54 protein-coding genes and 1 riboswitch (1 of these 55 cut by a window edge) are annotated in these 55,411 nt (G+C 59.6%); of the genes, 27 read left to right on the top strand and 27 right to left on the bottom strand.

What is annotated here, in order from left to right:
• The 3 genes from mgtA to DW171_RS04145 all read left to right on the top strand — a co-directional run.
• Positions 1-707: the end of a magnesium-translocating P-type ATPase gene (gene mgtA / locus DW171_RS04150; RefSeq protein WP_118270539.1), read on the top strand. It extends 2,056 nt beyond the left edge of the window; only the last 707 of its 2,763 coding nucleotides appear in the window; the start codon falls outside the window, past its left edge; it ends in the stop codon at positions 705-707.
• A gap of 30 nt (positions 708-737) precedes the next feature.
• Positions 738-893: a hypothetical protein gene (locus DW171_RS10225; protein WP_199586829.1), complete on the top strand. Its 156-nt coding sequence runs from the start codon at positions 738-740 to the stop codon at positions 891-893.
• A 112-nt stretch (positions 894-1,005) separates the two neighbouring features.
• Positions 1,006-1,959, top strand: a complete 954-nt coding sequence (locus tag DW171_RS04145) for a tRNA-dihydrouridine synthase (RefSeq protein ID WP_118270538.1) — start codon at positions 1,006-1,008, stop codon at positions 1,957-1,959.
• Positions 1,960-2,037: 78 nt separating this feature from the next.
• Here the strand turns inward: DW171_RS04145 and DW171_RS04140 are convergent, their stop codons facing one another.
• From DW171_RS04140 to DW171_RS04130, 3 genes are all read right to left on the bottom strand, one after another.
• Entirely contained in the window at positions 2,038-2,922 is an 885-nt protein-coding gene (locus DW171_RS04140) for a Sir2 silent information regulator family NAD-dependent deacetylase (protein ID WP_118270503.1), read from the bottom strand.
• Complete coding sequence (locus DW171_RS04135; RefSeq protein ID WP_118270502.1) at positions 2,864-3,649, bottom strand: protein-ADP-ribose hydrolase; 786 nt, start codon at positions 3,647-3,649, stop codon at positions 2,864-2,866. Before DW171_RS04135 ends, DW171_RS04140 begins: the two co-directional genes overlap by 59 nt.
• 141 nt (positions 3,650-3,790) lie before the next feature.
• Positions 3,791-4,123 carry a helix-turn-helix domain-containing protein gene (locus DW171_RS04130; protein WP_117862845.1) on the bottom strand — a complete coding sequence of 111 codons (333 nt, stop codon included), beginning with the start codon at positions 4,121-4,123 and terminating at the stop codon, positions 3,791-3,793.
• Between the two features lie 198 nt (positions 4,124-4,321).
• Between DW171_RS04130 and DW171_RS04125 the strand changes: the two genes are divergently transcribed.
• Genes DW171_RS04125 through acgM form a run of 3 tightly spaced genes read left to right on the top strand, consistent with a single transcriptional unit; the run spans position 4,322 to position 6,304 of the window.
• Positions 4,322-4,567, top strand: a complete 246-nt coding sequence (locus tag DW171_RS04125; protein ID WP_118270501.1) for a hypothetical protein — start codon at positions 4,322-4,324, stop codon at positions 4,565-4,567.
• Between the two features lie 24 nt (positions 4,568-4,591).
• Positions 4,592-5,212, top strand: a complete 621-nt coding sequence (locus DW171_RS04120; protein ID WP_118270500.1) for a 4Fe-4S binding protein — start codon at positions 4,592-4,594, stop codon at positions 5,210-5,212.
• 45 nt (positions 5,213-5,257) lie between these two features.
• The gene (gene acgM / locus DW171_RS04115) at positions 5,258-6,304 is read left to right on the top strand and encodes a radical SAM/SPASM domain protein, ACGX system (protein ID WP_118270499.1); all 1,047 of its coding nucleotides are present in this window, start codon (positions 5,258-5,260) and stop codon (positions 6,302-6,304) included.
• Between the two features lie 107 nt (positions 6,305-6,411).
• Here the strand turns inward: acgM and DW171_RS04110 are convergent, their stop codons facing one another.
• Positions 6,412-6,657, bottom strand: coding sequence for a glutaredoxin (locus DW171_RS04110; protein ID WP_118270498.1), 246 nt, complete (start codon positions 6,655-6,657; stop codon positions 6,412-6,414).
• Positions 6,658-6,708: 51 nt separating this feature from the next.
• Positions 6,709-7,536: a TipAS antibiotic-recognition domain-containing protein gene (locus DW171_RS10145; protein WP_158571011.1), complete on the bottom strand. Its 828-nt coding sequence runs from the start codon at positions 7,534-7,536 to the stop codon at positions 6,709-6,711.
• Positions 7,537-7,676: 140 nt separating this feature from the next.
• Between DW171_RS10145 and tsaA the strand changes: the two genes are divergently transcribed.
• Together tsaA and DW171_RS04095 are read left to right on the top strand one after the other, a co-directional pair.
• Complete coding sequence (gene tsaA / locus DW171_RS04100; RefSeq protein WP_233539097.1) at positions 7,677-8,414, top strand: tRNA (N6-threonylcarbamoyladenosine(37)-N6)-methyltransferase TrmO; 738 nt, start codon at positions 7,677-7,679, stop codon at positions 8,412-8,414.
• A gap of 112 nt (positions 8,415-8,526) precedes the next feature.
• Positions 8,527-9,738 carry a MalY/PatB family protein gene (locus DW171_RS04095; protein WP_118270496.1) on the top strand — a complete coding sequence of 404 codons (1,212 nt, stop codon included), beginning with the start codon at positions 8,527-8,529 and terminating at the stop codon, positions 9,736-9,738.
• Positions 9,739-9,835: 97 nt separating this feature from the next.
• Here the strand turns inward: DW171_RS04095 and DW171_RS04090 are convergent, their stop codons facing one another.
• Positions 9,836-10,315: a pyridoxamine 5'-phosphate oxidase family protein gene (locus DW171_RS04090; protein WP_117630053.1), complete on the bottom strand. Its 480-nt coding sequence runs from the start codon at positions 10,313-10,315 to the stop codon at positions 9,836-9,838.
• A 42-nt stretch (positions 10,316-10,357) separates the two neighbouring features.
• Positions 10,358-13,162, bottom strand: a complete 2,805-nt coding sequence (locus tag DW171_RS04085) for a transporter substrate-binding domain-containing protein (RefSeq protein ID WP_158571010.1) — start codon at positions 13,160-13,162, stop codon at positions 10,358-10,360.
• A 197-nt stretch (positions 13,163-13,359) separates the two neighbouring features.
• On the opposite strand from DW171_RS04085, the gene DW171_RS04080 reads away from it, so the two are divergent.
• The 3 genes from DW171_RS04080 to DW171_RS04070 all read left to right on the top strand — a co-directional run bounded on the left by DW171_RS04080 (position 13,360) and on the right by DW171_RS04070 (position 15,778).
• Positions 13,360-13,785: a potassium channel family protein gene (locus DW171_RS04080; protein ID WP_117862347.1), complete on the top strand. Its 426-nt coding sequence runs from the start codon at positions 13,360-13,362 to the stop codon at positions 13,783-13,785.
• Positions 13,786-13,820: 35 nt separating this feature from the next.
• The gene (locus DW171_RS04075) at positions 13,821-14,354 is read left to right on the top strand and encodes a TIGR00730 family Rossman fold protein (protein WP_118270494.1); all 534 of its coding nucleotides are present in this window, start codon (positions 13,821-13,823) and stop codon (positions 14,352-14,354) included.
• Positions 14,355-14,479: 125 nt separating this feature from the next.
• Positions 14,480-15,778, top strand: a complete 1,299-nt coding sequence (locus DW171_RS04070) for a chloride channel protein (RefSeq protein WP_118270493.1) — start codon at positions 14,480-14,482, stop codon at positions 15,776-15,778.
• 82 nt (positions 15,779-15,860) lie between these two features.
• Here DW171_RS04070 and DW171_RS04065 read toward each other — a convergent pair whose 3' ends face one another.
• The 4 genes from DW171_RS04065 to DW171_RS04050 form a co-directional block, all read right to left on the bottom strand.
• On the bottom strand, positions 15,861-16,598 hold the full coding sequence (locus DW171_RS04065; RefSeq protein WP_118270492.1) for a cyclopropane-fatty-acyl-phospholipid synthase family protein: 738 nt from the start codon (positions 16,596-16,598) through the stop codon (positions 15,861-15,863).
• A gap of 295 nt (positions 16,599-16,893) precedes the next feature.
• Entirely contained in the window at positions 16,894-17,592 is a 699-nt protein-coding gene (locus DW171_RS04060) for an ABC-2 transporter permease (RefSeq protein ID WP_118270491.1), read from the bottom strand.
• A complete protein-coding gene (locus tag DW171_RS04055; RefSeq protein WP_118270490.1) occupies positions 17,589-18,470 on the bottom strand; it encodes an ABC transporter ATP-binding protein in 882 nt (293 codons plus the stop codon). Before DW171_RS04055 ends, DW171_RS04060 begins: the two co-directional genes overlap by 4 nt.
• 23 nt (positions 18,471-18,493) lie before the next feature.
• Positions 18,494-18,874: a GntR family transcriptional regulator gene (locus DW171_RS04050; protein WP_117743314.1), complete on the bottom strand. Its 381-nt coding sequence runs from the start codon at positions 18,872-18,874 to the stop codon at positions 18,494-18,496.
• Positions 18,875-19,089: 215 nt separating this feature from the next.
• Between DW171_RS04050 and DW171_RS04045 the strand changes: the two genes are divergently transcribed.
• The 3 genes from DW171_RS04045 to DW171_RS04035 all read left to right on the top strand — a co-directional run bounded on the left by DW171_RS04045 (position 19,090) and on the right by DW171_RS04035 (position 22,272).
• Positions 19,090-20,703 (top strand): peptide chain release factor 3, encoded by a 1,614-nt coding sequence (locus DW171_RS04045; protein ID WP_055286676.1) that lies wholly within the window; start codon positions 19,090-19,092, stop codon positions 20,701-20,703.
• Positions 20,704-20,859: 156 nt separating this feature from the next.
• Positions 20,860-21,582: a VUT family protein gene (locus DW171_RS04040; protein ID WP_233524951.1), complete on the top strand. Its 723-nt coding sequence runs from the start codon at positions 20,860-20,862 to the stop codon at positions 21,580-21,582.
• 9 nt (positions 21,583-21,591) lie between these two features.
• Positions 21,592-22,272 carry an SDR family NAD(P)-dependent oxidoreductase gene (locus DW171_RS04035; RefSeq protein ID WP_118270489.1) on the top strand — a complete coding sequence of 227 codons (681 nt, stop codon included), beginning with the start codon at positions 21,592-21,594 and terminating at the stop codon, positions 22,270-22,272.
• A 50-nt stretch (positions 22,273-22,322) separates the two neighbouring features.
• On the opposite strand, the gene DW171_RS04030 is transcribed toward DW171_RS04035, so the two are convergent.
• Positions 22,323-23,048: a uracil-DNA glycosylase gene (locus DW171_RS04030; RefSeq protein WP_118270488.1), complete on the bottom strand. Its 726-nt coding sequence runs from the start codon at positions 23,046-23,048 to the stop codon at positions 22,323-22,325.
• Positions 23,049-23,136: 88 nt separating this feature from the next.
• Positions 23,137-24,039, bottom strand: coding sequence for a DMT family transporter (locus DW171_RS04025; protein WP_118270487.1), 903 nt, complete (start codon positions 24,037-24,039; stop codon positions 23,137-23,139).
• Positions 24,040-24,197: 158 nt separating this feature from the next.
• Here DW171_RS04025 and DW171_RS04020 point away from each other — a divergent pair, with 158 nt between their 5' ends.
• Positions 24,198-25,064 (top strand): LysR family transcriptional regulator, encoded by an 867-nt coding sequence (locus DW171_RS04020; protein ID WP_117766861.1) that lies wholly within the window; start codon positions 24,198-24,200, stop codon positions 25,062-25,064.
• Between the two features lie 27 nt (positions 25,065-25,091).
• Here DW171_RS04020 and DW171_RS04015 read toward each other — a convergent pair whose 3' ends face one another.
• Positions 25,092-26,474: an MATE family efflux transporter gene (locus tag DW171_RS04015; RefSeq protein WP_118270486.1), complete on the bottom strand. Its 1,383-nt coding sequence runs from the start codon at positions 26,472-26,474 to the stop codon at positions 25,092-25,094.
• Between the two features lie 191 nt (positions 26,475-26,665).
• Between DW171_RS04015 and DW171_RS04010 the strand changes: the two genes are divergently transcribed.
• Complete coding sequence (locus tag DW171_RS04010) at positions 26,666-27,481, top strand: putative RNA methyltransferase (RefSeq protein ID WP_118270485.1); 816 nt, start codon at positions 26,666-26,668, stop codon at positions 27,479-27,481.
• A 126-nt stretch (positions 27,482-27,607) separates the two neighbouring features.
• Here DW171_RS04010 and DW171_RS04005 read toward each other — a convergent pair whose 3' ends face one another.
• Positions 27,608-28,009, bottom strand: a complete 402-nt coding sequence (locus DW171_RS04005) for a hypothetical protein (protein ID WP_118270484.1) — start codon at positions 28,007-28,009, stop codon at positions 27,608-27,610.
• A 434-nt stretch (positions 28,010-28,443) separates the two neighbouring features.
• On the opposite strand from DW171_RS04005, the gene DW171_RS04000 reads away from it, so the two are divergent.
• A complete protein-coding gene (locus DW171_RS04000) occupies positions 28,444-29,148 on the top strand; it encodes a class I SAM-dependent methyltransferase (protein ID WP_118270483.1) in 705 nt (234 codons plus the stop codon).
• Between the two features lie 48 nt (positions 29,149-29,196).
• Here DW171_RS04000 and DW171_RS03995 read toward each other — a convergent pair whose 3' ends face one another.
• Entirely contained in the window at positions 29,197-29,493 is a 297-nt protein-coding gene (locus tag DW171_RS03995) for a hypothetical protein (protein ID WP_118270482.1), read from the bottom strand.
• A gap of 77 nt (positions 29,494-29,570) precedes the next feature.
• Between DW171_RS03995 and DW171_RS03990 the strand changes: the two genes are divergently transcribed.
• The 4 genes from DW171_RS03990 to DW171_RS03975 all read left to right on the top strand — a co-directional run bounded on the left by DW171_RS03990 (position 29,571) and on the right by DW171_RS03975 (position 36,086).
• Complete coding sequence (locus DW171_RS03990; RefSeq protein WP_118270481.1) at positions 29,571-30,059, top strand: N-acetyltransferase; 489 nt, start codon at positions 29,571-29,573, stop codon at positions 30,057-30,059.
• 305 nt (positions 30,060-30,364) lie between these two features.
• A complete protein-coding gene (locus DW171_RS03985; protein WP_117786862.1) occupies positions 30,365-32,368 on the top strand; it encodes a translation factor GTPase family protein in 2,004 nt (667 codons plus the stop codon).
• Positions 32,369-32,461: 93 nt separating this feature from the next.
• On the top strand, positions 32,462-33,580 hold the full coding sequence (locus tag DW171_RS03980) for an AAA family ATPase (protein ID WP_089572898.1): 1,119 nt from the start codon (positions 32,462-32,464) through the stop codon (positions 33,578-33,580).
• A 10-nt stretch (positions 33,581-33,590) separates the two neighbouring features.
• Positions 33,591-36,086, top strand: a complete 2,496-nt coding sequence (locus DW171_RS03975; protein ID WP_233539096.1) for an excinuclease ABC subunit UvrA — start codon at positions 33,591-33,593, stop codon at positions 36,084-36,086.
• Positions 36,087-36,115: 29 nt separating this feature from the next.
• On the opposite strand, the gene DW171_RS03970 is transcribed toward DW171_RS03975, so the two are convergent.
• The 4 genes from DW171_RS03970 to DW171_RS03955 form a co-directional block, all read right to left on the bottom strand.
• On the bottom strand, positions 36,116-36,715 hold the full coding sequence (locus DW171_RS03970; RefSeq protein ID WP_117636890.1) for a tRNA (cytidine(34)-2'-O)-methyltransferase: 600 nt from the start codon (positions 36,713-36,715) through the stop codon (positions 36,116-36,118).
• A gap of 95 nt (positions 36,716-36,810) precedes the next feature.
• Positions 36,811-37,941: a GTP-binding protein gene (locus DW171_RS03965; protein ID WP_055286648.1), complete on the bottom strand. Its 1,131-nt coding sequence runs from the start codon at positions 37,939-37,941 to the stop codon at positions 36,811-36,813.
• A gap of 86 nt (positions 37,942-38,027) precedes the next feature.
• Positions 38,028-38,369, bottom strand: a complete 342-nt coding sequence (locus tag DW171_RS03960) for an arsenate reductase family protein (RefSeq protein ID WP_055252194.1) — start codon at positions 38,367-38,369, stop codon at positions 38,028-38,030.
• Positions 38,370-38,386: 17 nt separating this feature from the next.
• Positions 38,387-39,010 (bottom strand): flavodoxin family protein, encoded by a 624-nt coding sequence (locus DW171_RS03955; protein WP_117786860.1) that lies wholly within the window; start codon positions 39,008-39,010, stop codon positions 38,387-38,389.
• A 334-nt stretch (positions 39,011-39,344) separates the two neighbouring features.
• Here DW171_RS03955 and DW171_RS03950 point away from each other — a divergent pair, with 334 nt between their 5' ends.
• Positions 39,345-39,665: a DUF3784 domain-containing protein gene (locus DW171_RS03950; RefSeq protein ID WP_117635527.1), complete on the top strand. Its 321-nt coding sequence runs from the start codon at positions 39,345-39,347 to the stop codon at positions 39,663-39,665.
• Between the two features lie 284 nt (positions 39,666-39,949).
• On the opposite strand, the gene DW171_RS03945 is transcribed toward DW171_RS03950, so the two are convergent.
• Both DW171_RS03945 and DW171_RS03940 read right to left on the bottom strand, forming a co-directional pair.
• Positions 39,950-41,479 (bottom strand): diguanylate cyclase domain-containing protein, encoded by a 1,530-nt coding sequence (locus DW171_RS03945; RefSeq protein ID WP_117786859.1) that lies wholly within the window; start codon positions 41,477-41,479, stop codon positions 39,950-39,952.
• A 125-nt stretch (positions 41,480-41,604) separates the two neighbouring features.
• The gene (locus tag DW171_RS03940) at positions 41,605-44,322 is read right to left on the bottom strand and encodes an EAL domain-containing protein (RefSeq protein ID WP_117786858.1); all 2,718 of its coding nucleotides are present in this window, start codon (positions 44,320-44,322) and stop codon (positions 41,605-41,607) included.
• Between the two features lie 319 nt (positions 44,323-44,641).
• On the opposite strand from DW171_RS03940, the gene DW171_RS03935 reads away from it, so the two are divergent.
• Positions 44,642-45,511, top strand: coding sequence for a patatin family protein (locus DW171_RS03935; protein ID WP_199575668.1), 870 nt, complete (start codon positions 44,642-44,644; stop codon positions 45,509-45,511).
• A gap of 236 nt (positions 45,512-45,747) precedes the next feature.
• Here DW171_RS03935 and DW171_RS03930 read toward each other — a convergent pair whose 3' ends face one another.
• From DW171_RS03930 to thiM, 3 genes are read right to left on the bottom strand one after another with little or no spacing between them, the layout of a single operon-like run.
• The gene (locus tag DW171_RS03930; RefSeq protein WP_117786856.1) at positions 45,748-46,443 is read right to left on the bottom strand and encodes a thiamine phosphate synthase; all 696 of its coding nucleotides are present in this window, start codon (positions 46,441-46,443) and stop codon (positions 45,748-45,750) included.
• A complete protein-coding gene (locus DW171_RS03925; protein ID WP_233539095.1) occupies positions 46,440-46,781 on the bottom strand; it encodes a thiamine-binding protein in 342 nt (113 codons plus the stop codon). Before DW171_RS03925 ends, DW171_RS03930 begins: the two co-directional genes overlap by 4 nt.
• 3 nt (positions 46,782-46,784) lie before the next feature.
• Positions 46,785-47,624: a hydroxyethylthiazole kinase gene (thiM, locus tag DW171_RS03920; protein WP_233539094.1), complete on the bottom strand. Its 840-nt coding sequence runs from the start codon at positions 47,622-47,624 to the stop codon at positions 46,785-46,787.
• A gap of 51 nt (positions 47,625-47,675) precedes the next feature.
• Positions 47,676-47,786: riboswitch (TPP riboswitch) on the bottom strand.
• A gap of 163 nt (positions 47,787-47,949) precedes the next feature.
• Here thiM and DW171_RS03915 point away from each other — a divergent pair.
• From DW171_RS03915 to DW171_RS03900, 4 genes are all read left to right on the top strand, one after another.
• The gene (locus tag DW171_RS03915) at positions 47,950-48,858 is read left to right on the top strand and encodes an HAD-IIB family hydrolase (protein ID WP_158549063.1); all 909 of its coding nucleotides are present in this window, start codon (positions 47,950-47,952) and stop codon (positions 48,856-48,858) included.
• 10 nt (positions 48,859-48,868) lie between these two features.
• Positions 48,869-49,765 (top strand): LysR family transcriptional regulator, encoded by an 897-nt coding sequence (locus DW171_RS03910; RefSeq protein WP_117786855.1) that lies wholly within the window; start codon positions 48,869-48,871, stop codon positions 49,763-49,765.
• Between the two features lie 155 nt (positions 49,766-49,920).
• Positions 49,921-51,054 carry a 5-methyltetrahydropteroyltriglutamate--homocysteine S-methyltransferase gene (locus tag DW171_RS03905; RefSeq protein WP_233539093.1) on the top strand — a complete coding sequence of 378 codons (1,134 nt, stop codon included), beginning with the start codon at positions 49,921-49,923 and terminating at the stop codon, positions 51,052-51,054.
• A gap of 122 nt (positions 51,055-51,176) precedes the next feature.
• Complete coding sequence (locus DW171_RS03900; RefSeq protein ID WP_089572925.1) at positions 51,177-52,511, top strand: uracil-xanthine permease family protein; 1,335 nt, start codon at positions 51,177-51,179, stop codon at positions 52,509-52,511.
• 57 nt (positions 52,512-52,568) lie between these two features.
• Here the strand turns inward: DW171_RS03900 and DW171_RS03895 are convergent, their stop codons facing one another.
• Entirely contained in the window at positions 52,569-53,234 is a 666-nt protein-coding gene (locus DW171_RS03895; RefSeq protein WP_117786853.1) for an alpha/beta hydrolase, read from the bottom strand.
• Positions 53,235-53,441: 207 nt separating this feature from the next.
• Positions 53,442-55,202 (bottom strand): carbohydrate-binding domain-containing protein, encoded by a 1,761-nt coding sequence (locus tag DW171_RS03890; protein WP_158571009.1) that lies wholly within the window; start codon positions 55,200-55,202, stop codon positions 53,442-53,444.
• Between the last annotated feature and the right edge of the window lie 209 nt (positions 55,203-55,411).

Genomic DNA, 55,411 nt, shown 5'->3' with positions numbered 1-55,411 from the left:
GGCGTAAGACCTACGCTAACATGATCAAGTACATCAAGATGACCGCGAGCTCTAACTTCGGCAACATGTTTAGCGTGCTTGCCGCGTCTGCCCTGCTGCCGTTTTTGCCCATGATGAGCATCCAGCTGATTTTGCTCAACTTGATTTATGACTGCAGCTGCCTGGCGATTCCCTGGGATAACGTGGACGAGGAGTTCCTGCGCGTGCCGCGTACCTGGGATGCGTCGAGTGTCGGCAGGTTCATGATCTGGATCGGTCCCACCAGCTCCATCTTCGACTTTATGACCTACATCTTTATGTACTTTGTTTTCTGCCCGCTGTTTGTGAGCCACGGCGTGCTGTTTAACGATCTGGCGCATGTTTACTCGGGCGCTGCGCTGGGGCAGATGCAGCTGGCATATATCGCGCTGTTCCAGGCCGGTTGGTTTGTCGAGTCCATGTGGAGCCAGACGCTGGTTATTCATATGATCCGCACGCCCAAGCTGCCGTTTATCCAGAGCCGCGCCTCGGCGCCGGTGATGCTGCTCACGATGACGGGCATCGCGCTGCTCACGGCGATTCCATTTAGCCCGCTTGGACCCACGTTGGGTCTGGGTGCCTTGCCCATTGAGTACTTCCTGTTCCTGATTCCGTGCGTCTTGCTGTACATGGCGCTGGCGACAAGCCTTAAGAAGGCATATGTCAAGCGCTATGGCGAGTTGCTGTAACAGGGGATTTGACATGAGAGGAGCGTTCGCATGAACTGGACGCAGATTTGGATTGACCTGTTTGGTACCTCGGAGTGGCTCGGCCTCGATATGGGCTTTTGGGTGGCCAACGGCGTCGTGCTCGTCATTGTCGTCATTATGAACGTCGTCTTTTGGAGCATGAAGCCACTGCCGAAGGACAAATAACATGCATGGGGTCATTTGCTCTGCTGTGCCAAAATAATCACTCGAATGATGATTTGCGAATGTGACAAAGGGACTGTCCCTTTGTCACATTGTGAGTTGAGAGTGGATGTCGATGTATTTATCGCTGGCCCCTATGGAGGGGATTACCGGGCATGTGTTCCGTCGCGTGCATGCGGAGTGCTTCGGTGCGCTCAATTGTTATTACACGCCGTTTTTGCCGCCGCCGCGGGTGGGTAACCGCTTTGGCGGCAAGGCGTTTAAAGAGGTGAACCCTGCCAATAACCAGGGGCTTAACGTGGTGCCTCAGCTGATGTCCAAGAACGCAGACGAGTTTGTGTGGGCGGCGCAGATGCTCGCCGATATGGGTTACCGCGAGGTCAATCTCAACCTTGGCTGCCCCTCGGGTACGGTTGTCGCTAAAGGCAAGGGTTCGGGCTTTTTGCGCAACCTGGATGAGCTCGAGGTGTTCTTGAGCGACGTGTGTGAACGCTCGCCGTTGCCGGTGTCGGTCAAGACCAGGCTGGGATTGGAGAACGACGACGAATACGAGCGCGTGCTCGACCTCTATTGCCGCATGCCGTTGGCAGAGCTGATCGTGCATCCGCGCGTGCAAAAGGACCGCTATACGGGTTCGCCGCGCAAAGAGTTTTACGGCGAGACGCTGGAGCGGGCGCCGTTTCCCGTGGCCTATAACGGCGACATCTTTGATCTTGAGGACATGGATGCGCTGGTGGAGGCCTATCCCGGAACGCGTCACGTAATGTTGGGGCGCGGCTTGCTTGCGAACCCCGCACTGGCTCGCATGGTTAAGGGCGGTCCTGCTGCCACGGCAGCTGAGCTGCAGCGCTTCCACGACACGCTGTTCGCAGCCTATGCGGATGAGATTGGCGGCAATGCAGTCTTTCGCATGAAGGAGTGGTGGTTCTACGCCAAGTGCGCCTTCGCCGATCCCGCTACCGTTCACAAGATCGTGCGCAAGACCAAAAAGGTCGACGAATACCGCGCCGCCGTCGAGCGCGTCTTTCGCGAGCAGCCTCTGGCGCCCATAGCCCGCTTTCACGGCTAGTTAGTCATTGGGGACGTTCTTTAACGACTAGTCATTCAAGAACGTCCCCAACGACTATGTGAGACAGCATCGCCTTTGCTATCTGACGGCTTGGACGGCAAGTGCGTCCAGCACACGCCCTGCGTCGGCGTTGATTAGAATGCTGCGATCGGCGATTTCTGCCGGAGCGACTGCCTCGCCAAAATTGACGCATGTGTACGTTGCGCGCTCGTTTTTGGCAGTCATCTGCCAAAACGGGTACTTGATGATGACGGGCGTGTTGCCGCCCACACCAAGCTCCAAGAACAGGATGCGCATATTGCTGTGGCGGCGCAGGAAATCTTGGTAACGGTCGGCCGCGGCATACCAGCCCTTATCCTGCACAAACGTATCGTCGGCGCGCAGGTTCATCGTGAGCGGGGAGCCGCAATGGGGGCAACGGGGCACTAGCGCAGAAGGAATGCGCAGGTCTTCTTGGGCGGCGACCATGTAATGTACGAGCTCTTCGTTGTCCCAAGTTTCCTGACAGCAGGGCTTGCTGCACTGGAATAGACCATAGTCGCCCTGCGTGTAAAAGAGTCGCTGTTTATCGAAACCGGCGCGTTGGAAGCAATGGTCTACGTTTGTGGTCAGCACAAAGTAATCTCGGTCGCGCAGCAGGCCCAAAAGCTGTTCGTAGATGGGCTTGGGTATGGGGTCATATCGGTTGCACATGATATAGCGGCTCCAAAATGCCCAGTATTCCTCGAGGGAGTCATAGGGGTAGAAACCGCCGGAGTACATGTCGGTAAAGCCGTAGCGTGCGGCGAAGTCGCCAAAGAGTTTCTCGAAGCGCTCTCCCGCGTAGGCGTAGCCAGCCGCGGTGGAAAGACCCGCGCCGGCGCCGATTATCACGGCGTCGGATGCATCGAGTGCGGCTCGGAGCTTAGCGATCTGCTTGGAGAAGGTCGCGGTAGATTGACTCGTCAGACGCGAGAAAAACATTGAAGATCACCTTAAGGTTGGGGTCGTTATGGTCTAGATGATGACGAACGGCATCGATGGCAACGCGCGCGGCGGCTTGTTGGGGATAGCCAAAGACGCCCGTCGAAATGCAGCAGAAGGCAAGCGTGTCGAGCTTTCGGCTCGTCGCTTCTTCCAGGCAGCTGGTGTAGCAACGGCGCAGTAGCAGTTCCTCGCGCGGGCCAGGCTTATGGTTGGGCACGATGGGACCGACGGTGTGGAAGATATGACTGCTGGGCAGGTTAAAGGCTGGCGTGACCTTGACGCATGCGGTCGGTTCCTCATGCCCCTGTTTACACATGAGGCTGGCGCACGTCAGGCGCAGCTGCGTGCCGGCGTATGTGTGGATGGCATTGTCGATGCAGTGGTGTCCCGGCACAAAACAGCCGAGCATTTGGCTGTTGGCGGCGTTGACGATGGCGTCGGCCTTAAGCAGCGTGATGTCGCCACGCCAGACGGCAATGCGATTGCAGTAGGGAAGCGTGCCGGCATCGGTTGCGCCGCCGCGCTCAACAAGCCGCTGCTGCAAGTAGGCATCCTGGATATCGAGCACCTCTGTCGCGAGCGCTTCGGGCGACCGCACGTTCATAAGGGCCCTGAGCAAATCACACTGCTCACCGGCTCCGGCGGGAACGGCAATGCCGCGTCCGTCCGCTCGCTCGTTGAGCAATGCATTGATAAGCCAAATACGACGCTCGGCTTGATTCATGGCTGACCTCCTGTCCAATTGAGTTGGGCGTGTTTGACAGCAGTGTGCAACCCGGACCGCTTCTTCAAAAGAGGGCACAAAAAGGTAAGCGCCGTGGAGCGGTATGCCCCACGGCGCTCAATTTGCAAAAGCCCGTAGCTGCTAGGAGCTTCGCACAAGCTGCTGGTAGTCGGTGCCCCATTCCACAAGAGAATCGATGATGGGCATAAGGCTTTGACCCAGCTCGCTCAGCGCGTATTCGGTACGGATGGGCGTTTCGGGAATGACGGTGCGCGTGATAAGTCCCGCGGCATCCATTTCCTTTAGGTTTGACGAGAGCACCTTTTGACTGATGCCGGGAATAGAGCGATGTAGCGCGTTGAAGCCCAGGGGCTGCTCAATGAGCTGCTGGATGATATAGATTTTCCACTTGTTGCCAAAGAGCTGAAAACACGTAGCGACGGGGCAGGGAGGCAGTTCTTCTTTGGTGAGCATGGTAACCTCGCAATCGGGTAGGTTGCTTGCATTATCGCAGCTGCTGGCGCCCGCGGCTACAACTTACTTTTTGGTAACTGGCTAATAGATTAGTGCCTTCTTTTGGGTGGGGTGCATTCCTCGCATGATGTGCTTAGGCGCAAAAGCGTCTACGTCCGGGCGGCTTCGCCCAGCCGCCCCCAATCGAAAGGAATTGCCATGTCCGAGAATCTCGAGAACGTTGCCGCTTTCGCTTCTTGCGGTACCGCCGATCCCGCGCCCGCCTGCGGCTCCGCCGATCCCAAGGCCGCGCCGGCCTGTGGCACCGCTTGCGGCTCCGTCGATCCCGCGGCTGCTCCTGCTTGCGGCTCCGTCGATCCTGCTGCCGCCCCTGCTTGCGGCTCCGCCGATCCCAAGGCCGCGCCGGCCTGTGGCACCGCTTGCGGCGCTGCGGACGCTCAGTAAGCAATCGCTAGGAGGGGACTCGTAATGGATGCTCAGACTTGTCTCAAGAAGATGCAGCTTGCCGGGACGCTCTCGCTGGCAACTGTGGACGAAAATGGCGCGCCGCAAATTCGCTGCGTGAGCGCTGTACATTACGAGTCCCGCGCCATCTACTTCCTCACGGCGCGCGGCAAGGAGATGGCCCGCCAGCTTATGGCCGATGGGCGCGTCCAAACGCTCGTCCACACGCGGTTTAACGAAATGATTCGCATGTCCGGCGTTGCCACTCCCGCCTTGGATTCCGAGCAAGTTTACTGGCGTGACGTTATTTATGCCGAGCAGCCGTATCTTGCCAACGTTTATCCCGGTGATACGCGTGATATCAACACTATCTTTAAGGTCGAAAACATCGTGCTCGACTACTTTAACCTTGGGGTTCGTCCTATTGAGCGCGCTGTCTTTACCCTAGACGAGGACATGGCGTCCGCGCCCGTTAAGGGTTTTCGTATTGATTCCGATGCGTGTATCGGTTGCGGTACCTGTCTTGAGCACTGTCCGCAGAAGTGCATCGAGCCGGGTGACTCGTATCGCATAGAGCCTGAGCACTGCTTGCACTGTGGCGCCTGTGAAGAGAATTGCCCCGTCGGCGCCGTTGAGCGCCTGTAGCCCAATACCGTCATCAATTTGAACATCGACCAAGGGAGTCCCACGATGCAAAAGCCCGCGTTTGCCTTCCAGTGGCATATTACGGATGAATGCGATCAGCGTTGCAAACATTGCTATATCTTCGCCAACGGTGCCTGCGCTGGTTTTAAGCGCATGCCGTGGGAGCAGATGGTCGAGGTCGTCGATCAGGCCCAGGCCCTCTGCGAACGCATCGGTCGTCAGCCGTACTTTTACGTTACGGGCGGTGACCCCATACTCCATCCCGATTTTTGGCGCCTTGCCGAGCTTTTGCACGAGCGGGGTTTTATGTGGTGCGTGATGGGCAATCCGTTCCATCTGACCGACGAGGTCTGCGCCCGCATGAAAGAGTTGGGATGCCGCAAATACCAGCTCTCGCTCGATGGACTCGAGAAAACGCACGATTACTTCCGTAAGCCCGGCTCGTTTGTCGAGACCTTGCGTGCGATTGGGTGCCTTAAGCGCGCGGGTATCTGGGTTGCCGTTATGAACACGGTTTCGAGTATGAATGCCGCCGAGCTGCCGCAGCTCATTGACCTTGTGGCAAGCCTCGAAGTCGACGTGTTCGCTTTTGGACGATACTGCCCCACCTCGGGCCAAAAGCGTGATGAGTTCCATCTGGAGCCGCTGGAATATCGCGACGTGCTGCTGGCCGCGCAAGAGCGTATGGAGTTTCACCAGGCTGCGGGCCGCAAAACGTTCTTCCAGCTCAAAGATCACCTGTGGACGCTTCTTTTGTGGGAGCAGGGCAAATTCACCATCCCCAAGAGTGCCAAGCCCGGCATGATCTACGACGGCTGCCATTGCGGTACGGGCCATATGACGGTGCTGCCTACGGGCGACGTCTATGCGTGCCGTCGCATGGAGAGCAAGGTGGGCAACGTTGCCGAGAACTCGCTCGAGGAGCTGTTCTTTTCGCCGCAGATGGAAGCAAAGCGCGACTTTAAAGAGTTCAAGAAGTGCTCCAAATGCGAACTTTTTGGCTGGTGCCGCGGCTGCCCCGCTGTGACGTATGGTTACACAGGCGATATGTACGAAGCCGATCCTCAGTGCTGGAAAGAGATCGAGGAATAGGATCGCCGTGTCATCGGGTAGTCGTTGGGGACGTTCTTTAACGACTACTCATTTAAGTGCGTCCCCAATGAGTGGAACTACTCATTTAAGTGCGTCCCCAATGAGTACTAGATCAGGTTCTCCTGTACCCAGGCGATGATGTCGCTCGATTCGTAGAGTGGCTTGCCGTCGATGAACAGGCAGGGAACCTGGCGTTTTCCGCCGACGGCGATGAGCGTCTGCTCGGCATCGGGGTCGGTCGAGATATTGCGCTCGGGAATGGTCACGCCGTTATCGGCCAAAAAGTGCTTGACCCTTATGCAATACGGGCAGCCGGTCATAACGTACAGTGCGAGCTCGTGATCAGTAGCCATGGGTCTCCAATCGGTTGAGGTTTCGATTGAAATACCCAAAGCCGCTGCGGTCTATGCGTGAGCCGACGACGACTCGATTGCCTGGACCAGAAAAGCCGTGGCTCCGGTGCCGCAGGGCTTGTCATAGTAGTCGATAAAGCGCTGATCGGCAAGATAGCCGTGGGCGAGGCCTAGGTATGCTTCGTCTTGAGGTTCGTGCCCCCAGTTAAGGCCAATCCATCGACGGTGCATTGCGACAAGCTTGCGGGCTTCGTTGCTCTTTGGGTCGCCGTCGCCCATGGCAATCGAGAGTTGACCCAGAATAGCGCGTTCAAGTTCCTTCATGTCGTTCCATGTCTGAGGATCCATGTCCAGTAACGTTTCGTTTGCTGCATCGATAGCCTCATCGCCATAGCGCGCCCGCGCCTCGGCACCGTAGCGCTCCTCGTTTTCCTGCACGGTACGCCAGCGCTCCAGTTGTGGCAGGACAGCGCCCATAAGCGAGACGGCTTCGTCGAGCGACATGCCGGTGTTTTGTGCCAGGCGCGGGGCACAATCCTCAATCATGGCCTCCATCGTGGTCTCGTAGGTGTACTTGCCGTGGTCGTAGCACCACTTGCAGTAATGGTCGGTCGTGGCGCCGTGGGCATCGGTACCGCAATCGTCGGGCGTGAGTATCATGCCGCAGCTCTGGCAATAGTGCTCGGGCATTTCGAGCAGATGAGACAGTGGCTCGCCGGTCACGGCGGCAATGAGCTTCATCATGTCGATGCCCGGGGTGACCTCGCCGCGCTCCCAACGGCTGACGGCTTGGCGTGTGACGAAGAGCTTGGCGGCGAGCTGCTCTTGGGTGAGATTGTTGTCGCGGCGGATGGCGATGAGCTTTTCTGCAAAGGCCATGACGGCTCCTTTCTGCTGTTTGTTGCTTTAAGCATACGCGGCGGCCGGCACCCTTCCAAGCAACCGTTGGTTGCACGACGGGGACCGCGGCGAAGAATTGCGCGCAACACCCCACGCCTCCATGCCGTACAATGACCGGCATGGAACCTATTGCACACATACATACCGACCTGCCGCAGAAGTTCGGCATCCCACGCAACAGCTTTTTGGCGCCCCATCTGCAGGGTCGCATCGTCTTTGAGCCGGAATTTGCCTCCAACGCTGCAGTTGAGGGTCTGGACTCCTTCTCTCACCTATGGCTGCTGCGGTGCTTCGAAAACGGAACGCCCGGCGGCACGGCTAAGGACATAGCCGCCGATGCCAAAACGCAGGACAGGTCCGGCATCAACGCAAAATGGTCGAAAACCGTGCGCCCGCCGCGTCTGGGTGGAGCCGAGCGTGTGGGCGTGTTTGCCACACGCAGTCCGTTTCGCCCTAATCCCATCGGGCTCACCTGCGTCAAGCTCAGCCGTGTTGAGCTCACCGATGATGGCCCGATCATCCATATACTGGGGGCCGACCTGCGCGACGGCACGCCCATCTACGACATCAAGCCCTACATTCCATTTGCCGACTGTCACCCGGATGCGACGGGCGGCTGGATTGAGGACGCGCCGTGGCAAGAGCTCGATGTTGAGTTCCCACAAGCGCTGAAAGATACGGTCCCGCCTGCAAAGCTCCCCGGCTTGGTCGAGGTCCTTCGCCAAGATCCGCGCCGTGCGGGTAGCAAGCACGAGCCCAACCGCGTTTACCACTTGGCCTACGCCGGGCTCGACATATCGTTTACGGTCGACGGAACCAGGTTGACGATAACCGCTATCAACGACGCGCAAGACTAACCAGCCATTCGTCCGCACCCGTCAAATTAAGCGCCAAACCCCATGTCAAAACCGCCCACGCTGGTGGACAATAACGCCTACCGAAACAATCCGCTTTGCACGGGAGCTCAGCATGAAATACGACTTTACCTCGCTTATCGACCGCCACGGTATGGACGCCATCGCCGTTGACTCCTGGGGAGAAATTCCCGACATGGCTCCGAACGCACCCGACGAGGGCTTCGACCGCATCCCCATGTGGGTAGCGGACATGAATTTTGCCACGGTGCCCACGGTCCAGGAGTACATCATTCAGCGCGCCCAGCACCCCATGTTTGGCTATTTCGATCCGCGCCCCGAGTACTTCGACCGCATCATCGAATGGCAGAGTCGCCGTAATGGCGTCGAGGGCCTGGCACCTGAGCACATCGGCTACGAAAACGGTGTGCTGGGCGGTGTCGTGTCGACGCTGCGCGCATATGTCCAGCCGGGCGATGCGGCGCTGGTCCACAGTCCCACCTACATCGGCTTTACCAAGTCCATCGAGGCCGCGGGCTATCGCATTGTCCACAGCCCGCTTAAACTCGACGACCAGGGCGTGTGGCGCATGGACTTTGAGGACATGGAGCGCAAGCTCGCCCAAAACCATATCCATGCCGCGGTGTTCTGCTCGCCGCACAATCCCTGCGGCCGCGTATGGGAGCGCGACGAGATCGAGCGCGCCATGGACATCTATCGCCAGCATGATTGCGTGGTGGTCTCGGACGAGATTTGGTCCGATATCATCCTGCCGGGTCACAAGCATATCCCGACGCAGTCGGTGAGCGAGGATGCCCGCATGCGCACGGTTGCCCTCTACGCGCCCAGCAAGACGTTCAACCTGGCGGGCCTGGTCGGCAGCTACCACATCATCTATAACGAGACGCTGCGCGACCGCGTGTGCGCCGTGTCCAACAAGACTCACTACAACGAGATGAACGTCCTTTCGATGCACGCGCTTATCGGCGCCTACCAGCCGCAGGGCTACGAGTGGGTCGATGAGCTCAATCAGGTCATCCAGGGCAACATTGACTACTTCTGCGATTACGTTGACGAGCATTTTGAGGGCGTGTCCTATTCACGTCCGCAGGGCACCTACATGGTGTTTCTGGACTGTACCAAGTGGTGCCGCGAGCATGGCCGCGATATTCAGTGGCTGCTCGACGAGGGCGCTCGTGTGGGCGTGGGGTATCAGGACGGCCGCCCGTTCCACGGGCCCTGCCACATTCGCGTGAATCTGGCACTGCCCCTTTCGCGGGTAAAGGAGGCGTGTGAGCGCCTGGACCGCTACGTTTTTGGGGTATAGGGGGGCGCTCGATTCGAGTGCTGCCCCATGCGCCCACGCCGTCAAAATGCGTGGGCGCATGGGGCGCAGAGGGTAGCGAGCGCGTTTTTCGCATTCGCTACTTTTCCTGAATCTGCTTGCCGCAAAGATGCTCAATTGAAATCTCGTAGAGTTGGACGCCCTTGATGTCTTTGGCGATTTCTTCCTCGACTTCTTCGGCAGAAGGGTAGTACTTAAGCGCGAGCTGGCGGACTTTGTCCTCGATAAACGCAGGCGCTTCATCTACCAGGCGGCAACGGCCAAAGACCACAGTGCTCATGACGTAAGGAGCCCAGTCGCCGTCCTTGTACCACTCGTTGCCGTAAACGGTAAAGCAGACTTTATCGTCACGCCTGAGCGAATCGACCTTGTGGCCGGCCTTGGCGCCATGGAAATAAATCTTGTCGTGCTCGGCGTCAAAGAAGTAGTTGACGGGAATGGCATAGGGGTAGCCATCATCGCCGTTGACGGCAAAGACGCCGCGCTTACAGGTGGCGAGCAACTCGCGCGCTTCCTCGTCAGTGATGGCGCGTTTCTTTCGACGTAAGGGCCTAAACATCGTTGGCTTCCTTTCTGGCTGTGCATGGTGGTTAAACGCAAACTATAGCGAAACAGTTCCGTTTTTCTTGATGCGGGCGAGTATGTTTTTGAGCTTGTTAAAGTCGAGCGGTTTGGGCAGATGGGCGTTCATACCGGCATCGTGTGCCGCCTTGGCGTCCTCGTTGAAGGCGTTGGCAGTGAGCGCGATGATGGGGATGTCGGCTGCATCGGCCTTTTCGCTCAGACGAATCGCGCGGGTTGCCTCGTAGCCATCCATGCCCGGCATCATGATGTCCATCAGGATCGCATCGAAGCTGCCGGCGGGACGACTAACGTATAGGTCGACTGCTTTGTTGCCGTCGGCGGCGCGCGTTACGACGATGCCTTCGCTTTCGAGTAGAGCCTGGGCAATTTCGGCATTGAGCTCGTTGTCTTCTGCCAAAAGGACGTTCATGCCGGCAAGCGAGCAACTGTATGTCTGCTTGGACGCACGTTCTTTTGCCTGAGGGTTCTTGTCGATATCGAGCGGTATCTGGACGTTGAACGTGCTTCCCGCGCCAACCTCACTCGAAATCTCAATCGTGCCGCCCATCATATCGATGAGCGATTTGACGATAGACATGCCAATGCCGGTTCCTTGGAACTTGCTACGCGCATCGTCGCCTTCCTGGGCAAACGGCTCGTAAATGTGCGTCAAAAACTCGGGCGTCATACCAATGCCGGTATCCGAGACGCTAAAGCAAAACACGGCGTGCTCGTCGTCGACCGGTTTGATGGTCGATGAGAACGTGACGGTGCCTCCGTGCTTGTTGTACCTGATGCTGTTGTCGAGCAGGTTGACAAGGATCTGCCGAATATGGGTGGGGCTGCCGATCATATATTGGTCGACAGCGTAGGGCTCGCTGGTGTCGAGCATGGTTATGCCGCGGTCCGATGCGCGGAGCTTGCACAGTACGAGCGCATTGTCGCACAGCTCTTTAAGGTTGAATGATTCGTGCTCGAGCGTCACTTTGCACTCCTCGATCCTGCCCATCTCGAGGATGTCGTTAATCAGTGACAGCAGGTGATTGGCGGCAACGCGCGCCTTGGCGCGGCTTTCGCGGGCGACCTGCATGTCGCCTTCTCTCAATTCCTCAATTTCGATAAGGCCTAGGATGCCGTTGAACGGCGTGCGGATGTCGTGGCTCATGCGCGTGAGGAAAGCGGTTTTGGCGGCGTTGGCGGCATCAGCTTTCTGCCGTTCCTCCTGTGCGCGGTAAAGCGACCAGACAAGGATGGCGATGCTGGTGAGCAAGATGCAGATGATAACAGTCGCAATGGCGGTGCGGTTACGATAGAAAAACTGGAACGTGTCCGATTCTTGCGCCGAGTACGATGTGGGGAAATAGCTGTTTGCAGAGAGCGATTCACCTGCATTGACGATGCCCTTATTGATGATTCCCAGCAGCTCGGGCTTGCCGCGCGAAATTAAACACGATAGCTGCGCCGTGTTGGTGAGTTCCTGTGTTTCGAAATCCTCGATGTCGTAGATGTCGCGGAGAGTTTCCAGGCGCGTGCTGGGGACAATGATGCAACGTGCCTTCCCCTCATCGAGGGCTTTGAGCACCTCGCCGTCATTCGAATACTCGGTTACCGTTGCGTTCGGAAAGAGACTTTCGAGCTCAAAACGGTTAACGATTGTGCTCTTTGTACAAGCGATGTTCTTAAGGTCGCTGTTCAGGTTTTTGCCACTGTGAATGGCGGTCAGCGAAACCGTTCCCATCGAGTTTGACTGGATGACCCCTGTCTGCTCGGCGAGCCAGTAGTCGCGAAACAACGGCAGGGCGACATCGATGGTCCCGTTGGAAAGGGCTTTGATCATTTGTTTGTTGCTCGAGAGTGTGATTGTTTTGACCGTAATGCCAAACTTGTCGTGCAACGTCGTTGCAAGCGAGGCGAGCGACCCTTCCATCTCGCCGTCGTCATTTTGCGTACAGTAGGGAAGTTGGTTTTTAAGATAGCCGATCGTGATGGTATTGCCGTTTTCTTTGAGCCAGGTGGTCTCGGGGCCGGTGAGCGATGACGAGCCACTGTTTTGGGTCGAGTAACTCGATTTGACTTCCTCGTTATAGCGCGGGTTATCGCGGGCGATGGTCGTCATGGCGGCGTTGATGTCGTTCATCAGATCAGGGCGGCTTTTGGGAACGGCAAAATGGTAGTCGCTCGAGCCTACGTAGAACATGGGTGACGCATCGGGCGACGAAATGGTGTCGTTCATGATGACGGCGTCGACCTCGCCGTCTGCAAGCGCCTCAAAGAGGGCACTGCCGGTGTCGATTTCTTTATAGGTGCAGGTAACGCCTTCGTCGGCGAGCCACTGCTGGCCGACGATAGTTTGCATAACGCCAGAGTTGCAGCCGATGGTGAGGCCTTGGAGCGCCTGGGGGTCACCCTTGGCCAGGTCGTCGCGGTCGGGCCTGGCGTAGATGTAGTAGCGCTCGGTGCCCTCGGGGTTCGAGGAAAAGAGCAGCTTCTGCTCGCGTTCTGCCGAATACGAGATGTTGGGCATGAGGTCGATTTCGCCTGCCTCGAGCATGTCCATAAGCTCGGAGAAGGTGCCGCTAACGTATTCGTATTGCCAGCCCTTTGTGTAATACGAGAGGGTCTGGAGGTACTCGTAGCCCCATCCCGAGAGGCGCTCGCCCGGCGTGCCTTCCTGGAAGCCTTTGTTGTTGACGAGCCAGCCAACGCGGACCGTCTTGACCTGCTGGTCGGAGTCGGCGGCAAAGGCTGGGGTGGGCATGACGGCGCTCAGTAGTGTGAGCGCAGCAAGCGCGACGGCTAGGGTGCGATATAGAGCTAAGCGAAGGACGGCGGAAGGTTTCACAGGCAATCCTATCGAGTTGAGACAGTTTCGCATAAGGATACCAGCTCAGCCTGCCCATTCAGCCGCCGCACCGCTAAACGGTCACTCCCGGCAGTTGGGGACAGTCCCTTTCTGCCGGCAGAAAGGGAACGTCCCCAACTGCCGGGTGTGGGACAATAACGAGCGAATGTGATTGGGCGTCTGGAAAAGGGGTCGCGATGAACAAGTTGAGGACGCTTGCCGACGTGTTGCGCCAGGCTGGCTTTGCGCGCATCACCGGCCTGTTCCTTATCTTCTACCTGCTGTGCTCGACGGCCGTCTGGCTGTCCGACCCTGCGACCCTTACGTTTGGCGATGGCCTCTGGTTTAGCTTTGAGACCGTATCGACGATCGGCTTTGGCGATATCCCGGCCGAAACGCCGGTTGCCCGCGCTATCACCGTCGTTTTGAGCGTCATCAGCATCTTCTACATCGCCATGCTCACGGGCGTGGCGGTGAACTACTGCAATACGCTCATCAAGATGCGCCAAAAGGACACCATGGCGCGCTTTATGGACGATCTTGAGCATCTGGAAGAGCTCGATCGCGATGAGCTCGCCGACCTGTCGCGCCGCGTGCGCGAATATCGCCGACGCCAACGCTAGGGCGGGCGCCGCGCGTCACAACAAGGGGGCTGAATATGAATATCACGGTATACCTGGGCGCCAGCGTCGGTAACGACCCGGCGTTTCTGCCTGCGGTGCAGCAGCTCGGCACATGGATTGGCTCCAACGGCCACGCGCTGGTATACGGCGGGTCCAAGTCGGGGCTGATGGGCGCGCTCGCCGATAGCGTGCTCGATGCCGGCGGACACGTGACCGGTGTGGAGCCGAGCTTTTTTATCGAGGCCGAGTTTCAACATGACGGTATCGACGACCTTATCGTGACGAGTGACATGGCCGAACGCAAGGCCAAGATGATTGAGCTCGGTGACGCGTTCATCGCCTTTCCCGGTGGGACGGGTACGCTCGAGGAGATTGCCGAGGTCATGTCCGCCGTGTCGTTGGGGCATCTCGATGCGCCGTGCATTCTGTACAACCTTGGGGGCTACTACAACGATCTTAAGGCGTTGCTCGAGCACATGATTGATAAAGGGCTTTCGAGCCCGAGGCGCCAGCACGGCATCTACTTTGCCGACGATTTGCGCGAGATTGCCTCGATTATCAACGGATAAGTCTTGAGCCTGCCCCACTATGACTCCCAATGGTGCCGTTTGCGGCGCAGACGGTTGGCTCGTTCGGGCAACGCTCGCTCTACAATAAAACGTATCTTTGCCGAATTTGACCACGGGAGGTCCCGATGGATAGTCTTGCAAAACCCAAAAACCGTGCGCTGTTTTTAGTGAGCGTGACCGTGACCGGTGCGTTTGCGGGCGCCGCGGTCTGGCTGTTTTTCTTTGCGATGGAGCACGGTATCGACTATCTATGGACCGAGATCCCTCATATGCTGGGCGTCGCTTCGCCCGAGCTCGCGAGCGGTCCGTTCGGTTTTTTGCCGTACCCGTTTTTCGTCTGCCTGCTGGGCGGCCTGCTGATCGGTCTGTACGAAAAGATGACGGGCACCAAGACCGATGACCTCAACCAGGTGATGGCCAAGGTTAAGCAAGACGGTCGCTACCCGTACGACAACCTCGGCAAGCTTTCGCTTGCGGCATTGCTGCCGCTGCTGTTTGGCGGAAGCATTGGACCGGAGGCCGGCCTGACCGGCGTTATCGCGGGTCTGTGCAGCTGGGTCGGCGACCGCATGCGTCGCTTTGGCGCCGAGTTTAGGGAGCTTACGCTGCTGGGTACCCAGGCTGCCCTGACGGCGCTCTTTACCGCGCCCATCTTTGGCTTTGTGGCGCCGCTCGCCGGTAGCGCCGATGGTCGGGGCGCTGGCGAGGACTCCGCGTCCGACGAGATCACCATCAAGCTGCCCAAGGCGCAAAAGACCGTGGTCTACGGCATCGCGATTGCCGGCGGCCTGGGCACCTATCTGCTGCTCGGCCAGCTTATGGGTGGCGGCATGGGCATGCCGAGGTTCGAGGCTGCCGAGGTGGGCAACCTGGAACTTGTCTGGCTCATTCCGCTGGCGTTGGTCGGCACCGTATGCGGTTGGCTGTACTTTGTCTCCGAGCATGCAAGTGAGGCGCTGTCCCATGCAATAGGGGAGCGCCCCGTCGTCAAGGCCATGCTGGCTGGTCTGGCGCTCGCCATCTGCGGCACAGTTCTGCCTTATACCATGTTTGCCGGTGAGACCCAGGCCGACGTACTTATGGAGACCTACCTCACCATCCCCGCCGGTGTGCTCATCGCGACCGGTCTTCTCAAGGCCATGCTGACGCCCGCCCTCATCAACATGGGCTGGCGCGGCGGCCACTTCTTCCCGGTTATCTTCTCGGGCGTAAGCCTGGGCTACGGCCTTGCCATCCTCACCGGCGCAGATCCGGTCTTTTGCGTCGCCGTCTGCACGGCATCGACGATGGGCGCCGTTATGCGCCAGCCTGTTATGGTTGTGGGCCTGCTGCTCATGTGCTTCCCACTCAAGGGTATCGTTTGCATGATCATCGCGGCCGTCATCGCCGCCGGCATTCCGCTGCCCAAGCCGCTGCGCAAGTAGCGTATTGCGCTTTACGGTTGTTCAGAACTTGTTTTAAAGAAGCCGCGCGAGGCCGTTTGTTTACGGCTCGCGCGGCTATTGTTTAGAACTTTCTCAGCACGATGGCGATGGTGTTGAGGTATTCGAGCGCGCCGGCTTCAACGGCAGCGCGGTCGCCTGCTGCGTACTCGTTGTCGCAGGCGAACCAGTCTTCCCACGCTTCGTCCGTGCAGAGCATAGGCTGCATCGAGACAATCTCGACGCCGGGGGTCGGCTCGATCATGGCGCGCCACCAGGCTATGTCGTGCATATAGTCGAGCTGCTCGGGTGTCCAGGATTTGAGCAGGCAGGCGGGCAGGTTGTCGTGGCAGTCGCGAAACATGCCGGGGATGCTTACGTAGAGCATCCCGCCTTGCTTTACGTAGGGGAGTAGGCGCTCGTCCAGATAGTGCGGGTCCCGACCGTAGTAGTTGTACGAGTCGATGCTCACGACCGCATCAAAAAAGCCGTGCTCAAACGGCAGCCCCTGCGAGGCGTCTGCCTTAACAGGGTGAATAGTGTTGCAGGGAATGCCGAGCGAATCGAAGAACGCACGGTTTTCGACGGGGTCGCTCCACAGATCGACAGCGTACGTGTCAAACCCGTATTCGCGGGCAAGCAGGGCGCTGGTGATACCGGTGCCCGATCCAAGGTCGCAGACGCGGACGCCGCAGGGGATATGCACATCGTGAAGCAGCTCTTCGCAGAGCTTGAGGGGATTGGGGCCCATAATCTTAGAGCGCACGAGTGCCGCGTCGAAGCTGGTTGCTTTTGGGAAGGATTGAGATTCCTGGGTTTGCATTGTTCTTTCCTATCAGGTGCAAATGTGGCAGATGACGGAGGCGGAACGGCGCAACAAACCACGGCCATTGGACAGCCGTTTTCATGGTTCTATGCGATTGACCGTTCCCTAAAGAACAATGACCAAAAAGACATCCCCTTGGATGATCGAAATTGGGCCGAGGCCCGTGACGCTTTGATTATAGAACGTTGCGCACGGGCCGGGGACATGCCGTTTGTCACGGAATTGCGGGCGACCGATTGCCGGGCGGCCGATTCCGACCGATTGCGGTCTGCGCGGGTCGAGATTCACTTGCCTACAGGTCGCGTGCTCGATAGACTCTGGTGCTGACGATGCAGCTAAGTGCGCATAGCACGAGGGCCAGTACGGCGATTCCTGCGCACAGGCAGCCGAGGACGGCAGGATCGGGATTCGCCCCAGCAATCGACATGAGCCAGTTGCTGATGGGGTTGGAGGAGCTCAGCGTGGCCATGGCAAGGCATCCGAGCAGGGCAAACAGGCCGACGGAAAGGCGCAGCGCCTCCATGTGTCCAAAGCGAAAGAACAGCGGCTGTGCCAAAAACACCATCATGAGGGAGATGAGCATCGATGCGGCGGAGGCTATTGTGGTCTCAAAGACGGTCTGTCCCGTCGAGGGAATACCCGCGCTGTTGAAGAGCGGGATGGAGACGATGCTCAAAAGCGCGGCGGCGCACGCCATGACGGCCGAGAAGACAATGATGCTCAGGTAGCGTGCACAGATGATGTCTTTGCGCGAGATGGGCAGCGTTGCCCGATAGCGCTCCCATCCGTTTTGATTGTCGTAGCCGGCCAGCGAGTTCATGACCACGATGGGCGACATGGCGCTGACCGCGCAGGCGCCGGCACTCATGCCAGAGTCACCGTCCGATGCGTTGGCGAGGGTCAGTACGACGAAGATGAACAGGCCGACGCCCGCGATGCTCGGGACAAGCGTGCGGACGATGGCGAGCTCAGACATAAAGGCGCGTTTCATTTCGAAGCCCCTTTCAGCGTGAGGCGAAGATAGTCATCAATGGTTGCCCGGTCGCAGGGAATCTCGGGGAAGGCCTCGAGCACATCGCGACGGTTGGGCACGAGCACGTCCACGCTATGGGCGTGGCGGGCGGCACGGGCGCCTTCGACGCAAGCCGTAAGCTCGGCGGCCTGTGCTTGGGTACAGTGGGCGATGCCGGCGCGGTCGGTAATGTCCTCGCGCGGCAGGTCAAATACAATCGAGCCGTTATCGATGCAGATGACGCGGTCGGCGGTACGATCGAGGTCGGACGTAATGTGGCTCGAGAGCAGTACGCTGCGCTGGCCGTCGGAAACAAAGGCGAGCAGCTCATCGAGTAGTTCCTCGCGCGCCATGGGATCGAGGCCCGCGGTGGCTTCGTCCAAAACGAGCAGCTTGGCATTGTGGCTGAGCGCACAGGCGAGCTGCAGCTTCATGCCCATGCCGCGGGAGAGGTCTTTGACCTTGGCTTTGGGATCAAGGCCAAATCGGTCGATAAATCTGGCGAACGTTTCGCTACTCCACGTGGGGTACGCCGGGCCTACGAGCCTCTCGATCTGGCCTACCTTGAGCGTGGAGGGGAAGGGGCACGTGTCCAGGACAAGGCCTACGCGGGAGCGCAGGTGGCGCTGTGCCTCGCCGGGCGCATTGGCATCGCAGCGCTGGCCAAGCAGCTGCACCTCGCCGGCATCGAGCTTTATGAGCCCGAGCGCGGCGCGAATGGTCGTTGTCTTGCCGGCGCCGTTTGCGCCCACAAAGCCGACAATCTGGCCGGGCTCCACGGTGAGTGTGACATCGCGTAGCGAAAAGCGGTCGCTTACGCGGCGTGAAACGCCTTTGAGTTCTAGCAAGTTTTGCATGGTATAGCCTTTCTTGCAGATGGCTACTGCATGGTTTCGGGGGCTACAAGGTCGAGCATCTCGTGCAATTTGTCGCGCGTGACGCCCAGGGTTTCGGCCTGCGTAGCGGCCTGCGCAAGCAACTCTTCGATATGGCAGAGCTGGTTTTCGCGCAAGAGCTCCTGGTTTCCCTCGGCGACAAAGCAGCCCTTGCCCTGCACGGTGCAGATAAAGCCGAGCTGTTCCAGGTCGGCATAGGCACGCTTGGTGGTAATGACGCTCACACCGAGGTCGCTCGCGAGTGCACGGATGCTGGGGAGTTTGGCTCCCGCAGCGAGTGCGCCCGAAAGGATCTGAGCTTTGACCTGCGAGGAGATCTGCTCGTAGATGGGCTTGTCGCTCGAATTGGATAGGATGATGTCCACAGCGGCTCCTTAGCTGTTGGGCTACACGTGTATATAACCGGTAAGCACAGTATATATACACTATGTACAGTTACGCAAGAGACAAATTCGGATTGGGCCGGCTACCCAGGCCCCAACTGATGAATTTGTCCTGATAGGCGCCCTAGAGCGGGATTTCGCGGCTACAATAGTGCGGTTACATCGACGTAATGCACTCAATGCAAGAAAGGATCCGCATGGCAAGCCTGTCGGATGAAATCTCGTCGCGCCGCACATTCGCGATCATCAGCCACCCGGACGCCGGTAAGACCACGCTTACCGAGAAGCTGCTGCTCTATACCGGCAGCATCCAGACTGCCGGTTCGGTCAAGGGCAAGAGCTCGGCCAAGCACGCCGTCTCGGACTGGATGGACATCGAGAAGGAGCGCGGCATTTCCGTTACCTCCTCGGTGCTGCAGTTCACCTATAATGGCGCCTGCGTCAACATCCTCGATACCCCCGGCCACCAGGACTTCTCGGAGGATACCTACCGTACCCTTATGGCCGCCGACGCCGCAGTCATGGTCATCGACGGCGCCAAGGGCGTCGAGGCCCAGACCAAAAAGCTCTTTAAGGTCTGTACGCTGCGTCACATTCCCATCTTCACCTTTGTGAATAAGCTCGACCACGAGGCTCGCGATCCGTTTGAGCTCATGGAAGAGATCGAGAACGTCCTGGGTATCAATACGTATCCCATGAACTGGCCGATCGGCAGCGGCCGCAACTTCCGCGGCGTGTTCGACCGTCAGACCCGTCGCGTCATTGCCTTTGAGGGCGACGGCCACGCCAACGCCACCAAGAAGGTCGCCGAGGTCGAGGCCGAGCTGGGCGATCCTTCCATGGACGAGCTTATTGGCGAAGAGAACCATAAGAACCTGATGGACGACATCGAGCTGCTCGATGGCGCCGGCGACGAGCTCGACTTGGATGCCGTGGCCTGCGGCAAGCTGAGCCCGGCGTTCTTTGGCTCGGCGCTCACCAACTTTGGCGTGGAGCCCTTCCTCAAGGAGTTCCTGCGTCTGGCCCCGACGCCGCGCGCCTATACCGATACGCTCACCAGCGAACCGGTCGATCCCTGCCGCGATGACTTTAGCGGCTTTGTGTTTAAGATCCAGGCCAATATGGACAAGAACCACCGCGACCGCATCGCCTTTGTGCGCATTTGCTCGGGCAAGTTCGAGCGTGGCATGGACGCCTTCCACGTGCAGGGCAACCGCAAGCTCAAGCTTGCCACGGGCACGTCGATGATGGCCGATGACCGCGCCATCGTGGACGAGGCGTACGCGGGCGATATCGTGGGCCTGTTCGACCCGGGTATCTTTAGCATCGGCGACACCGTGTGCTCCGGCAAGCGCCACGTGCAGTATCCGCAGATCCCGACGTTTGCCCCCGAGATGTTCGCCCGCATTACGCAGGTCGACACGCTCAAGCGCAAGCAGTTTGTGAAGGGCATGGAGGAGCTTGCCCAGGAGGGTGCCATCCAGATCTTCCGCGAGCTGGGTGCCGGCATGGAGAGCGTCATCGTGGGCGTGGTCGGTGTGCTGCAGTTTGAGGTACTCGAGCGCCGCCTCAAGGCCGAGTATCGTGTTGAGGTCCGTCGCCAGCCGCTGCCCTATACGGACATCCGCTGGATTCAGAACGACCCCGATACCATTGATATCCCGGGCCTTTCGCTCACGCGTGACACGCTGCGCGTCGAGGACATGCGCGGCGGTAAGCTGCTGCTGTTCACGAGCCCGTGGAACGTGGATTGGGCAACCGATCACAACCCCGATCTTATCCTGTCGGAGTTTGGCAACGTAGCCTTTTAATGCATCGGCGCGGTGGCCCTGTGGGGCTGCCGCGCCGTTTGCTTGCCTGATGCCGTGTGAGCGGCTATTATACCCATCGTCGTCTCAAGCCCGTGACGTCCGAGCAGTTCGGGTCCGATATCCTGCTCGTTAAACCTAAAACCAAAGGAGTACATAATGATCAAGAAGGTCATGGAGGACTACAAGGTCCTGTTGCGGAGCATTCCCGCGGCAACGGTTTCGCTGTTTTTCGTGAGTGTCATCATGATGAACCTGCTGGCCAACAAAGAGCTTATCAGCCTGCCGTATCTGGCACTCGATTGCGGCTTTGTGGTGAGCTGGGTTTCGTTTTTGTGCCAGGACATGATCTGCAAGCGCTTTGGCGCCAAGGCATCCATCAAAATCTCTGTCCTCGCGCTGCTGGTCAACCTGGCCGTGAGCCTGTGCTTTTGGGCGTGCTCGCTCACGCCCGGCATGTGGGGCGCTTACTACGACACGGGCATGATCGAGGTCAACACTGCCCTTAACGCCACCATTGGCGGCACCTGGTACGTGGTGCTGGGCTCTTCGCTGGCAATGCTCGTTTCTGCCGTGGTTAATTCCACGCTCAACCAGTCGCTCGGCCGTATGCTCAAAAAGAATAACTTTGCGAGCTTTGCCTTCCGCTCCTATGTGTCCACGGGTGTTGGCCAGTTTATCGACAACTTGGTCTTTGCCATTGTGGTGAGCCACACGTTCTTTGGTTGGACCTGGGTGCAGGTCCTTATGTGCTCGCTGACCGGCGCTGTTGCCGAGCTGCTGTGCGAGGTCTTTCTGAGCCCCGTGGGCTATAAGGTCGTGCGCGGCTGGGAGCGCGAGAATGTGGGCTCCGAGTACCTCGAGCGCCACGCAACCGCCTAAGGAGCAAGTATGCGGGTTTTGATCACGGGCGCTTCGGGCGGTATCGGAGCCGCGTGCGTGCAGCGCTTTTTGGACGAGGGCCACGAGGTCGTGGGCTTTGACCTGCTGCCGACGGCGGTCGAGCACGAGCGCTACCGCCATCTGATCGTTGATGTCCGCGAACCGGACTCGTTTCCAGACGACCTTGAACCCCAGGTAATCGTAAACGTTGCCGGTACGCAGGATTCGGCCGACGACATTGCCGCCAACCTGTGTGGCACCATCAACGTGACCGAACGCTACGCCTTTGTGGGGGAGGGGCTTGCCGTCAAGCCGACAGCGGCTATCAAATCCGTGGTCAATGTGGGGTCGGCGAGCGGACATACGGGATCGGAGTTTCCCGCCTATGCCGCCAGCAAGGGCGGCGTTATCGCCTACACCAAAAACCTTGCAAACCGCCTAGCACCGCAGGCCATCGCCAACAGTGTGGACCCGGGCGGCGTTATCACGCCGCTCAACCGTTGCGTGATGGAAGACGAGCACCTGTGGAACCAGATTATGGAGCTCACGCCGCTTAAACGCTGGGCCACCGCCCAAGAGATCGCCGAGTGGATCTACTTTGTGGGCGTGACCAACCGGTTTATGACCGGGCAGAGCCTGCTGATCGATGGCGGCGAGGCCGGCCGCACCCAGTTTATCTGGCCCGAGTAGAAAACGCGCCCGATGGAAATCCGTCGGGCGCGTTTTTGATGTATTGATTTTTAGCCGAGGCAAGTCCAGTTGACGGGGGTCGAGCCGTGCTGTTCGAGTAGCCGATTGGCTGCCGAGAAGGGGCGCGACCCTATAAAGGCGGGGAGTTCTGCCGTGGCGCGGTTGGCCGAAAGCGGCGAGGGGTGCGTGGAGGCCAGGCAGAACTTGCCGGTCGCCTTGCCCGCGCCGGTCGCGGCGAGCTTGCCCTCAACCATTTGCTGGGCAAAGCGGCCCCATGCCAAAAAGACGACCGGCTGGGGCAGCTGACAGCAGCGTTCGATAATATAGTCGGTGAGCGTGCTCCAGCCTAGCTTGGCGTGCGAATTGGCGGCATGCTCGCGCACGGTGAGCGTGGTGTTAAGGAGCAGGACGCCCTGTTGTGCCCATGGGGTTAGGTCTCCCGTGGCAGGAAAGGGGCAGTCCAGATCGGCTTTGAGTTCCTTATAGATGTTGCGCAGGCTCGGCGGCAACTTGGTTTGCGTCGCGGGGACCGAGAACGATAACCCCATGGCCTGGTTGGGTCCGTGATAGGGATCTTGACCCAAAATGACAACCTTGACCTGGTCGGCCGGCGTGTAGGCGAGGGCATTAAGGATGTCGTCTTGTGCCGGGTAGATGGTCTGCTCGGCACGCAAAAGGGCGATGCGCTCGAGCAGCTGGTTCGTCGTGTCACGTACCGGCTGCGGCGCATCGCCCAACCAGGTTGCTATGTTGCGGTCGCGAGTTGCGGTGTCCATGGGGCTCCTTTGTGGCAGATACTCTGTTGGTATCTATTGTAAAGGCGCACCGGTTGCCTTTATGCCGCGGCTGTATGAAGAGTGGGGTCTACGAGACGCGCTCGGGCGTTCCTGCCATACGAGCCTGTTCATGCGCGCGTAGGCGCGGAAGCTCGACGGTTGCCACCATGACGCCGGTGAGGATGAGGGCGGCGCCAAAGAAGGCGATGGGGCTCAGGACCTCGCCGACCAGGAAGAACGAGAAGACAGCGGAGCAGACCGGCTCGAGCGAGAAGGCGAAGCCGGTGGTCTCGGCGGGCACGTGGGGCTGCACGAGCGTTTGGGTGATAAAGCCATAGGCAGAGCAGATGAGTGCGAGTGCGACGACGACGACGATCTCGTTGGGCGTGCTGGGAAGCGTGAAGCCGACAAAGGTGCACGCGGCGATGCCCGAGAACAGGCCGCCAAAGCCCAGCTGCCAAACACCCAGGGCCAGTGGGTCGACTTCTTCGACAAAGCGCTTGGCTACGATAATGTGGCCGGCATAGATAAAGGCCGAGAGCAGCATGATGATCGCGCCGGGATTCAGGCTGGTAAAGTCGGCGCCCGAGAGCAGCAGCATACCGCAGGTGACGATGGCAGTTCCGATGAGCACCTTGCGCTCGGGGGCGCGACGCAGCAGAGCTGCGTTGGCAAACGGCACGATTACGACCGTCAGGCTCTGCAAAAAGCCGGCGGTTGAGGCGGAGGTGAGGCTGGAGCCCAGGCACATGCAGGTGAGCTCGGTTGCCATGATGGCGCCGATGATGGCGGAGCGAATCATCACGTCACGGTTGATACGCAGCGCGTGCTTGTGGAAGAGCAGCAGGCAGGCCACAAAGGCGATGATGCAGCGCAGCGCAACGATGCTCGTGGCGTTCATGCTGTCCATGCCGATCTTCATGAGGGGGTACGAAAAGCCCCATGCGACGGGAACGGAAAACGAGAGCGCGATTGCTTTTTTGCGATCCATGGGACTCCTTTTGTTACAGAACGGTTTCGCAAAAAGGATTCTGCTCCCAGATTTAGATGTAGTAAAGCGAATGTATCTTCAGTATGATTAAGTAATACTAATGTAGGCGGGAAAAGCGCTGGCAAAACGTTTTACGGCTACGTCGATGTGGAGGTACGATGGCATCGCGGTATCAGATTGTTTGTATGGTGGTCGATCGCGGCAGTCTTAAGGGTGCAGCCGATGAGCTGGGCTATACGCAAAGCGCGGTGAGCCAGGCCGTCAAAGCGCTCGAGCGCGAGCTGGGTACCACGCTTATCGAGCGCGGCAAGCAGGGCGTTTCGCTTACGCGCGACGGCAAGCAGTACCTGCCGTATCTGCGCCAGATTGTAACTGCCGAGGCCGAGCTTGAGGGCAAGCGCCAGGAATTGCTGGGACTCTCCTCGACTGATATTCGTATCGCAACGTTTACCAACGTGAGCCGCACCGTGTTGCCGCGCGTGATCCGCGACTTTGGTGCCCTGCATCCGGGTGTACGCTTTACGCTCAAACAGGGCGATTACACGCGCAATGCCCAGTGGGTGCACGATGGCGTGGTTGATTTTTGCTTTACGGCACGCGGATTTACCGCGGGGCTCGAGAAGCGCGTGGTCTATCACGATGAGTTGGTAGCACTGTTGCCGGCCGCGCATCCGCTGACGGCAAAGGAAAAGGTGACGCTCGCCGACCTGGCGTCCGAGCCGTTTGTGCTGCTGGATGAGGGCGAACAGAGCCTGGTGCTCGATGCATTCGCGGCGCATGGGCTGTCGCCGCACGTGACGAGCGAGGTGACCGACGACTACACCATCATGGCGATGGTGGAGGAGGGCCTAGGCGTGAGTATGCTGTATCGCCGTACCGTCGAGGGCATGAGGGCCGATATTCGCGTGCGTCCCATCGTGCACGCTCCCTCGCGTGACGTAGTGGCAGCCTGGCGCAGCTGGGACACCATGCCTATCGCCACGAGGCACTTTATCGACTATATGAGCTCACATATTGTCAATTAATGACTGGCATGGCGTTGAGTGCGGTGTTTAGCGGGCTGTCGCTTTGGCTTGGGCGGCGCGATAGGTGCGTGCCGGGTGGCAGAGTAGTACCGCCACGACCATAAAGAACGCCGTGGTGCCCAGGCTGATGGGGTAGACCATCATGATGTTCGCAAAGGTGCGGAAGTGCGGGAACACGCAGAATACCCAATAGAAGCGAATACCGCAGACGCAGATCATGGTGATGAGGGCGGGCATGAGCGAGATGCCAAAGCCGCGCAGGTAGCCGGACATGTTTTCGTAGAACATGCTAAAGGCGTAGGCAGGGAAGATCGAGCACACGCGGATATAGCCGATCGAGACGATGTTGGGGTCGCTGTTGAACAGCGCCAGGATTTCGCGTCCCAAGCCTACGATGATGACGATGGTGGTGAGCGCGACGATACCGCCTTCGACCAGGCAGACCTTGAGCGTCTTGGTGCAGCGGTCGATTTGGCGGGCACCGTGGTTTTGTCCCACAAAGGTGGTGCAGGCCTGGCTAAAGCTGTTGAGCAGGTTGTAGCACACGTACTCCAGGCTCATGGCAGCGCTCGATGCCGCCATGACCTCGGTGCCCAAGCTGTTGATGGCGGACTGGATGATGATGTTGGCGACGGCAAAGACAGCGCTTTGGATGCCGGCGGGCAGGCCGATCTTGACGATGCGCTTGAGGGCGACGGGGTCTAAGCCTAAGTCGCGTGGGGTGACGCGGACGACGGAGTCGGTCTTGAGCAGGCGGATAAAGAGCGTAGCGGCGCTGACGGTGTAGGCGATGGCGGTGGCGATGGCGACGCCCGCGACGCCCCAGTGGAGTACGGGGACAAAGATGAGGTCCAGGCCAGTGTTGAGGACGGTGGACACGGCAAGTGCCTGCAGAGGCATGCGGGTGATGCCGACGGAGCGGAAGATCGCGGCCTCAAAGTTGTAGAGCAAGATCGAGGGCATGCTGAGCAAAAAGACGCGCAGGTAGAGCGAAGCGAGCGGCATGGTCTCGGCAGGCACGTTGAGCGCAGCGAGCATGGGCTCGGCAAAGATCTCGCCCAGTGCGATGACGACAAAGCCCACGAGCGCCATTAAAATCGAGGTATGGACGGCGCGTTTGACCATGTTCTGATCGTTGCGGCCGATAGCGTTGGCGATGACCACGTTGGAGCCAAGCGACATGCCAATAAAAAGGTTGAGCATAAGACTGGTAAGCGGAACATTGGAGCCGACCGCCGCCATGGCGAGGGTTCCCTGGTCGCCCGAGAAGTTACCGATGATGACCGTGGCGATGAGGTTCGATAGCTGCTCCAAGATGCTCGTGGCGGCCACGGGGAAGGCGAACAGGGGAATATTGCGCCACAGTGAGCCGGTGGTCATGTCAATGTGCTTGGACGCGGTATCAGTCATACGCTCTCAATCTCTAATATGCTTTTCTGTGCTTATTTGCGCAGACGATGATACTCCTAATGCAACCAGTCGGCACTTGGGGACGTTCCTTTTCTGCCGGCAGTTGGGGACACTCCTTGTCTCTTCTATGACTAGGTGGGGAAGGCGTGCGACAATGGTGGGCGTTGTGTTGTTCGCGCTAAGGAGTTGCCATGTTGTTGTGTCCCGTTTGCCATAAGCCATTGGTGGACGACGAGCGCGGTGCTGCATGCGCGGGCGGACACCGGTTTGACCGTGCGCGCGAGGGCTATCTATATTTGCTGCGCTCGTCCAAGAGCGGCGACTCCATGGGCGATCCCAAGTCGCAGGCGCGCAGTCGTCGCGACTTTCTGAACCGCGGTTACTATGCGCCGTTGCGCGATGCGATGGTCGAGCTGGTGCGCGAGCAGGTGTCTGAGCGTGCGGCGTCTACGGGCGGCGCCATGACCTTGCTCGATATTTGCTGTGGCGAGGGCTACTACACCAGCGCCATGGGTGCGGTGCTGGGCGTGGATGCTTATGGGTTCGACCTGGGTAAAGAGATGGTGCGCCTTGCCGCCAAGCGCGGCGATGCGACCTACTTCGTGGCCAACATGAAGGATATCCCCGTGGCCGATGGTGCCTTCGATATGGTGACCGAGCTCTTTGCCCCCTTTAACGAGCGCGAGTTTGCCCGCGTGCTGGCACCCGAGGGCTCTCTCTACACCGTGGTGCCGGGTGCTCGGCATCTGTTTGGGCTCAAGGAGGTGCTCTACGACACGCCGTATCTCAACGACGAAAAGCTGCCGCAGACCACCGAGCTCGAGTTAATCGGAACGCAGCGGGTGACAGCTTCTATCACCCTCCAGACGCAGGCCGATATCGAGGCAGTGTTCCAGATGACGCCGTACTACTACCGCACGCGCCCTGCCGACAAAGAGCGCCTGGCAAACCTGGAAACCCTTCAGACCGATATCGACTTCATCATCGCCGAGTACCGCCACAGCTAACCTACCAAAAAGGGACAGGTTTATTTTGGCAGGTTTTATCTGGGCAAACGTAAAGGGCCAACCGCGGAGATGTGCGATCGGCCCTTGTTGGTTGCTTGGATGTAGGGGGCAGTGGAAGGCGGGAGTCTACAGGCGGTCCTTGTTCTCGGCCTTAATGTCGTGTGCCTGCTGAATAAAGAACAGGTCGTACACCACGATGACAAAGGCGCCAAAGTTGATGGCGTCGCCGCCAAACGCGGGAAGCGTGAGCACGGCCTGCGCAATCGTGGCGATTGCGGCGACGATGCCGAGCTTAAACGCACCATCCACCTGCGAAGGCTTGTTGGCGCCCTTGATGCCCGCAACACCTGCGGCAAGATCGACAAGACCCTTGATGACAAGTACGGCCGCGGCGAGCATGGCGTTCGATCCGTAGGTGGACTCGAACTTGCCGGTCGCGATGCCGGCGATTCCAATGACGAGACTGGCGATGCCCAGAACAAAATAAATCAGGGCAAGGATTTTGAGAGTCTTGCGAGTGAAGCTCATGGCTGGTCCTTTCGATACGAGTACGCCAACCTGGCGCGCCCTATGTGCTGCACATGTGGTGAAGCACATTGTAGTTCAACGCGGCGATGCATGCGCCTGAAAGCGTCTCTTGCCTGCACGGTTCAACCTTTCAAAAAGGAAAGCTGGACGTAAGTCAAATCGATGGCAGCGCATGCGCGGCGCTGCGATGATGAGGCCATGGTAAGAGCTGGACCGAAGGAGGAGCCATGATGTACGGAGTCAAGCAAGTGGATGAGCCGCGGTCGCTGGGAAGGCGCATGAGTGATTCTGTGATCGCTGCCGTGTGCACGGTATTGATGGCTGTGCTTTGCATTGGGATGCTGTGGACCATGTCGCATGTGGGACAATAACGGACGGTTGGGTGCCAACTGAGGTGGCGCTCACGTATTCGTTTTGTTTGCTAAGGAGTGTCCATGGGCGTCGTCGATCCCTTTTCTGTTGCTCGGGCTGCTGGGCTCGAGCTCGTGCGGACGTCCGAGGGCCTTACGCTCACCGACGGCACGATGGAGTTGCGTGCCGATTTTGGCCGCATGCTTCCACGGCTCAAGCAGGGTCGTCTGCAGCAAGAGCTACTGGTGAAGGCTGCGCGCACAAAAGGCATCGAGCAACCATGGGCGATTGATGCCACAGCAGGCTTTGGCGAGGATTCGCTGCTGCTGGCTGCCGCGGGTTTTGCGGTCGATTTGTATGAGCAGGATTGCGTGATCGCGGCGCTCCTCCAGGATGCCCTGGATCGCGCGGCAGATGATCCGGCGCTTGCGGCCGCCGTGGCGCGCATGCACTTACATGCGGGCGAGGACAGCATTGCCGGTCTTCGCCATACGGCCGAGCTGATCGAGCGGGGCGAGCTCGCGGCTCCCGACGTGGTGTATCTGGACCCCATGTTTCCCGAGCGCACCAAGAGCGCGGCGGTCAAAAAGAAGTTTCAGCTCTTGCACCATTTGGAGCAGCCGTGCGCCGATGAGGAAACGCTGGTCGAAGCTGCGCTTGCGGTGCGCCCACGCAAGGTCGTTATCAAGCGGCCGGTGAAGGGGCCGCTGCTTGCCGGCGTTAAGCCGAGCTATCAACTTGCGGGCAAGGCCGTTCGCTACGATGTTTTGGTGCCGCCGCGCCCGTAGCTTGTGCACGATGGCTGGCGCTTCGCCAGCGCCGTGCCGATGCGGGGTCTATTTCCAAGGGTGCGACGTCAGGTGCCAGCCGCCGCAGTATTCGCATTTGTAGCAGGCCAAACCACGCCGTCCGCGGTTTTCGCAGTCGGCCATAATGGCCTCGGCTTCGGCGCGTGTATCGTAACGGTTTTTGCGCTCGCACGACTTATAGCGCCAAGCCTCGTCGCGCTCGGCGTCCAGGGCGTCGCGGCGCTCGTCCTCGCGCACAAACAGGTCGCTCATATCGCCGCCGGTGGCAGCGCCCAAAAACTCGCTTTTGGCTTTTGACCAGGCGGCTCGCTTTTTGCTCCCCATCTGCTTCGCGCTCCTCTCCAAACGTTGGTATCATTGCTCAATCAAAGTGATACCAATAAACGTGAGGTCGCCGCGTGATGATCAGAAAAACCCTCGATACCGACATTCCCGCCGTCATGGCTATCTATGACGCGGCCCGCGCCTTTATGCGCGCGCATGGCAACGCCACGCAGTGGCCCGAGGGCACGCCTTCGGCCGAGCAGCTGGCTGCCGATATTGCCGCTGGTGGCAGTTACGTGTGCGAAGTCGACGGCCGCGTGGCGGCGACGTTTGCCTTTTTACCGGGTCCGGACGAGTGCTATGACGTGATTGAGGACGGTCAATGGCGCAGCGACATTCCGTATGCCGTGCTGCATCGCGTGGCATCCGACGGCACCGTGCACGGTATCGCGGCGGCGATGTTTGCCTTTGCCAAGGAATGCGCCGACCATCTGCGTATTGACACGCACGAGGACAACTTGCCCATGCAGGGCGCCATCGCCAAGGCGGGGTTCGAGCGTGTCGGTATCGTCTATGTGTCCGACGGCACGGCGCGTGTCGCGTTTGATTGGCTGCGCGAGGCGTAGGAGCCAAGGCACGTATCATCACCCAGCTCAAATAAAAAATGGCCCCGAGTGGGGCCATTTTTGGTAAAACGCGTCGTTGTGGGACTCGCATTGTTACCGCCCCAGATGAATCCGGGCAGACAAAAAGGGGAGGTGCCGGCTTTCGCAAGGCGCGAACCTACGAAAATCGCCGCGCGGCAACGCGGGGCGATGAGCTCGGTCGGGGGATAGGGCCCGCTTCGCCCACCGGCCCGTAAATTGTATCATCCAGTGTGGAGCGTGAACGCCCGTTGCCGCGTGCGATGGGCTTGCAATAAGAGGAAGCCATGTCGAAGCAAGCGGTCGTTGGAATCTTGGCGCATGTCGATGCCGGCAAGACCACGTTGGCCGAGGCCATGCTGTTCAACGCGGGCCGCATTCGCAAGCGTGGCCGCGTGGACGATGGCGATTCGCATCTGGACACTAACAAGATCGAGCGCGAGCGCGGCATCACGATTTTCTCGTCGCAGGCCGTGCTCGACCACGGCGATACCCACGTCATGCTCGTGGATGCTCCCGGCCATGTCGATTTTTCTGCCGAGGCGGAGCGCACACTGCGTGCCCTGGACTACGCGATTCTGGTGGTGGGCGCCAACGATGGCGTGCAGGGGCACACCGAAACCCTGTGGCGCCTGCTTGCACGCTATGACATCCCGACGTTCATCTTCATCAACAAGATCGATTTGGAGAATCCCGGCCGCGATGTTTTGCTGGCACAACTCGGGCAGCGTCTTTCCGAGGGCTGCCTGGATGCCAACGAGCTGCTGGCGGGCGGCGCCGTTCAGGAGGACGCTGCTGCGTTGGACGAAGCGGCGCTCGAGGAGTTTCTTGAAGCGGGTGAGCTTTCTGTCGCAACGCTGTCGCGCATGGTTGCCGAGCGCAAGCTCTTTCCCTGCTTTGCCGGCTCGGCGCTCAAGGACCAAGGCGTTGACGAGCTACTGGATGGTATATGCGCGCTGATGCGTGAGCAGGCGTGGCTCCCGGAGTTTGCCGCGCGCGTCTATCGTGTCAGCCGCCGGGATCGTGGCGAGCGCTTGGCTTGGGTTAAAGTGACCGGCGGCACGCTGCGCGCAAAACAGATGATCAGCGGGCATTCCAGTGCCGAGGCGTGGGAACAGAAGGTCGATCAGGTACGCATCTATAACGGCGAGAAGTATGAGCTTGCCCAAGAAGTTGCTGCTGGCGGTATTTGCGCCGTGACGGGTCTTGCGCACGTTCGCCCAGGGGACGCCCTGGGCACGGAGCCCGCGGGCGATGCGCCCGTCATCGCTCCGGTCCTCACCTATACGGTGCTGCCGGGCGAACACGACGTTCATGCGGTGTTTAAAGCGCTGAGTGAGTTGGCGGACGAAGATCCCATGCTCGGCGTAAGCTGGAATACGCATCTTGAGCAGATCCATTTGCAGTTGATGGGCGCCGTGCAACTCGAGGTCGTGCAGCGGGTGTTGGCCGATCGCTTTGGCCTTTCGGTTGCGTTTGAGCCCGGCGGCATTCTCTATAAGGAGACTATTTCGCGGCCGGTCGAGGGCGTGGGCCACTTTGAGCCGCTGCGCCACTATGCCGAGGTGCATCTGCGCCTGGAGCCGTTGCCGGCGGGTTCGGGTGTGCAGTTTGGCACCGTGACCTCGACCGACGAGCTCGATCTTAACTGGCAGCGTTTGGCACTCACCAACGCTATGGAGCGCGACCACCTGGGCGTGCTGACGGGCTCGCCCATCACCGATGTGCGCATTACGCTCACGGGCGGCCGCGCGCATGCCAAACACACCGAGGGCGGCGATTTTCGCCAGGCCACGTATCGCGCGATTCGCCAGGGTTTGATGCAGGCGCGCGAGGTCGGCGCAGACGTGTTGCTGGAGCCGTGGTACCACTTTGAGCTCGAGGTGCCGGGGGAGTGCGTGGGCCGGGCGTTGTCAGATGCCACACGCATGGGTGCCGAGTACGAGCCGCCGACGATGGCGGGAGACCGAGCGAAGCTTGTGGGTCGCGTACCGGCATCCGAGGTGCAGGATTACGCGCTGGAGGTGGCTGCCTACACGAGCGGGCGCGGTCATCTGTACCTGGAGTTCGCCGGTTATGCGGCTTGCCATGATGGCGAGCGCGTAATCGAGGCTGCCGCCTACGAGCCCGAGGCCGATCTGCCCAACACGCCCGACTCGGTCTTTTGCTCTCATGGCGCCGGCTACACGGTCAAATGGTATGACGTGCCCGCCGCAGCGCACGTAAAGATCGATCCCGCCACCTTCCGTCCCTGGCGAGCAGCAGACGCCGAGTTTTTCGGCCACATGTGACAAAGGGACAGCCCCTTTGTCACATGCTATTGGTATAACTCAGTATATGTTGGTATAACTGTTACCAGGGTTTGCCAATCCGAGGAGGCCGATATGAATCCAAATCCCTTTAAGCCCACAGCTGGTAAGCGGCCTCCGATACTCATCGGTCGCGAGTCGGTCATCGAAGATTTTGAGGAAGGGCTCGACAACGGCGCCGGAGCGCCGGGCAGGCTCATGCTCATTACGGGAAACCGCGGCTGTGGCAAAACGGTTCTCCTGCGGGAGCTGCAACGTCTAGCCAGCGAGCGCGGATGGGCGGTTGTCTCCGATTCCGCTTCGCTTGGTTTGTGCGACCGCTTGGCCGACGCGCTTCGCTCGAATAAACCCGTTGTGACGTCAATGGAGTTTGGGCCGTCGTTTGGCCGGATGTCGGTCGAGGCGGCGCGGGCAAAAGGCGAGACATTGCGAGGGCTGGTCAACGAGCGTCTCAAGAAGCTCGGTCCGGGCAAGGGCGTCTTGTTTGCGATTGACGAGGCACAATCGGTGTCTATCGAGGAACTGGCGGCTCTTGCCGTCCTCTATCAGCAGGTGCTCGGAGACCAGGATGCCACGGGCTTGCCCGATAGCGACCAGCGCGGTCTTGCGCTGGCGTTCGCCGGCTTGCCCAGTATGGTTGACGATCTGCTCGAAGAGCCGAGCGTGACGTTTTTGCGGCGTGCCCAGCAGCGTACGTTGGGGGCAATATCTTTGCCCAAAGTGCGCGATTCGTATATCCAGACGGTCAAAGACGCTGGTCTTTACGTTGACGCGGAGACGGCGGACCTTGCGGCGCGCAAGAGCATGGGGCATCCCTATATGGTTCAGCTGGTGGGCTATTACATGTGGCGGTCTGCTGTCCGGCGTGGCTCGCAAGTCATCGAAAGGCGCGATGTCGAGAATGGCCATGCGGATGCCGTCTCCGAGTTCTACGAAGCGGTTGACGCACCTCTGTATTACGGTCTGCGCAGCCCTCAGCGCCTCTTTATCGAGGCTATGGCGGTTGACGAGGACAAGCCGACGCGCACGGCGGATATCATTGAGCGCTGCGACCGTACCCAGAGCTGGGCGAGTAAATATCGCGCAAGCCTGATTCGCGAGCGCGTCATCGAGGCCGCCGGATACGGCCTTGTGCGGTTTACCGTGCCCATGCTGGGCGAGTATATCCGCGACCGCGTTTTATGGCATGAGTAGGGTGATAAAGGTGACGGAACAGAAGATGAGCCCGCAGGCTATCGAGGTGCGCGGTGCACGTGTCCACAATCTCAAGGACATCGATATCGATATTCCGCTGGGGAGGCTCGTGGGCATTGCCGGCGTGTCGGGCTCGGGCAAGAGCTCGCTGGCGCTGGGAGTTCTTTATGCCGAGGGCTCGCGCCGTTACCTGGAGGCGCTCAGCACCTATACTCGACGTCGCCTGACGCAGGCCGAGCACGCCCAGGTGGACGAGGTATTGCACGTACCGGCGGCACTCGCGTTGCATCAGCGTCCCAGTGTGCCAGGCGTGCGCTCGACCTTTGGTACCATGACCGAGCTCAACAACAGTCTGCGTTTGCTCTTTAGCCGCTGTGCCCATCACGTGTGCCCACATTGCGGGGCGCGTGTGGAGCCGAGCCTTAACGTGGCTGCGGGCCTGTCGCTCACGTGCCCCGCATGCGGCCGCGAGTTCTACGCGCCGAGTGCCGAGGACCTTGCCTTTAACAGCTGCGGTGCGTGCCCTACCTGCGGCGGCACCGGTGTCATGCGCGAGGTGGACGAAGCGAGCCTGGTGCCCGACGAGTCAAAGACCATCAACGAAGGCGCGGTGCTTCCCTGGGGTACGCTCATGTGGGATCTGATGAAGCAGGTAGCCGGCGAGATGGGCGTGCGCACCGACGTGCCGTTTAACCAGCTCACGCCTCAAGAGCGCGACATCGTGTTCCACGGTCCGGCGGTTAAAAAGCACATTCTCTACGTTCCCAAAAACGGCGAGGGCGCCACGCCGCTCGATTTTACCTATTACAACGCTGTCTATACCGTCGAGAATGCGCTCGCCAAGGTTAAGGACGACAAGGGCCTCAAGCGCGTGGCGCGCTTTTTGCGCGAGGGGCCATGCCGTGACTGTGGCGGCACGCGTCTCTCCGAGGCCGCACGCCATCCCCAGGTGCGCGGTATCAATCTGGCGCAGGCCGCGGCTATGACGCTGGGTGAGGCGATTGAGTGGGTGCGCGGGGTGCCCGCATCCTTGCCGGCCGAGATGCAGCCCATGGCGACGGATATCTGCGATTCGTTTTTGAGCACGGCCCGTCGACTGGTCGATCTGGGCCTCGATTACCTTCCACTCGACCGCGCCGGTGCCACGCTCTCCACGGGCGAGCGTCAGCGCGTGCAGCTCGCCCGCGTGGTGCGTAACCGATCGACGGGCGTGCTGTATGTGCTGGACGAGCCTTCGATCGGCTTGCATCCTGCCAATGTCGACGGCTTGGTGGGCGTGATGCGCGATCTGGTGGTCGACGGCAATACCGTGGTTGTTGTCGACCACGACACGCGCGTGCTGGCAGAAGCCGACTATCTGGTCGAGATGGGCCCCGTTGCGGGAGCAGGCGGCGGCCATGTAATCGCCGCCGGTACGGTATGTGAGGTCGAGCAATCGCAGGGCAGCCGCATCGCGCCGTTCTTGCGCTCGGACCCCAAGCGTCTGCGCCCGCAGGTGGCTGACGACGAAATGTTCGACCTAGGCCATATCCACATGGCGACCGATGCCATCCATACCGTCAAACCGCTCGAAGTCGATATCCCGCGCGGCCGCCTTGTCGCGGTGACGGGCGTTTCGGGTTCGGGCAAGACGACGTTGGTGCTCGAGACGCTCATCCCGGCGCTCAAGGCACAGGCAGCCGGTGAGCGCCTGCCAAGGCACGTGCGTTGGGTCGATGCCGAGGGCATCGCGCGCGCCAACCTGATTGACGCCACGCCCATCGGCGCCAACGTACGCTCGACGGTAGCGACCTATGCCGACATCCATGATGAGCTGCGCCGCGCCTTCGCCCGTACGCCCGAGGCCAAGGCGGCAGGATATAAAGCGGGTGCCTTTAGCTACAACACTGGCGCTTTGCGCTGCCCTACGTGCGATGGCACGGGCTCGATATCGCTCGACGTGCAGTTTTTGCCCGATGTCGAGATCGTCTGCCCTGCATGCCACGGCTCGCGTTATGCAGACGCGGCCTCGCATATTCATCGCGAGGGCAAGGACGGCAGCCTGCTTACGTTGCCGCAGCTCATGGATATGAGCGTGGATGAGGCCCTCGACGCCACACTGGGACTCAAGAAAGTTCAGACGCGTCTGCAGACCCTGCACGACCTGGGGCTGGGCTATCTCACACTCGGCGAGCCCACGCCGGCGCTCTCGGGCGGCGAGGCACAGCGCCTTAAGCTTGCAAGCGAGATGGGCCGTGTGCAGGACGATGCCGTATTTGTATTCGACGAACCCACGATCGGCCTGCATCCGCTCGATGTTCAGGTGCTGCTGAGCGTGTTTGATGGCCTCGTTGCCAAGGGCGCCACGGTTATCGTGATCGAACACGACCTCGACCTTATCCGTAACGCCGATTACGTGATCGACATGGGCCCGGGCGGCGGTGACGCAGGCGGACAAATCGTCTGCACCGGCACGCCGGGCGACATCGTGGCCTGCCCCGCAAGCATCACCGGCCGCTACCTATAACCGAATGTGACAAAGGGACAGTTCCTTTGTCACATTCCCGGAAAGCCTGTTTGGCGCAGGGCCTCGTAGAGGACGATGGCGGCGCTGTTAGAGAGGTTGAGAGCGCTGATGCGGTAGTCGTCCGGGTCGACGAAGTTGCCGCAGATATCCTGTCGAAGGATGGCTTCGTGGCTGTCCTCGGTATGCCCGAGCGACTCCTCGTGGGCCTCCCAGGCGTCGGCGTTTTCGAGCGAGTCGCAATCGCGCAACATGGGGATGCGCTCGCAGCGCTCGGGCGCCGCGGCAAGCAGTGGCTCGGGAATCCCCGAGCTCTCGCTGCCAAAGACCAAAAAGTCACCGTCGCGGTAGGTACTTTGCGCATAGGTGCGGCGCGCCTTTTTGGTCAGCAGATGCAGGCGTTCGTCGGCGGGGGAGAGGCCGTTGCGCGCAAGGAAATCCTCCCAGCCGGCATAGGTCGTCACGTCCAAATTTTGCCAGTAGCCCAGGCCGGCGCGACGCACCGTCTTGTCGTCGAGCGAAAACCCCAGCGGCTCCACCAGATGCAGGCGGGCGCCGGTAACCACGCAGGTGCGGCCGATATTGCCCGTATTGGCCGGAATCTCGGGCGCATACAGCACAATGTTGAACATGAATCTCCTTGGCTCAGAACGAAAAACCACCACGAAGGGCACCTTCGTGGTGGTTTGGCGGTTACGTAGGCGGAAAAATGCCCGCTTGGATAAATCTAGGCGCGGTGCCAGTCGGTCAGGCAGGCATCGAGGGAGGCGATGAGCGCATCCTTGTCCATGTGACGGCCGATGATGCACAGGCTCGTCATGCGGTCGCCCGTCTCGTCGTCCCAAATCTGCATGATCTCGGGGTTCTCGTCGATGATCTTCTGCTTCTCGCCCTCGGGCGCGGAGTCAACGAACAGACCGTTCTCCATCAGGCGCATTTGGTGGCCGGCCTGCTCGAACATGTAGCACATGTCCGGATTGCCGGTCTGCCACAGCGGACCCTTGACGCGAATGACCTCGTCGGGCCACTCCTGCTCAACAAAATCGGTGAACTTCTGCAGGTCAAACGGCTTGCGGCGCGAGTACACAAAGGTCTCGATGTCGTACTCGAGCACCTCGGGGTCGTCGTGCTCCTCGGGATGCTCCATGGCCTCGATCCAGGCGGCGGAGTTGTAGGCGCGCATAAAGTCGAAGCGGTCGGTGTCGAGCAGCTCCTCCATGGGGACCTCGCCGTTTTGGGCCTCGACAATCACGGCGTCCTTCTGCAGGCTGCGCACGATGGCCTTGAGCTCGGCGATCTGCTCAGGGCTCACGGTATCGGTCTTGTTGAGGATCAGCGTGGAGCAAAACTCGATCTGCTGGATGAGCAGGCTCTCGATGTCGTCCTCGTCGATATCCTCAGCCAGCAGGTCGCGGCCGCCGTTGAACTCGTCGTACATGCGGGCGCAGTCGACCACGGCCACGATGTTGTCGAGTGCGAGCTTGGGCTCGCCGCCCACCTTGGCCTCGTCGCAGAAGCTCGAGATGGTGTAGGCGATGGGGATAGGCTCGCAAATGCCCGAAGCCTCGATGATGATATAGTCGAACTTGCCTGAATCGGCGATGCCCTGCAGCTGGTTGGCCAGGTCGTCCGAAAGCGTGCAGCAGATGCAGCCGTTGGTGAGCGGGATGAGGTCGTCGGTCTCGGAAAGGCCGCCGTCGGCGATGAGGCTGGCGTCGACGTTGATCTCGCCGATATCGTTGACGATCACGGCAGCACGGATGCCGCCGTCGTTGGCGAGGATGTGGTTGAGCAGCGTGGTCTTGCCGGCACCGAGGTAGCCGGTAAGCATGATGATCTTCACGGGTTTGTTGGGCATGTGCCCTCCTTTGTTAGACATGGCTTACAGTTGAATCTTATGCCAAACGCCTGCTCTTATACCCACGCGCCGACAAATAACACAGGCTACTCCCAGGCTCCCCACACATCGGGACAATAGCCGACGGTGGCCTTCTTGCCGTTGCGTACGATGGGCTCGGCCAAAACCTGCTGGTTCTCGAGCAGCTTGTCGAAGCGCTGGCTGGGGGTAAGGTGCTGGATGAGCGCGAGTGTCTCCTCGTCCTTGGCTTTGGGGTTGAGCAGCTTGTCGATGCCGCCGACCGCCTGCATCACGCTCGTGAGCTCGCCCTTGCTCATCTCTTTTTCCTTAAGGTCAATAAACTGCACCTTAATGCGGCGCTCCTTAAAATAACGCTGGGCCTTCTTGGTATCGAAGGACTTCTTAGTCCCGAAAATTTGCACGTTCATATTTATGTTCCGCCGTTCTACCGAATAAAGTTGGTTCGCTCGCGATCGGCCTCGGGGGCTTCGATGCCGGCGGCCTTTCCCGCCTCGATGCAACGCAGCAGCCAGGCCATGTTTTTACCGATGTTTCGCATGGTGGCAAGGCCCTCGGCGTCCTGGGCGGCCTCGCCCGGCATGGCACCAAAGACGTTGTTCCAGTATGTGGAGGCCACCACGGGCATCTGGTTGATAGTGAAGTATTTGTTGAGTACATCGAAGGTGGTCGACGTGCCGCCGCGACGGGCGACGGCGACCGCGGCACCCGGCTTGTGCACAAAGGCCTTGCTGCCAGCATAGAATGCGCGGTCGAGAGCCGAGAGGATGCGTCCGCTGGGATGCGCATAGTAGACGGGGGAGCCAAAGACAAAGCCATCTGCCTGCTCGGCGGCAGCGATGAGCTCGTTCACCACGTCGTCGTCAAAGGTGCAGCGACCGCCAAGCTTGCCGCACTGACCGCAACCGATGCAGTCGCGGATGGGCTTGGCGCCCAGTTGGAATACCTCGCTGTCGATGCCCTCGGCTTTAAGTTGCTCGGCGACTTCGGCGAGCGCGCGAGCGGTGTTGCCGTTTGCCTTGGGGCTGCCATTGACCAAAAGAACCTTCATCACAAACTCCCTCTGCTGTCGGTGACCTCTGCAGAGGATTATCGCACGAGCGGGCAGATGGCGTGGGGCACGATGCCGGCCCCGAGGGCCCACGGCAGGCACGCTCACCAGGTACGAGCGGGATACGGTCCAGAGGATGTTGGAGTGCGGGGCCTCGTGCGAGCAGATTGTAAGGGGTCTGGGCGGGTCGCCCTCGATGGCGAGCTTTGAGGCCTTGGAAGGCGGGCTGCTGCGGCGGCTATGGTTTATACTAAGGAGGTTGCTATCGAGTAATTCATACTTGGTTTGATTCGATTGTGAATGCGTAACTAGGATGGAAAGCAAAGGAAACTCTATGGAAACAGAGGATGCTGTTTGCTTGATGACTTCGATTGCCTTGATTGTCCTTTCAATCCAATACCGAAGAGGAAGATGGCTCTGCTCAATTGCTGGATATGATGTCACAAAAAGGGAGAGCGAGATTGATATACGCCCTTACGCAAAGCTGATTTCTTCTGTGACGTTATGGATGGGGCTGCTGTTTTTCTTGTGGGCGGTAGAGGGCTGGGTACGCGATTGGAATACCAGCGTTTTTGAAGTTTTGGTTCTACTTCTGTTCAGCTTGGCCTCTTTGTCGTTCGTGCGGCTCGTTAGGTTTGTGTTTATGAGGCGATAGCCAGCGGAAGTGGCTGGACGACAAAATGGACCAATGCAGCCAATTGTCAATAGAATTTGGTAGGCTTGGCTTAACAGATTTACTCGAGGGCATATCCGTGGCGGGGGATAGGTTCTATCTTGTTGAGCACTTATTTGCATCAGGCAAAGTAAACCAAGAGTATCGAAACGGTGCCCCCGGGCCCCGGGAGGGACTGCGGGGACGTTCGGCTAACTGCGGGTACGACCTATTTGCCCAATGTGTTCGGCTGAGATCGGAAATTAACCATCATGCGCCCCATAACGCTAGTCCAGCTTGGTGCCCGGTACCTGCGGCGCCTCTTTAATCAGCGCATTGAGTTCGTTCAAAATGGAAACGGGCTGTCGGTCGACGGCGTCCAGATGAAGCGTCGCCACGCGAAGGGGCGGCTGATATTCAAATGAGCCAAGGAGCACGGGCGATCCCAAGAACCGTTCGATTTCGTCTGCAACCGCGTCGGTCTCTTCGGGATCAAGCTCGTCAAAGAGCGCCACGAACATCGGTCCGGTCGAGCGGAACAGACGACCCTTGCCGCGCGAGCAATCCATGAGGCAGGCGGCGCTTTCTGCCAAAACGCGGTCGCCTGCATCAAAGCCAAAGCGGGCATTGACCTGTGCGATTTCGTCGATTTTAATGGCGATCAAGCCTGCGTTTCGTGCCACGCGACGCATCTCGCCAATGGCGTTGACCAGGGCATGGATATCGCCCAGACCGGTCACGGAATCGGTCGTATCTGCCAAGCTTCGGTTGGTGACAATGCCCACATACATGTTGGGCTCGGTATCGGTGCCGTCCAGGCGGTAACCCGTGCAGTCGCAAAGCGCGTATTTTCCGGCGGTATTCATGACGCGATACTGCATGCAGTGGAAGTGCCACGTGCCGTTTACCACCATATCGAGCTCGGCACGTACGTTGTCGCGGTCCTCGGGGTGAACACGGGCAAGCCATATATCGAGCGAGTTGTAGGGATGCTGGGAGGGTAGGTCAAAATCGCGCACGGCATTAACCGACCATTGCGATTCGCCGGTGTCGAGGTTAATGATGAACGGATAGCGTGTCTCGGAGCTCATGGAGATCGCTTGGAACACTCGCTCGTTGCAGGGGGGTTGTTCGGTGATCGGGTGTTGCAGCGCATCGCCTTCTTCCGGTTGTTGCACACGGTACATGAGCTTGTAGCGATACATTTTGCGGTCGGCGTCCTTTGTCATCTGGCGACGCGTATCGCCTGCAAGTGGGTCGACGCGCGAGCAGCCAAAGCTAAAGCTGGCGATCATGGGCGCCTTGCCGTCCGATGTTGCCTCGATAAGATTGGCACGCGTCCGCTCCAGGCGCTGCTCGAGCTCGGCTTCGTCTGTCGTGGGGGATATAAGTACAAATTCGTCTCCACCGATACGGAACAGCAACTCATCGTGCTCCATCGTCTCGGTGAGTGCGCGGCAGATGCTCAGAATGTAGCGATTGCCCTCGGCGTGGCCAAACTTATCGTTGCAATGCTTAAGGCGGTCGATATCGATATAGGCGCAGGTGAAGGGGGTGCCTTTGCGCCAGAGCTGATCGACATGGCGGTCGAGTCCGCCACGGTTGCCAAGATTGGTGAGCGAGTCGATATAGGCGCCGTGCTCAAGCAGCTCGCGTTCTTGTTGCAGGATGGCGAGCGTTTTCTGCAGTTGCTCACCGATGGCACGCAGCTCCGGGGGCAGCGCGGCAACATCGAGCTCGGTGGTTGAGGCCCCGTTCGCAAGTCGCTGAAGATGAGCGATGATTGATTGCTCGCCCAGGCGATACGACTCGTTCATGATGGATTGCCTCCTTGGATGGAACAATGGTTTGTATCTTACTCCCAATTCGGTTTAGATTGGAGTATTAGTTAGCTCATGGGAACAAACGCTCCCCTCGACGGTGGCGTTTGCGTGCGAGCGTATTAGTTGTTGTCGCCACCATCGAGCAATGCCTCAAAATCCTCCGCCTGCATGGGGCGGTAGTAGAGGAATCCCTGAGCGTAGCGGGCGCCCATGTGGCGCAGCATGTTTGCCTGCTTGTCCGTCTCGACGCCTTCGATCACAACGGGCAGATGGAGTGACTGCGCCATCTCGAGCATTGATGAGATGATTTGCACGCTGCGGCCCTCATCGCCGTTATCGGGCACAAACGTGCGATCGAGCTTGATGACGTCGACGTTGACGTTCTTGAGCATCGCGAGCGTGGACTGGCCGGTGCCAAAATCGTCCATATAGGTCGAGAAGCCGCGGGTGTGCAGGTCGGCCGTTAGTTTATCCACGGCCTCGGACTCTCCCGTATAAGCTGTCTCGGTGATCTCGATGCGCATGAGCTCGGGCGGCAGGTTGTATTGGGCGGCGAGCGCTCCCATATGCTCGGCAACGTTGCAGGCGAGGATATCCACGCGCGACACATTAAGCGAGATCGGAACCACGCGAAGCCCCCGATTGATGCGCTCGCGCAGCCACAAGGCAACGCCCTGCCAAACATATTTGTCGAGCGTCACCACAAAACCGCTTTCTTCGAGAGCGGGGATAAAGGTGGCGGGCGAAATGAGGGAGCCATCCTTGTCGATCCAGCGCGTGAGCGCTTCGGCGCCAATGATCTCGCCGGTTTCCATGTCGACCTGGGGCTGCAGGTAGTAGGTAATACGGCCGTTGGAGAGCGCGTACTGGAATTCGGTCAGCGTGCGGTGGAACGCGATTTCGCGCTCGTACTCCTCGGGGCGGAAAATGGCAATGCGCTCCTTAAAGTCGTTTTTTGCGCGCCGATTGGTAAACATGGCCTTGGCCTGCGCATCGATGGTGATTTTCTCGTTGGAGTCGATGGGGTAGACGCCCATGGACGGCCAGAATCCCACGCCGTCATCATACTTGGCCACGGCCTGGCGAACGCGGCTATAGATCTGATGGACGGTGTCGTGTTCAAAGGGGATGAGTATGCAAAAGTCGTCTTGGCCCCAGTACCCTGCGACGCCCATGTTGGCATTCTCGATGTCCTTGAGGACCGTGCCCACATCGGCGAGCATGCGGTCGCCCTCGGCCTGTCCGTGCCATTCGTTGAACAGTCGCATGTGTCCCATATCGACGGTGGCGATACACCAGGCGCCGTTGCGCCTTGTCTCGAGAAATTCGTTGGCGCGGCGCATAAACTCGCTGGGTCGATAGAGACCCGTGAGCGAATCGATGCGTTCGGCGATGGCGCTTTTGCGCTCCACCTCGGGTATGGGGAGGCTGTCGTTGGGAACAAGCCCGCCGGCCGTGCGAATGCGACGGTCGAGTTCGCCTAAAACGGCGGCCGTTTGATTGGTCAGGTGCTCGTAAAAGGCCGGAACGACAAGACAGACGGGGGTAATGGTGTCGTCCGCGATTCGAACGGGAGCGAAAACGGCCTCTTTGAGATGTTGGATCAGTTGCTCGAATGCTTCGTGATCCAAATTGTTGCTAAGCACGACGAACTGGGCGTTGCGTGAGCGGAAGACGCGACTCCTGCCGCGAGTAATCGACAGCATGCGGCCTGCGTATTCGGCGAGCATGTTGTCGACGGCCTCGGCCCCGTAGAGCTCGTTGAGCTTTGCCGTGCCGCGAACGCGCACTGCTATAAGCCCCGTCTTGCAATGGTCGCGACGGCAGGCATCGATAGCGTTGATCAGCGTGCGCTGCATTCCGAGGCCCGTGGCGGCGTCGACGGTCTCGGCAAGCGAGTGGTTGACGAGCTCGCCGACATAGAGCGAGGGGACATTTCCGTCGCCGTCGATACGAAACCCGCGAGCACGGCCGAGGATGTAGTCGCCGGCGGCATTGCGCACGCGGTACTGCATGACGTGGCGATGTTTGGAGCCGTCATAGATTTGGTCGATGTCGTTGGTATAGGCCTCAAGGTCATCGGGATGGACACGCGTTTTCCAGTAATCGTGGCAGTTGTCTATATGCTCCGAAGGAAGACCAAGATCGCGCAAGGCGCCTTGTGACCAAAGGGTTCGATGTTTGTCCAAGTTCTCGATAAAGAAATATCGGCCTTCGTTGAGCATCGAAAGGGCGTCGAAAATGCGATCGCTTATTTCGAAGTCGTCGGTGTGGGCTTGTGCGATATTGCGTCGATCAAGGTGCACGGCATGACGTAGCTTGTAGTCGTACATGCGATGGTCGGCATCGTTCGTCAAGCGATTGGGGGCTTCGCCCAGGGCGGGGTCGGCGTGTGCCACTCCGTAGCTAAACGAGTGAGGCATCTTGGAAGCGTTGTTTTCGAGCAGCACCGTTCGGCAGTGTTCCAGACGTTCGGCAAGGTCGTCCTCGGTCGCAATCGTAGATAGGATGGCGAACTCGTCGCCCCCCAGACGAAATGCCGCCTCGTCCACCTTCATATACAGTTTGAGATAGAGGCTCACCTGCAAGATATAGCGGTTGCCCTCGTCATGTCCAAAGATGTCGTTGCAGTGCTTAAGGTTATCGATGTCGATAAACGCCATGGTCACGGGCAGTTCCTGCTCCCAGAGTTCCTCTAAGGAACGGGTAAAGCCGCCGCGGTTGCCAAGTCCGGTGAGCTCGTCGGTAAAGGCGGTCCTGATCAGATCGTCCTGACGCTCCAGAAGGTCACGGATGGTCTTTTCGAGCGTTTCGGTATTATTGCTGGCGTTATCCATACTGTAAGCGGCTTTCTGAGGTCGGGGCGGATTGCGTCGGGCGAGCTCGTTGTGCACATGCGTTGCTGCTCAACGCCTTGCGTGTTTCCAAGCCCCCGCCTTGCTGCGTCGTTGGGTTTATTTGTCGGTTCGTGCTCTCGGCTGATAACTACTGAGTAGTATAAACAAGTGTATGGAATTATGTAGGGGTGCCCATGTTGCGGGCGGCCATTATTCGCCAAACGGTAACGCGACGATGTTCGATGAAAATGCGACTGAGACGATATTTGTTGATGGGTATACTTGTTCCGTTTTAAAACGCAGGAACGGAGATGGTCGCATGGCACAGTCAAATATGACGAGCACGGTGGGGCTGGCGCTCGAGGGAGGCGGCTACCGCGGTATGTATACGGCGGGCGTGCTCGACGTTTGGATGGAGCACGGTTTGACCTGCGACCATATGGTGGGCGTCTCGGCGGGCGCGGCATTTGGCTACAACTTTAAATCGCGCCAGATCGGCCGCGCCATTCGCTATAACAAGGTCTATTGCACCGACAAACGCTATGCGAGCGTGACCAGCTGGCTGCGAACCGGCGATATGTTCAATGCCGATTTTGCCTATCACGAGGTGCCCATCGAGCGCGATCCCATCGACCTGGAGGCGTATCGCGCCTGCCCCATGCGGTTTACGTGCGTGTGTACCGATATCGAGACGGGCAAGGCCGTCTACCACGACCTGCCCTATGGCGACGAGCGGGATATCGAGTGGATCCGGGCATCGTCGGCGATTCCCGTGGCGACGCGTCCCGTTGCTATTGACGGGCATAAGTATCTGGATGGTGGCGTGGCCGATTCTATTCCCAGTGCATGGCTGTTTGCGCAGGGGTATGACCGCAATATCGTGGTGCTCACGCAGCCGGCGGGCTTTGTGAAGCAGCCCAACAGCGTGATGCCCATGCTGCGTCGCGTGTTCCGTCACTATCCGGAGTTTGTCGCAGCGCTTGAGCGTCGACATGAGGTCTACAATGCCACGCTCGATGACCTGGCACGTCGCGAGGCTGCCGGCGAGATCTTTGTGGTGCGGCCGAGCGAATCGGTGAAGGTGCCGTCGCTGTGTCGCGAGCCCGATGAACTTGAACGCATCTACCAGATTGGTCGCCGCGATGCGGAGGCGACCTTGCCGGCGTTGGAATCGTATCTGGCGGGGTAGGGCAAGCTGCCGTGGACTCGGCGGAAAGCGCGTCCCAGAATGAGCGCTCAGAACGGGTTACAGTTTCCCAAGCGGTGGGGTTTCGGAAAGTACGTCCCGGAATATGCGTTCAGACTGGGATGCGGTTTCCCGTTGAGCCTCTATATGGAAAGCGCATCCCGGAATGGAGGTCCAAACTGGGATGCGCTTTCCGCTATTGAAGATATGAGGCTGCGAATCAGCTGTTCGGCCTATGCCTATGCCTGCTGCCAGGTGTCGACGAGCTCCTTGGCCGCGGCGTAGGGATCATCGGCGCTGCAGACGGCGCTCACCACAAAGAAGCCGTCGACGCCGGTGGCCTTAAGCTGCGGCAGGTCGGCCGTCTTGACGCCGCCGCCCACCACGATGGGCACGGGGCTTGCCGCGTGGAGTGCGGCCAGGTCCTCAAAGCTTTTGGTGATGATAGAGCCATCGGCCGCGCGTCCGCAGTCGCGCTTGGTCTCGGTCTCGTGGAGCGGGCCGATGCCAAGGTAGTCGACCAAACTCATGTCGGCGGTCTTGACGTACTCGAGCATCTCCTCGCAACGGGCCGAAAGGCCCACGATGGCATCGGGGCCCAAAAGTTTGCGGCAGACCTCGACGGGAATATCGCTCTGGCCCACGTGCACGCCGTCGACAGCAATGCCCTGCTCGCGCGCGGTGAGTACGCAGTCCAGGCGGTCGTCGATCAGCAAAGCGACCTGACCGGTCTTGCCAGCCTGTGCGATTGCCTGCGCGGCGCCGCCGGTCAGCGCGATGATCTCGCGGGCGCTTGCCACCTTGGAGCGCACCTGGATGCAGGTAAAGCCGGCGTCGAGCGCCTGGGCCACCACATCGCCCACGGGGCGTCCGAGGGTGTTTTCGGGGCCGAGCACCAGATAGGCCGAGATATCAAGGTTGTCGCGGATGCTCATCGTGCTTCCTCCTGCTTTTTGATCTGCGCTTCCATGCGCTCGAGTTTGCCGGTCATGGTGTCGGTAAATCCAGGTCGAATATCGGCTTTGAGCACGACTTCGGTTCGGATGCCCTCGCTCGCTAACACAAAGGTCGCGTCGCGCACGACCTGCATGACCTCGTCCCAGTCGCCCTCGATCTCGGTGAACATCGAGGTGGTGCGGTTGGGAAGGCCGCTCTCGCGAATGACGCGCACGACCTCGGCGACCTCGGCGGACAGCTCGTCGCCGGTGCCGCATGGGGCGATGGCCACGGCGACGAGCGTGTTCATGCCGGCATTGGTTGCGGGTTCGGACATGGCTTATGCCTCCTCGAGCTCGAGTCGGTTGTCGGCAATATCCTGGGCGGTTGCGCGGTAGAGCTCGTCGATAAAGGCGACCTTAAAGCTTGCCGGGGCATCGGCGACGGCGGCGGCACGCGTGCCGGCAACGTTGTAGACGGCGGTGCCGCAGACTGCTGCCGTAAACGGATCGGTAGCACAGGCGTACACGGCCAGCACGCCGCCCTGCGAGCAACCGCAGCCGGTGATCTTGGACATGAGCGGGCTGCCGCCGTGGGATTTGGCCACGGTCGTGCCGTCGGTAATCAGGTCGACTTCGCCCGAGACCACAACGGCGCCGCCGGTGTAGCGAGCGAGCGCCACGGCGGCATCGCGGGCGGCGTCGACCGTGTCGGTGGTATCGACACCACGTACGCGGCTCAGATCGGCCGCCTCGCCCTCAAGACCCCACAGGCCGGCGAGCGCGATGATCTCGGAGGCGTTGCCGCGCACGATGGTGGGCTTGTACTGCTTGAGCACGCTTACCAGTTTGGTGCGCAGGCTACCGATGCCCAGACCCACCGGATCGAGCACCCAGGGCTTGCCGGCGTCGTGTGCCGCCTTGGCCGCGCGGGGAATCGTTTGCTCGTAGATGGGGAAGAGCGTGCCCATGTTGAGATAGATGGCGCCGCCGCCGGCAACGAGCGCCTCGCCCTCGTCGGGCAGATAGACCATGGCGGCCGAACCGCCCACGGCGAGCTGCGCGTTGGCGACAAAGTCGATCGTCACCGTGTTGGTGATAGAGCCGGCCATCGGATTGGTGGCTCGAATCTCCTCTACGGCCTTGACCATATGTTGCTTAAGCTGTTCCGAATCAATCACTGCACATGCCTCCTTGGCATAGAAAAGGGGCGCTGTGCATAGACAGCGCCCCTGTAAAGGCGGCATGCTCCCTACGCCAGCATTAACTGACAGGTTCAAAGGATTGGGCCCTATGCCCTCTCAGCCTTGTGGTTTGCGCCGCCGGCACTCCCGCATCGAATCTGTTGTTCCCTATACTAGCGCACCTGCCAATATGGGACAGGTTTATTTTGGCAGGTGGCAACAGGGGCGCTGCATTTTCCCAGATAAAACCTGCCAAGATAAACCTGTCCCTTATTGGCAGGTCGTTACAATAGACGGGATAAAGAATGACCGAGGGGACCTTATGATCAAACTTGTGCTGACCGATATGGACGATACGCTGATTCCTGCTGGACACGATGGCGCCAGCGACTGCGCCATCGAGGGCATTCATGCCATGCAGGCGGCGGGCCTGCATTTTGGCCCGGTTTCGGGTCGCCAGCCGTCCGCGATGAGCTGGATGTTCCGCAATCGCTCCGAGTGCTTCTCGACCGGTGCGTTTTGCAACGGCCAGGTGATGTTTGTCGATGGCGAGGCGGTTGCCTCGCGCGCAACTGATAACGATGCCCTTATGCGCCTGGCCGACTACCTGGAGCAAGAGACCGACGATACCTATTTGAAGGTCTACCGTCTGGGTGATGACTTTTGGGACAACGACGCCTATTGCGTGACAAGCGATCCCGAGCGTGTGCGTCGCGCCATGGAGTCAGGCGGCAACGCGTGGCTCAAGGGCGAAGAGGCTCCCTGTCGCCCTGTCGTTGACGATGCCCCGGTATACAAGGCGAATATCTGGAGTGCCCGTTCGCGCGAGGAGCTCGCCGAGCTGCGCGAGCGTGTTGCCGCCGAGGTGCCGGAGCTCTCGCTCGTGTTTCCCAACAACCGCGTGCGCCTGTTCGACGTTCTTCCGACCGGCTGGGACAAGGGCTGTGCTGCGCTGGAGCTGGCGCGCGCTTTGGGCCTGACGCCCGACGAGGTGGCCGTATTCGGCGATTCCGATAACGATTTGCCCATGATCGATGCCGTTCCCAATTCCGTTGCAGTCGCCAATGCCAACGAGGCCGTCACGGCTGCCGCGCGCTGGCATATCGGCGCTGCGGCAGATGATGCGGTTGCCGGGGCTCTGCATCAGATTGCCGCCTGCGCCGCGACGGGGGAGATGCCGTCGTTTATGCGTCAGATGGACGCGACGGGTTTCGACGTCACGAACGTCTAGGGAGAAAGCCATGAAGCTCCAGCAGCTCAGATATGTCGTCAAAGTTGCCGAATGCGGCAGCATCACCGAGGCCTCGCGCCGGCTCTTTGTGTCGCAGCCTTCGATTACCGCGTCAATTCGCGATCTCGAAAACGAGATGGGTGTACACATCTTTGAGCGCACCAACAAGGGCGTCATTGTGTCCGAGGAAGGCGAGACCTTCTTGGGCTACGCGCGCCAGGTGCTCGACCAGGCCGACCTGCTCGAGGGCAAGTACAAAGGCACGTCCGAGCAGGTGCCGCACTTTAGTGTGAGCTGCCAGCATTATTCCTTTGCCGTTAATGCATTTGTCGATGTGATCCGCGAGTTCGATGCCGCGCGCTACGACTTTACCCTGCGCGAGGAGCAGACCCACGAGATTATCGAGGACGTCGCGCATATGAAAAGCGAGCTCGGCATCCTGTATCTGTCGGAGCACAATCGCGAGGTCATCGAGCGCATGCTGGCGGCCAACGAGCTCGTATTCGAAGGACTCTTCTGCGCTACGCCGCATGTCTTTGTGTGCTCCGACCATCCGCTGGCGGACCACGCCAGCGTGACGCTCGAAGATCTCGAGGACTACCCGTTCCTGTCCTATGAGCAGGGCAGCTATAACTCGTTTTATTATTCCGAGGAACTGACCTCGACCTTTGAGCGTCGCAAGAATATCCGCGTGCGCGACCGTGCGACGTTGTTCAATCTGGCCATGGGCCTTAACGGCTACACGGTTTGTTCGGGCGTGATCAGCCATGAACTTAACGGCCCCGGCATTATCTCCATTCCGCTCGATGTAGACGAGTACATGGAGATCGGCATCATCACGCGCAAGAACACGACACTTACGCGCTACGGGCAGGCCTATATCGAAGCGATTCGTCAGCACATCTAGACTGCTGCGTTCTGCACGGGTCAAATCTCTTTATGGCAGTCCAAACTGATATAGGAAGCATCTATATCAAACTGTTATAAACATATATTTTACGATGGCTATATGAGCGCTCATACTCTGTCCCAGTAAAGCAACCAATGCAAAGGGAGATATCTATGAGCACTTCAATTCAACCGAACGCGCCGTTTCGCGCTGATATCGTCGGCAGCTTTCTTCGTCCGCAGGCCGTAAAGGATGCCCGCGCTGCCTATGCGGCAGGCACACTTGATGCCGAGGGGCTTAAGGCCGTCGAGGATGAGGCTATTCGCGACCTGGTGGACAAGCAAAAGGCCGCTGGCCTGCAGGTGATTACCGATGGCGAGTTTCGTCGCAGTTACTGGCACCTCGACTTTATGTGGGGGCTCAACGGCATTGAACGCCGCACCTCGCGTACGGGCTATATGTTCCACGACGAGGAGACCACGGCTGACACCGCCGTGGTGACCGGCCCCATCAGCGGCGAGAACCACCCCTTCGTCGAGCACTTTAAGTTTATCAAGGCACTCGAGGGGGAGGGTCAGGTTGCGCGCCAGACCATTCCGGCGCCGATCCAGACGTTCTCGGAGGTTACGCTCGACCGCTGCGATGGCCAGCAGGAGAGCCTGCGCGCCGTCTATAAGACCGATGAGGAACTTGCCGACGCAATTGCAGCCGCTTATCGCACGGTGATCGCCGGCCTGTACGCCGCCGGTTGTCGCAATATCCAGTTTGATGACTGCACCTGGGGCATTTACTGCGATACCGACTTTGTGTCCAAGACTGGCATGAGCCCGGTTGACCTGCAAAGGGTGAGCGAGTTGGGCGTGGCGCTCAACAACGCCGCCATCGAGGACAAGCCCGACGACCTCGTCATTAACACGCACGTGTGCCGCGGCAACTACCACTCTACCTATGCTTTCGAGGGCGGCTATGACCCCATCGCGCCGTACCTGTTTGCACATGAGGATGTCGACGCATTCTACCTGGAGTTCGATACGCCGCGCGCCGGCGGCTTTGAGCCGCTCAGCTACGTTGCCCCGGGCAAGAAGGTCGTGCTGGGCTTGGTAACCACCAAGGCGGCAGAGCTCGAGAACGAGGATGTTATCGTCGAGCGCATCCGCGAAGCCGCAAAGTACGTGCCGCTCGAGAACCTGTACCTGTCGCCCCAGTGTGGCTTTGCCAGCTGCGAGATCGGCAACAAGCTGACCGAGGACGAACAGTGGGCAAAGATTGCGCTGGTTAGGCGCATTGCCGAGCGTGTCTGGAAGTAGTGCTGCCGTTCGCAGGGGCGTCGTGGTCGGAGCGGCATGCATCGCGTACAATGGTTCGGATCGTATCGTTCGGGCAGGTAATCCGATATGCCCGGGCGCCCTTCCATTATGAAAGGACATCCATGTCCCAATCCTCGACGCCCGCCGTTGCCGATGCCATCTACGATGCGTCGTCGCTCGGTCGCCCGCGCATGTTCTTGCTCGGCCTGCAGCACCTGTTTGCCATGTTTGGCGCTACCGTGCTGGTGCCTGTGCTCACCGGCCTTTCGGTTTCGGCGACCCTTTTGTTTGCCGGCCTGGGCACGCTGCTCTTCCACTTCCTGTCGCGCGGTAAGGTGCCGGCATTTTTGGGCTCATCATTTGCCTTTATTGCCGGTTATGCCGCAATCGCGCCCAACGGCGAGGCCGAGCTTTTGCCCTACGCCTGCCTGGGCGTAGCTTGTGCCGGCCTGCTCTATCCGGTGCTGGCGGCCCTGTTTCGCGCGTTTGGTGCCAAGCGTGTTATGCGCTTCTTCCCGCCGGTAGTGACTGGCCCCATCGTCATTTCCATCGGCCTGATCTTGGCAAGCTCTGCCATCGCCAACTGCCAGACCAATTGGCTTGTTGCCGTTGTCGCTGTGGCGGTGATCGTCATCTGCAACATCTGGGGCCGTGGCATGGTCAAGATCGTGCCGATTCTGCTGGGCGTTGTGGTGAGCTATGCCGTTGCGACTGCGCTCGGCGAGGTTGATTTCTCGGGCGTCGCAGCCGCTCCCTGGGTTGGCTTGCCCGTCGTGTGGGACAACACCGTGTTTGCACTCTTTGGGCCGCAGTTCGATAGCGGTCTTGCCACGACGGCCATCATCACCATCATGCCGCTGGCATTTGCGACCATGATCGAGCATATCGGTGATATCTCGGCTATCGGCTCCACTTGCGAGCGTAACTACATCGCCGATCCCGGTCTGCATCGCACGCTGCTCGGCGACGGCCTTGCCACGATCCTGGCTTCGCTCTTTGGCGCTCCGGCCAACACCACCTATGGCGAGAACACCGGCGTGCTCGCCCTGACGCGCGTGTTCGACCCGCGCGTGATTCGCATTGCCGCGTGTTGCGCCATCGTGCTTTCGTTCTGCCCCAAGTTCGCGGCTGTCATTGCGGCCATGCCGGCATGCGTTATCGGCGGTGTGTCGCTCGTGCTCTACGGCATGATCAGCGCCGTTGGTGTACGTAACCTCATCGAGAACCAGGTTGATTTCCAAAATAACCGCAACGTGCTGGTGGCCGCCCTGGTGCTCGTGCTTTCGCTCGGCATTGCGTACAGCACTGCCGGCGCCATCGTGTTGGAGCTGGGCGGCGTGACCATTTCGCTCTCGGGCCTTGCCGTGGGATCGCTGGTGGGCATCGTGCTCAATGCCATTCTGCCCGGCAACGACTTTGAGTTTGATGTCTCCGAGCTTGAGGAGGCTGCTGAGTAACAACTGCGTCCAGCTGAATCAAAAAATGGCGCCCATGCGTACGCGCGGGCGCCATTTTTAATGCGTCAATATCCAGTGGATGCCACGCGCCATGCGCAGGTCGGTTTGGGCAAAGTGGTTGCCGGGGTTGAGTTCCAGTGTTGTGAGGATGCCGCGCTCAACGAGCAACGTTTCCATTGCGCGCGTGTCGTCAAGTACGTGCCGCATCATGCGGTTGGGCGTCTTGGTTTCCTTTTTGCCGAGCGACAGATAGACGGCCTGCGGGTTGCCGGCAAAAGGGGCCGTGCTGGCGCGATCGACAAAGTCGGGAAACCACAACGACCCCGATGCGCTTGCGGCGCGGCTAAAGGCGTCGGTTTGCCAGAGGGACCAGAGCGCGAAGAGGCCCGCGAGCGAGTAGCCGGCAATGCCGCGCCAGGTGGGCGGCTGAGGAAGCGACGACTCGGCCTCTGGGATTATCCAGTTCAACAGCTCATCGAGAAATCCGGATGCCTGGCCGCCAAAGGGCTCGGCATCGCGCACGGTTCCGTCGCATCCCCAGGGGCTCAGCTCGCGATTCCAGTTGAGGCTGCCAATGCCGACAAGCGTGAAGGGCGGGCAGTTGAGCTCTCGGCAGCGTTCATAAACCTCCGTGCCGTCGCCCATGACCACGGGAAGATAGATGACTGGTGCGCTTTCGGCATGCTGTGCATGAACGGTTATCTGCTTTTGATGCGCTTCCATGACGGGCTTCTCTCGGCGTTGTGATATCGACGGCCCCCATTGTCGCACGCCGGCTCATGCAGGTTGGGCTAGACCAAAGACAATCTCGTGCATACCCTGCGGACACATATGGAAAACGCCACCGCCGGAGGGGAGCTCGGCGGTGGCGTTGTTAAACGGTGCTGGGGCTCGGGGCCTTCGCGGGAGCTGCCATGTGCGCAGAGGCGTCTAAGAGCGCTTACGGCTCGCCATGGTGCCTGCGGCGATAGCGGCTGTTCCCGCAAGGACGGTTGCCACGATGGCCGCACCCGAGGTGTCGCCGGTTGCCGCGAGCACGCCGGTAGTCTTGGCTTTCGTGGTTGAAGCCGCAACGGCCTTGGTCGGCTTTGAGCCCTCAGGCTTGGGGTTTTGCTTGGTCTCGTCGGGCTTGGGGTCTTCCGGCTTGGCTACCTCGGGAGGTGCGATGGTCGTGCTTTTGGCGACTGCTTTGATATAGAGGGAGTCGACCGTGGCGTCGCCCGTGCCGATGGCTTGGCCTGCCTCGTAGATGCCGTCACGGAGCTTGTGATAGTCAATGACCTTTCCGCCTTCGGGCGTCTGGATGGCGGCGTTCTCAATCTTGATGGTGCCGATTGTCTTGCCGTCAGCGCTCATGGCACGGGCAAAGATTGCCGCTGTATATCCTTCGGCCGTTACCTTGCTGCGGGTGATCGAGATGACTGCGGGTGTGACGCCCTCGCTGGTCTGGGCGATGATGCCGATGTTCTCGCCTTGGGGTTCGCGCCTCGTCTCGCCATCTTGGTTTTCGCTGTAGGGGATGGGGCCGTCGCCGTTCTCGACATAGCGGGCTATGGCCTTGACAACGGAGTCGCTGATGTAGATGTGGCCACCCTTCTCGTTGGGTCGATCGTTTCTGGTGGAGAATGCAGCCGAAACCTCGCCTTCCGCAGACGCGTCCACGGTGGAGCCGTTCTTGACGACGATGTCGTCCTGGTAGGTGAAGAGGGCGATGGCGTCACCGTATCTGCCTTTACCTGCACGGACCGTCACGTTTGCATGATCGAGGGTGATGCCCTTGTGGGCATAGACGCCATATTCAACACCGTTTACGTTGAGGGAGGCGTTTGTGGCTGCGAGGCTGCCCTTGGCCTCGACGGCAGCGTCTTTCTCGGAGCTCGCCTTGACCTGGCTGCCGTCCGAGATATTGATGTTGCCGCCGCTCCAAATGGCCTCACCATCGGCTGAGCTTGCCTCGACTGTGCCGCCACCCTTGATGGTGAGGTTCTTGTCGGTTCCGATACCCTTGTCCTTGGTAGCCCTGGCGGTGACGGCCCCGCTGTCGTCAATCGTGATATTGCCGTTTGCCCTGATGCCATCCGATACGCCCGTGGCGTTGACGTTGCCCGAACCTTTGATAGCGAGATCGCCCTCGGCGTCGATGGCATCAAACCCAGCGCTCGTGGCGTTGACGGATCCGGCTCCGTCGATGTTGATATTACCCGTGGAGAGGATAGCGTCCTCAGTAGATGTCACGCTGAGCGTGCTGCCCGCGTCGCCTTGGATATTGAGCTCGGCGTTCTCATTCTTGCCATGAGAAGCCTTGATGCCTTCGATCCAGTCGGCAGTGACGATGTTGTTTCCCGAGTAATTCACGTTGAGCTTGCCTGCGGCCTGGATCTCGCCGCCGTTATAGTTGTTGAGTTTCAAGTCGTCGGCGCCGTCCCACGACCAGGTGCCGGTCTCGTCGCCCGCCGCAGTGCCGGCGTTGTATTTGGTTTCGCCGACCTTGACCCATTCCGCCGCGAGCGAGACGCTCGGCATGAGCAGCGAGCTCACCGTGAGCGCGCACACGGCGCCTACGACGATGCGGCGCGTCACGCGGCGCCAGCTGCCGTGCGCGAGTCCTATGCGACGGCGAACGTCGGGTTCGGCAACATGGGTTCCGGCGGTAGTGTCATTGCGTTTGGGGGTCGTGAACAAGGCTGCCATGGTTGCTCCCGTTCTCATAGGGCCTATACGGCTAGGTTCAGCGTATCTGCTGGATGTTGCCGGCGGTAGTGCCGTTTGGAGGGCAAAATGGCCAAAATGGGGGAGAAATAGGCCGCACGCCGGCGCAGGGACCGACGCTAAAAGAAAAGCGCGGGGCCGCATTGAACTGCCTCCCATTTCTTGGACACGAGAAATGGGAGGCTTTTTAT

It is taken from the genome of Collinsella sp. AM15-2 (genome assembly GCF_003471985.1).
GTDB lineage: Bacteria > Actinomycetota > Coriobacteriia > Coriobacteriales > Coriobacteriaceae > Collinsella.
The sequence above is the reverse complement of the archived record's forward strand: the minus strand, read 5'-3'. Positions and strand labels throughout refer to the sequence as shown.

What these genes read in the sequence shown, in the direction of transcription:
- DW171_RS10225 (WP_199586829.1), top strand. Translation starts at nt 738, where the DNA reads ATGAACTGGACGCAGATTTGGATTGACCTGTTTGGTACCTCGGAGTGG.
- DW171_RS04145 (WP_118270538.1), top strand. Translation starts at nt 1,006, where the DNA reads ATGTATTTATCGCTGGCCCCTATGGAGGGGATTACCGGGCATGTGTTC.
- DW171_RS04140 (WP_118270503.1), bottom strand. Translation starts at nt 2,922, where the DNA reads ATGTTTTTCTCGCGTCTGACGAGTCAATCTACCGCGACCTTCTCCAAG.
- DW171_RS04135 (WP_118270502.1), bottom strand. Translation starts at nt 3,649, where the DNA reads ATGAATCAAGCCGAGCGTCGTATTTGGCTTATCAATGCATTGCTCAAC.
- DW171_RS04130 (WP_117862845.1), bottom strand. Translation starts at nt 4,123, where the DNA reads ATGCTCACCAAAGAAGAACTGCCTCCCTGCCCCGTCGCTACGTGTTTT.
- DW171_RS04125 (WP_118270501.1), top strand. Translation starts at nt 4,322, where the DNA reads ATGTCCGAGAATCTCGAGAACGTTGCCGCTTTCGCTTCTTGCGGTACC.
- DW171_RS04120 (WP_118270500.1), top strand. Translation starts at nt 4,592, where the DNA reads ATGGATGCTCAGACTTGTCTCAAGAAGATGCAGCTTGCCGGGACGCTC.
- acgM (WP_118270499.1), top strand. Translation starts at nt 5,258, where the DNA reads ATGCAAAAGCCCGCGTTTGCCTTCCAGTGGCATATTACGGATGAATGC.
- DW171_RS04110 (WP_118270498.1), bottom strand. Translation starts at nt 6,657, where the DNA reads ATGGCTACTGATCACGAGCTCGCACTGTACGTTATGACCGGCTGCCCG.
- DW171_RS10145 (WP_158571011.1), bottom strand. Translation starts at nt 7,536, where the DNA reads ATGGCCTTTGCAGAAAAGCTCATCGCCATCCGCCGCGACAACAATCTC.
- tsaA (WP_233539097.1), top strand. Translation starts at nt 7,677, where the DNA reads ATGGAACCTATTGCACACATACATACCGACCTGCCGCAGAAGTTCGGC.
- DW171_RS04095 (WP_118270496.1), top strand. Translation starts at nt 8,527, where the DNA reads ATGAAATACGACTTTACCTCGCTTATCGACCGCCACGGTATGGACGCC.
- DW171_RS04090 (WP_117630053.1), bottom strand. Translation starts at nt 10,315, where the DNA reads ATGTTTAGGCCCTTACGTCGAAAGAAACGCGCCATCACTGACGAGGAA.
- DW171_RS04080 (WP_117862347.1), top strand. Translation starts at nt 13,360, where the DNA reads ATGAACAAGTTGAGGACGCTTGCCGACGTGTTGCGCCAGGCTGGCTTT.
- DW171_RS04075 (WP_118270494.1), top strand. Translation starts at nt 13,821, where the DNA reads ATGAATATCACGGTATACCTGGGCGCCAGCGTCGGTAACGACCCGGCG.
- DW171_RS04070 (WP_118270493.1), top strand. Translation starts at nt 14,480, where the DNA reads ATGGATAGTCTTGCAAAACCCAAAAACCGTGCGCTGTTTTTAGTGAGC.
- DW171_RS04065 (WP_118270492.1), bottom strand. Translation starts at nt 16,598, where the DNA reads ATGCAAACCCAGGAATCTCAATCCTTCCCAAAAGCAACCAGCTTCGAC.
- DW171_RS04060 (WP_118270491.1), bottom strand. Translation starts at nt 17,592, where the DNA reads ATGAAACGCGCCTTTATGTCTGAGCTCGCCATCGTCCGCACGCTTGTC.
- DW171_RS04055 (WP_118270490.1), bottom strand. Translation starts at nt 18,470, where the DNA reads ATGCAAAACTTGCTAGAACTCAAAGGCGTTTCACGCCGCGTAAGCGAC.
- DW171_RS04045 (WP_055286676.1), top strand. Translation starts at nt 19,090, where the DNA reads ATGGCAAGCCTGTCGGATGAAATCTCGTCGCGCCGCACATTCGCGATC.
- DW171_RS04040 (WP_233524951.1), top strand. Translation starts at nt 20,860, where the DNA reads ATGATCAAGAAGGTCATGGAGGACTACAAGGTCCTGTTGCGGAGCATT.
- DW171_RS04035 (WP_118270489.1), top strand. Translation starts at nt 21,592, where the DNA reads ATGCGGGTTTTGATCACGGGCGCTTCGGGCGGTATCGGAGCCGCGTGC.
- DW171_RS04030 (WP_118270488.1), bottom strand. Translation starts at nt 23,048, where the DNA reads ATGGACACCGCAACTCGCGACCGCAACATAGCAACCTGGTTGGGCGAT.
- DW171_RS04025 (WP_118270487.1), bottom strand. Translation starts at nt 24,039, where the DNA reads ATGGATCGCAAAAAAGCAATCGCGCTCTCGTTTTCCGTTCCCGTCGCA.
- DW171_RS04020 (WP_117766861.1), top strand. Translation starts at nt 24,198, where the DNA reads ATGGCATCGCGGTATCAGATTGTTTGTATGGTGGTCGATCGCGGCAGT.
- DW171_RS04015 (WP_118270486.1), bottom strand. Translation starts at nt 26,474, where the DNA reads ATGACTGATACCGCGTCCAAGCACATTGACATGACCACCGGCTCACTG.
- DW171_RS04010 (WP_118270485.1), top strand. Translation starts at nt 26,666, where the DNA reads ATGTTGTTGTGTCCCGTTTGCCATAAGCCATTGGTGGACGACGAGCGC.
- DW171_RS04005 (WP_118270484.1), bottom strand. Translation starts at nt 28,009, where the DNA reads ATGAGCTTCACTCGCAAGACTCTCAAAATCCTTGCCCTGATTTATTTT.
- DW171_RS04000 (WP_118270483.1), top strand. Translation starts at nt 28,444, where the DNA reads ATGGGCGTCGTCGATCCCTTTTCTGTTGCTCGGGCTGCTGGGCTCGAG.
- DW171_RS03995 (WP_118270482.1), bottom strand. Translation starts at nt 29,493, where the DNA reads ATGGGGAGCAAAAAGCGAGCCGCCTGGTCAAAAGCCAAAAGCGAGTTT.
- DW171_RS03990 (WP_118270481.1), top strand. Translation starts at nt 29,571, where the DNA reads ATGATCAGAAAAACCCTCGATACCGACATTCCCGCCGTCATGGCTATC.
- DW171_RS03985 (WP_117786862.1), top strand. Translation starts at nt 30,365, where the DNA reads ATGTCGAAGCAAGCGGTCGTTGGAATCTTGGCGCATGTCGATGCCGGC.
- DW171_RS03980 (WP_089572898.1), top strand. Translation starts at nt 32,462, where the DNA reads ATGAATCCAAATCCCTTTAAGCCCACAGCTGGTAAGCGGCCTCCGATA.
- DW171_RS03970 (WP_117636890.1), bottom strand. Translation starts at nt 36,715, where the DNA reads ATGTTCAACATTGTGCTGTATGCGCCCGAGATTCCGGCCAATACGGGC.
- DW171_RS03965 (WP_055286648.1), bottom strand. Translation starts at nt 37,941, where the DNA reads ATGCCCAACAAACCCGTGAAGATCATCATGCTTACCGGCTACCTCGGT.
- DW171_RS03960 (WP_055252194.1), bottom strand. Translation starts at nt 38,369, where the DNA reads ATGAACGTGCAAATTTTCGGGACTAAGAAGTCCTTCGATACCAAGAAG.
- DW171_RS03955 (WP_117786860.1), bottom strand. Translation starts at nt 39,010, where the DNA reads ATGAAGGTTCTTTTGGTCAATGGCAGCCCCAAGGCAAACGGCAACACC.
- DW171_RS03950 (WP_117635527.1), top strand. Translation starts at nt 39,345, where the DNA reads ATGGAAACAGAGGATGCTGTTTGCTTGATGACTTCGATTGCCTTGATT.
- DW171_RS03945 (WP_117786859.1), bottom strand. Translation starts at nt 41,479, where the DNA reads ATGAACGAGTCGTATCGCCTGGGCGAGCAATCAATCATCGCTCATCTT.
- DW171_RS03940 (WP_117786858.1), bottom strand. Translation starts at nt 44,322, where the DNA reads ATGGATAACGCCAGCAATAATACCGAAACGCTCGAAAAGACCATCCGT.
- DW171_RS03935 (WP_199575668.1), top strand. Translation starts at nt 44,642, where the DNA reads ATGGCACAGTCAAATATGACGAGCACGGTGGGGCTGGCGCTCGAGGGA.
- DW171_RS03930 (WP_117786856.1), bottom strand. Translation starts at nt 46,443, where the DNA reads ATGAGCATCCGCGACAACCTTGATATCTCGGCCTATCTGGTGCTCGGC.
- DW171_RS03925 (WP_233539095.1), bottom strand. Translation starts at nt 46,781, where the DNA reads ATGTCCGAACCCGCAACCAATGCCGGCATGAACACGCTCGTCGCCGTG.
- DW171_RS03915 (WP_158549063.1), top strand. Translation starts at nt 47,950, where the DNA reads ATGATCAAACTTGTGCTGACCGATATGGACGATACGCTGATTCCTGCT.
- DW171_RS03910 (WP_117786855.1), top strand. Translation starts at nt 48,869, where the DNA reads ATGAAGCTCCAGCAGCTCAGATATGTCGTCAAAGTTGCCGAATGCGGC.
- DW171_RS03905 (WP_233539093.1), top strand. Translation starts at nt 49,921, where the DNA reads ATGAGCACTTCAATTCAACCGAACGCGCCGTTTCGCGCTGATATCGTC.
- DW171_RS03900 (WP_089572925.1), top strand. Translation starts at nt 51,177, where the DNA reads ATGTCCCAATCCTCGACGCCCGCCGTTGCCGATGCCATCTACGATGCG.
- DW171_RS03895 (WP_117786853.1), bottom strand. Translation starts at nt 53,234, where the DNA reads ATGGAAGCGCATCAAAAGCAGATAACCGTTCATGCACAGCATGCCGAA.
- DW171_RS03890 (WP_158571009.1), bottom strand. Translation starts at nt 55,202, where the DNA reads ATGGCAGCCTTGTTCACGACCCCCAAACGCAATGACACTACCGCCGGA.